A 55699-nucleotide genomic window follows, 5' to 3' on the forward strand; every position below is an offset into this window, starting at 1 on the left:
AACGTTGGCCAGCGCCAGATCGACTTTCTCGAAGGTATCGAGAAATTGCAGTTCTTCGGTGCCGTTCATTTTCACCGCCGTAAAACCACGGCCCACCGCCTCTTTCGCGGCCCGCGCGGTGTCCGCCGGACGGTCGCCGCCGATCCACGAGTACACGCGGATCTTGTCCCGCACCTGACCGCCAAGCAGATCGCTGACCGACACACCGAGGGCCTTGCCCTTGATGTCCCAAAGCGCCTGGTCGATGCCGGCCAGTGCGCTCATATGGATTGCGCCGCCCCGGTAGAAGCCGCCGCGATACAGCACGGTCCAGATGTCTTCAATGTTGCGTGGGTCTTTGCCGATCAGGTAGTCGGACAATTCCTCAACCGCTGCGGCGACCGTGTGGGCGCGGCCCTCGACCACGGGCTCGCCCCAGCCGGTCACGCCCTCGTCGGTTTCGACCTTGAGGAAGCACCAGCGCGGCGGGACGATGAAGGTGGTGAGTTTGGTGATTTTCATCTTTTGTCTCTCTTGTTGGATGCAGCGCACGCAGCGCCGGAAAAGTCTTAGTGAAGGGCTTTCCAGGCCGCCACGTAGGCCTTGGCATTGGCCGCCACTTGCTCAGTCGTCATGCCCGGCTTGAACAGCCCGGAGCCGAGGCCGAAGCCTTTGACGCCAGCGTCGATGAACGCCTGCATGTTGTCCGGTGTGATGCCACCGACCGGCGCCAGAATCGTCCCGACCGGCAACACTGCCAGCCAGGCTTTCACCACCGCAGGTCCCGTCTGCTCGGCCGGGAACAGCTTGAGAATGTCCGCGCCCTCCTCCAGTGCTGCGAAGGCTTCAGTCGGTGTGGCAACACCCGGCGACAGGTACAGCCCCGCCGCTTTTGCAGCCCGCAACACCTTGGCATCGCTGTGGGGCATGACAATGACCTGGCCGCCAGCCTCCTTCACCCGTTCGACCTGTTCCGGGGTCAGCACCGTGCCGGCACCGATCAGGCAATCGGCGGGCAGGGTCTTGCGCAGGGTGCGAATGCTTTCGTACGGCGCGGGGGAATTGAGCGGTACTTCGATGACGCGAAATCCGGCGGCATACAGGACTTCTCCGACAGCGGCGGCTTCCTGCGGATGCAGGCCGCGCAGGATCGCGATCAGACCGTTTTGCGCCAGTGCTTGCTTGAGCATGTCAGGCCTCCAGTCAGGGTTAACGGGGTGAGGAATCGATCAGTCCGGCGGCGAGCGCCAGTTGCCACAGACCACGCTCGGTGGCTTGCTCGGCCAGAGTCACCCGGGCGAAACCGCAGGCGTCGAGGGCCCGGCTGTAACGGGCGCACAATTGCGCGTTGCCGATGAGGATGATCGAAGGAAGATGTGCGCTGTTGCGCCGGCGTCGTTGCACTGCGGCCAGCGCCGACAGTTCATGGCCGATCAACAGGCCGGACAGATAATCCGGTTGCGCGGTGGCGCTGAGTTCACCGGTCAGGCCCAGACTGCGGGCGCTGAACAGGGTCGACAGCACGCCTATCTCGCCCTCTGCCGACAACGCCACTTGCACGCCGCGATCAAATGCCTCGGCGTCGAACGTCGCGCTGTGCTGTTGGGTACGACCGAGAATGCTGTGTTCGCTGAGCACGGCGAACACTTCGCCGGTCATGAAGGTATCGAAACGGGTGATGCAGCCGTCGGCCACTTCCACCCATTTTGAATGACTGCCCGGCAGGCCGATCAGCAGATCATGGGTCGCCTCGAGCGGCAGATTCTGCAGGACGCCGAGGACCTGGGTTTCTTCGCCGCGCATCACGTTCGGCAGTGCCGAGCGCTGAATCACACCCGGCACGATATGCACATTTACACCGCGAAGACTGCGAACGGTTTGCAGGGATTTTCCGAGATCGGCCACATTGGCCGGCGTATCGCGGTAGGACGCTTCGCGCCAGCCCTGAGCGCTGCCGACCATGCCGCAGGCAATCACCGGCAAGCCGGGCTGCGCATCGAGCCAGTCGCCGCATGCCTCGTCGAACGCCAGTTCAAAACCCTCGGCGCATTCACGACCGTTGATGACCCGCGGCGTCTTCGGCAACTGCATGATCCCGAACGACAGCGACCGCTGCGCCAGCACCTGCCCGCCCGCCCCAAGTTTGTAAGCACGTAGTGAGGTCGTCCCCCAATCGAGCGCGATCAATTGCGCCAGCATCGCTTCACCTGTTTTGTTATTGGCAGTGAGTGAGCTGGACTATAAACCCGGGCACAACAAAATCTCAATATATAAATATCATTCCCACATTATGGGATGAGGCAAAAAAATATCGCAGGCAGAAACAGCGCCTACAGAGAAATTCAATTTCCCTGCAGGAATCGTCTCGGGCTGCGATATTCCTGGCGCGGCTCAGTTGCCCTCGGCAAACTCGCGCAATACCTTGCCATCCATGCGGTAACGCACCCACTCTTCCTGCGGCTGGGCGCCAAGGGATTTGTAGAATTCGATGGCCGGGGTGTTCCAGTCCAGCACGCTCCATTCGAAGCGGCCGCAGTCGTTGGCGCAGGCTATTTTCGCGAGATGGCGCAGCAGGGTTTTGCCGGCGCCGCCGCCCCGTTGTTCCGGGGTAATGTAGAGGTCTTCGAGGTACAGGCAGTTGCTGCCCAGCCAGGTCGAATAGCTGAAGAAGAACACCGCGAAACCGATTGGCAGACCATCGCGCAGGCAGATCAGGCCATGGGCGGTGGCGCCTTCGCTGAACAGACTGCGCTCGATGTCGGCGACGCTGGCGATAACTTCGTGACGGGCCTTTTCGAAGTCTGCCAATTCGGTGATGAACGCGAGGATTTGCGGAGCATCGCTGGGGGTCGCCGGGCGGATTTCGATCGTCATGGACGGGCCTTGTCGGAAAAAGGAAAACGCCATACTAAGGTGCCGCGCGGCGCTCGTCACATGGCAATCCAAACACTACCCTACTCAATCACAGAAACACGGCGATCCGCGCTCCCGCAAGGATTGTTGTTTGCTTTATAGGACATGCATGAACACGATCGCTTTCGAACCACTGGCCCCACTCGCCGCCGAACTGCTACCCCATGCGCTGGAACCGTCGGAGGACGGCGCTCATGACCTGTCGCACCTGCAACGGGTCTGGCACAACGTGCGCACTTTGCAGGCCGAGGAAGGTGGCGACCTTGAGGTGCTGCTGGCGGCGGTGTTGCTGCATGATTGCGTCGCGGTGGAAAAGAACTCGCCGCTACGTTCACAGGCTTCACGCCTGGCAGCGAAAAAAGCATCAACAGTATTGGCAAACCTGAACTGGCCCGAAGCCAAAATCAGCGCCATCATCCACGCCATCGAAGCCCACAGTTTTTCCGCCAACATCACCCCGCTCACCCTCGAAGCCCGACTGATGCAGGACGCCGACCGTCTCGACTCCCTTGGCCTGCTCGGCGTTGCCCGCACCTTCTACACCGCCGGGCGTATGGGCAGCGCGCTGTACGACCCGAACGATCCCGAGGCTCGGGAAAGGGACTACGACGACAAGCGATTCTGCCTCGATCATTTCCAGACCAAACTGCTGCACCTCGCCGACGGTTTCCAGACCGCTGCCGGTCAGCGTCTGGCGCAAATCCGTCATCAGCGCCTGAAGGGTTTCATGGAGCAATTCAAGGAAGAGATCGGCCTCGAAAGCACTCAGCCCTTCTGAACCGTTCGTCGATCATCAGGCACCAATCTTTCACGAGGGCAGACCAACATGAGGTAAGGATTTCAATCACTGGAGACACCCTATGATCCCGTCAAGGTTGACTGCGCTCGTATTCGCAACCCTCCTCAGCCCGGCGGCATTCGCCGCCTCGACCACCGCCGCCGGCACCGGGCCGACCGATCCGGTCACCCAGCCCAGAGCACCCGCCATCAACAGTGCCCCCGGTATGAATACCGACGGTTCGGGTGTACCGCTGATCAACCAGCCACCCGCAACGGGAACCGATCCTCGCACCCAGGGCAGCGATCCCGGCCGCCAGGGCGGGATGAACACCCCCGACGCTCCGGCCGCCCCCGACAACGCCGGTCCCGGCGTCGGCTCGAAAACCACCACGGGTGGTTCGGGCTCTGAAGGCGCAGGACAGTGATCCGTGCTTCATCCACGCAACGTGTCTATCCGCTTCCCTGAAGAGGTAACCATGAACGTCGATAAAAACCTGGAAAAAGAAGTCCTCACCCGCCTGTTGCATGCCCACCCAAGCGGCCTCGGCAAAGAGGTGCTGGACAATTATCGCGGCGAGAAAGTCGTGGCCAGTGCCCTTGCCGCCCTGCAGGAGCGTGGACTGATTCACCACGGCCACATCACTTGCAATGAAGCGGGAGAGCATTCGCTGAATCTGCCGATCAAGCTCAGCGCTGCAGGTGTGGAAGCGGCGCGTAAGCTCGATAACTGACGCTTCCGGTCACTGGCGCAAGCAGTGTTCGGATGCATTGCCTGCGCCGGTCATTCCGAGATTCATCCAGCCACCAGGAGACCTGCCATGCCTCGTGGAAGCAAAGCCAAATACACCGCCGAGCAAAAGCGCAAGGCCGCGCACATCGAAGACAGCTATGAACAGAAAGGCGTTCCGAAGGACGAAGCTGAAGCGCGAGCCTGGGCGACGGTAAACAAACAGTCCGGCGGCGGCGAGAAAGCCGGTGGCTCCGGACGCCGAAAACCTGCCAGCGCCAAGGCCGACGATCGCAAGGAATCGGCGCGACGCGCGACAGTAAGCCGTGAGGGACATTCGCGCGATAGCAAGGCTTCACGCGAAGTGCAAACGGTCGAGAGCCTGCGCAAGGAGGCCCGGGAGCGGAAAATCCCCGGGCGTTCGTCGATGCGTAAAGATGAGTTAATTGCGGCGTTGCGCAGAGCCGGTTAGGTCCAGACTGGATGTAACGGCTGAAGGCCTTATCGCTGGCAAGCCAGCTCCCATAGAAATCAAAGGGCTCGCAAAAACTGCGCCCCCTACTGAAACTTGTGGGAGCTGGCTTGCCAGCGATTGCGAGCGTTCAGTCAGTGCATTTTTTGCTGATCAGCACATCAACCTCGGCAGTGCCAGGAGCGGTCGCCGGGCCCCATCGGGTGACGGCCAACGCAGCCGCAGCGTTGGCGCGCCTTGCGGCCTGGTGAGCGGTCAGTCCCTGCGCCAACCCGGCCATGAACACGCCGGCATGCGCATCACCCGCGCCATTGCTGTCCACGGCTTGTACCTTGAAACCCGGTACGTGCTGGCGTTCGCCCCGCTGATGAATCCAGCAACCTTGCGGGCCGTCGCGCACGACCATCAGCACTTCCTGCGGCAGGTGCACGGTCAATCGGTCCAGCGCGGTTTCGATGTCGGCTGCGCCAGTGAAGCGCAACGCCTCGACGCGGTTGCTGGTCCACACATCAATGCGCGGCAACAACGCCTGCATCATCGATGAGTCCGGAGTTTCCACCATTGGCCCCGGATCGAACACCACGTTGATCGCCTTCGGCAACGCCAGCGTCCAGTCCAGCAACGCCTGGGCCTTGCCGCTGTGCAGCAGGCTGTAACCGCTGACGTAGACGTAGTCCCCCGGCTCGGCGGCGACGCTGTTCAGCTCCGCCGCCGTCACTTCACCTTCTGCGCCGATGTAGGAAATGAAACTGCGTTCCGCCGACGCATCGGTCAGCGCCACGCAGATCCCGGTGTCGCGTTCTGCAGGCTGTTGGATGCCGATGCGGATGCCTTCGGCGTTCATCGCCTGGCGCGCCAGATCGCCGAACCGACCGTTGCCGTGGCGACCGAGGTAGACCACCGGCAAGCCGTTACGCGCGGCGGCGGCCATCACATTGAAGCCGCCGCCGGCTTCGAAACTGGCGGACTGCGCCAGCACGTCACCACCGATTGGCGGCAGCGCATCCACGGCCATGACCAGGTCGATGATGACCTGGCCGGTGTGCAACATCTTAGGCATGAGCATTCTCGGATTGCGCAGCGCGGCGATCTCTCGCCCCGCCGAGTACGAAGTAAATGCCGCCGGCGACCACGAACGTCACAATCCAGCCGAGGCCGTTGTGGCCCAGCCACGAGTCGGACAGGAAGCCCTTGAACCAGACGTTCTCGGCGGTGGTGCCGATGGTGGTGAAACTGAAACCCAGCACGATCGCAATCGCCCACGCGCCGAATGCGCGCCACTCGATGCCGCCGTTGTACCAATAGGCGCTGCTCGGGCTGACGTCGAGCAGGTCTTTGGGGCTGTAGTAGTGACGGTGAATCAGGTCGACGACGAAGATCCCGACCCACGCAGTGATCGGCACGGCCAGCAACGAAATGAAGGTGATGAACGGGCCGTAGAAACTGTCGGCGATCAGCATGAAGTAGATCGAACCGGCGAAAATCGCAACGATATCGACCACCACCGCGTACACGCGTTTGACCTTCAGGCCGAGGGTCAGCGTGGTCAAACCGGCGGAGTACACCGACAGGTTATTCGACAGCAACAGACCGCCGAACGCGGTGATCAGGTACGGCACGGCCATCCAGGTCGGCAGCATGTCGCGGATCGCCACGATCGGGTCAGTCGCCGAAGCGAGGTCGTTGTTGCCCACCGACAGCAGGCCGCCGAGGGTGATCAGCAACACCAGCGGAATCCCTGCGCCGAACGCTGCCGAAGCCACCAGGCGCACGGCTTTGACGCTGCGATGCTGATAACGCGACATGTCGGCGCCGGCATTTGCCCAGCCGATCCCGGTGCCGGCCGCCATGGTGCCGATACCGATGATCATGGCGCTCATCGGCGCCGGGGTGGCGTTGAACACCGCGCTCCAGTCGATGGTCGCGCAGAGGAAGCCACCGACCAGAATGTTCAGCGCGCCGAACACGTAAGTCGCCCACTTCTGGATCACCAGCAAAGTGGCGTGGCCAAGGCCGGACACCGACAAGGTCAGCAGCACGAAAATCGCGATGAAGATCAAAGTCAGCACCGGTGCGCTTTTGGCTTCCACCGGCGAGCCGAACAGGATCGAGCACAACGACAACAGCACAAACGCCGCCGTGGTTGTGTTGACGGTTTCCCAGCCCAGGCGCGACATCAGCGACACCAGCGTCGGGCCGATATTGCCGCGCACCCCGAAGATCGCCCGCGACAGGGTCAGGCTCGGCGCACGACCGCGACGGCCGGCAATCGAGATGATCCCCACTACCGCGAACGAACCGGCAGCGCCGAGGATCGCGACAATGATCGCCTGCCAGATCGCCAGGCCGCGAAACGCAACCAGCGTGGCGCCCAGCGGCAGGCCGAGGATGGAAATATTGGCAGCAAACCAGACCCAGAACAGTTGCAGCGGATGGCCGTTGCACTCGCCTTCCGGCACCGGTTCGATGCCCCGGGTTTCCAGTTGCCCGGCGCTTTGCCCGGCGTTCGATGAACTCATGAAAAATGCTCCTGTTTGCCTTTATTGTGGTTGTGGCAATGACGCAGAACGACTGGACATCCCGCCCTTCCTGGGCCTGTCTGCGCGATCCATTGCGGGTGATTATTCAAGACTTGTGGTGCGCCTTTCGCGAGAAAGCTCGCTCCCACAGGTTCGAAGTGAACCTTGAGATTGCACTGTCCCTGTGGGAGCGAGCTTGCTCCGGGCGGCGATCCGACGAAGGCGTCAGTTCAATCAGCGCAAGGCCAACAGCCCTGTCACCAACGGCTCAAGCTCCAGATCGTTGACGGCCTTCACCGTTTCAATCATCGGTGCCGGCCAGCTCTGCAGGCCCAGGCAGGCCCCGAGCATGGCGCCGAGAATCGCGGCGATGGTGTCGGTGTCCCCCCCCAGGCTCGCGGCCATGCACAGCGCATCGAACGGCGTCATTTCACCGACCGCGACTTGCTGCGCGAGGGCGAACGAGACCACCACCGATTCCTGCGAGGCCACCGAGGTGCCGATCACGTCGTACAGCAGATCCGCGAGCAACACTGGATCGCTCTCGACACTGATGCTGCGCGCCCAACCGATCCGCGACGCGATGCGCCCGCCGGCCACCCAGTGCCCGTGCGCTTCCGCTTGCTGGGCAATCTGTTGACCGAGGTTCAGCGCCTCGCCCAGATCCAGGCCGTTGATGCCGGCCGAGACCACCGCCGCCACCGCCGCCGCGCTGGAAATCCCCAGCGTGGTGTTGTGAGTGACCTGACACGCTTGCACCACCGCCGCGATAAAGCGCTCGGGATTGGCGACATCCGCCGCGATTCCCACCGGGGTGATGCGCATCGCTGCGCCGTTGGTGGTCCCATAGCGCCCGGCCTCTTCCGGCGAATGGCCGGCGAGGATCATTTCGATCGCACGTTTGGTCGACGGGCCGAGCAAGTCCTGCGAGCCCTTGGCCTGCATCTCGGCTTCCCATTCGATCAGCCGTTGCGCCAGCACCGCCGGCTCGATCCGGCCGCGACCTTCGACCAGCAATTCGCCGACCAGAATCGCCTGTTCGGTGTCATCGGTGATCGAGCCCTTGGGCATGTTCGCGGCAATCGGTTGCAACGGGCCGGCGTCTTGCAGATCGGTGATCTGGCCGAAGCGCTGCCTGATGGTTTCGCGGTTCAGGGATTGCGTCGGCATCCCCAGCGCATCGCCGAGGGCCAGGCCGTAAAACGCGCCCAAGGCACGGTCAAGGGCGGTCATTTCGATTCTCCGAATTGCAGGTGCAGACGAAAATGCACCGGGTCGAGCAGGCTTTCGACCTGTTCCATGAAACGGTTCTGCCGGTCGTAGGTGGTGCGCAATGCCTTGAGGAACACCGTGCCTTCCGGACGACCGAGCAGTTCGGCGTCCACCGCGTTGAGCGGTTCGGCGCCGATCCATTGATCGCCGCGCTCGCCGATATAGCCGTAAGCGGCCAGGGTGATGGTCAGGGAATTGTCGATCAGGCCGACCCGCGGCAAGCTTTCCAGGCCTCCGGAGGCGGGCATCAGAGAGCGTTCAAGGGACACCGCCGTGCCATCGTTGGAACGGCGGCGACGTTCGAGAAGAATGAATTGATCGGAGCCGAAACGCGCAAGCAGATCCGCGCGAGTCACGGCTTCCAGACGCAGCACGTCGGTATTGATCATCGCCCCGCTGTCGGCCAGGGCCTGGGCCCAGCCGCTGCGCTGATCGAGCACCATCCCGTCAAATGTGACGATCGAGCCGACCCCGCTTTGCGTGGCGATGTAATTGCGCCGCTTCAATTCGGCCAGCGCTTCGCGCAACGTGCCTCGGCTGACGTTGAATTCCTGAGCCAACTGATGCTCGCCAGGCAACAGAAAACCGTCCTCCATGAGGCCGCTTTCGATGCGTCGGACGAGCTCGTCGACCACCCGTTGTTTCTTGTCAAATCGTACCTGTCTAATCATGTACAAATTGATAACCGAAACAAGACAGGACGAGCAAGGAGTATTTATCCGGGAGTGACGGAAGGTTCGGTAGAAAAGGTTAACTGTGGGACCTGACTTGCTCGCGATAAGGCCTGCACATGTGCCGGATCTACCGCTATCGCGAGCAAGTTCGCTCCCACAGGGTATTGCGGATTACCGTTGCTTGAGGCGGTCGATAACCACAGCCAACAGCAGAATCGAACCCCGAATCACATACTGATAAAACGTGTCGATATTCTTCAGGTTCATCGCATTCTCGATAATCGCCAGAATCAACACCCCGGCAATCACATGACGGATCATCCCGATCCCGCCGCTCAACGAAACCCCGCCCAGCACGCAAGCCGAAATCACCGTCAGCTCGAAACCCTGCCCGATCATCGGTTGCCCGGACGTCATCCGCGACGCCAGAATCACCCCCGCCAGCGCACCGATCACACCATGCACCGCGAAGATGATGATCTTCGTGCGATCAACATTCACCCCCGCCAGCAGAGCCGCTTCCTGGTTGCCACCGATGGCCATGGTGTTGCGCCCGTAGGTCGTGTAGTTCAGCAACCAGCCGAAAAACAGGAAGCAGACAATGGTGATCAGGATCGGCACCGGCACGCCGAACAACTGGCCGTTACCGAACACGAAGAACGATTCCTGGGACACCCCCACCGCTTTGCCATTGGCAAAAATGTAAGCCAGGCCCCGGACGATCTGCATGGTCGCCAGCGTCGTGATCAGCGCATTGACCCGCAACTTGGCGATCACAATGCCGTTGATCAAGCCGACGATCAGGCCCATCACCAGCGCGGCGCTGACGCCGAGGAACACGCTGTTGGTATCGCGCATCACCACCGCCGCAACCACCCCGGCGCAGGCAATCACCGAACCTACCGACAGGTCGAAATGCCCCGACGCCAGGCAGTACAACATGGTGCATGCCGCGATGCCGGTGGTGGAAATCGCCAGGCCCAGGCCACGCATGTTCAGCGGCGAGAGGAAGTTGTCGATCAGCAAAGTGCAGGCGAGAAAAATCCCCACCGCTGCCAGCAACATGACCCAGTCATCGAGGAAGCGCCGCATATCCAGAGGTTTGCGCGCGGTCGGCAGGGTTTCGTTTTGGGTTGTCATCATAGTCACCTCTCAGTTCGCCACGCCGTCAGCGCGGTGGCGCGGCAAAGCCAGTTGCAGCAGGTTGGATTCGTTGGCCTGGTCGCGGCTGACTTCGCCACGCAGGGCGCCCTCGCACAGCACCAGAATGCGGTCGGAAATGCCCATCACTTCCATCAGATCGCTGGACACCACGATTACCGAAATACCATCGGCGGCCAGGTTATGGATGATCTGGTAGATCTCGGCCTTGGCGCCGATGTCGATGCCCCGGGTCGGCTCGTCGAGCAGCAGGACTTTCATCGGCATCGACAGCCAGCGGCCGAGAATCGCCTTCTGCTGATTGCCGCCGGACAGGAACTTGATCTGTTGCCCGGCGTGGGGCGTTTTCACTTTCAGGGCCTTGATCTGTTTGTCGGCGTTGCCCTTTTCCCAGATCCCGCGCAGCAGGCAACCGAGCCCGGAGTTCGCGCCGCGCGCACTGATGTTGATGTTCTCGGCGACACTGGCCAGCGGGATGATGCCTTCCTTCTTGCGGTCCTCCGGGCACAGCAGAATCCCGGCGGCGATCGCATCGCGAGGCGACCGCAGCTTCAGTTCATGGCCGCGCAATTCCAGGCGTCCGGCGGTGTTTCGCTCCAGACCGCTGAGCAGCCGGAACAACTCGGTGCGCCCTGCCCCGACCAGCCCGAACAGGCCCAGAATCTCGCCTTTGTGCGCATCGAAACTGATCGGCTCGCGCAGGCCCGGGCCGAGCAAACCATCGACTCTCAGCGCCACGGCACCGCGCGGGCGGCCGCGATAATCGTAGATGTCCTGAATGTCGCGCCCGACCATGCAGGTCACCAGTTGATCGTGGGTCAGCTGGCTCATGTCGTCGAAAGTGCGCACGTAGCGACCGTCCTTGAACACCGTCACCGCGTCGCAGATACGGAACACTTCCTCCATGCGATGGGAGACGTAGAGCACCACTTTGCCCTCGTCGCGCAGTCGGCCGATGATCGCCATCAAGCGGTCGATTTCCCGCGCCGAGAGACTGCTGGTCGGTTCGTCGAAAGCAATCACATGGGCGCCACGGGACAGTGCCTTGGCGATTTCGACCAGTTGCCGCTGGCCGAGGGACAGGCGTCCGACCTTGGTCTGCGGGTCGATTTCATCGGCCAGCCCCTTGAGACAAGCCAAGGCCTGCTGACGCAGCGCGCCGCGATTGATCAAGCCGAAACTGGCCGGCAGATGACCGAGGAACAGGTTCTCGGCCACGGTCATTTCCGGCACCAGATGCAGCTCCTGGTGAATCACCGCCACGCCGCTGCCGATGCTGTCGGCAGTGCACTTGAAGGCCATCGTCCGCTCGCCGATCTGCAACTCGCCGCTGCTCGGGATGTAGGCGCCGCCGAGGATTTTCAGCAGGGTCGATTTGCCGGCGCCGTTCTCGCCCATCAGGGCGTGAACCTGCCCCGGGTGCGCGATGAAACTGATGCCGTCCAGCGCCTTCACGCCCGGAAAGGTCTTGCCGATCCCGTTGAAACGCAGGCTGCCACTGGCGCTTTGTTCTTGTGTCTGTACTTGCGCGTGCATTTAAGCCACCTCATCACACCGTTCAAGCGGCCCGGCTGCCCGGGCCGCCGCTGCCGTCAGTTCCACAGGCCGATCTTCTCCAGCTCCTGCTTGAAGTTGTCGCGGGTGATCAGAGTGACGTCGTCCATCGCGGTGTACTTCGGCGGTTCCTTGCCGGTGGTGACCCACTCAAACATCATCTCGGCAGTCTTGTAGCCTTCGATGTGCGGGCTCGGCAGCATCGAACCGTAGAAGCCGCTGTTGGGCTTTTTCAGCTCGCCGATGGCGTCGGTGCCGTTGATGCCGATACCGATCACGTTGCCGGCGGCAAACCCGGCGGCTTCGGTGGCGCGCACGCCGCCCAGCACGGTGTTGTCGTTCATACCGCCGATGATCAGGTTCTTCGCCGCGCTCGGCAGCTTGACCAGCGCCGAGTTGGTGGCGTCCATGCTGCCCGGTACGTCGAGGGTTTTCAGGGCGGCGGTCAGGATGTGCTCTTTCGGCAAGCCGGCGTCTTCGAGCGCTTTCATCGAACCGTCGGTGCGTTTCTTGCCGGTGTCGAGTTCGTTGTAGGTGTTGACCACCGCGTAGGTGTCCTTCCAGTCCCAGTTACGCTTTTTCGCCTCGGCGGCCATGGCAGCGCCCTGCTTCTGGCCGACTTCGAACGCGGCCATGCCAAGGTACGGCACGTCTTCCATGAACTTGCCATTGGCGTCGACAAAACGGTCGTCGACGGCAATGACTTTCAGATCATTGAGCTTGGCCTTCGCCATGATCGCAGGGCCGAGGGACACGTCCGGAGGGCAGATGACGAAACCCTTGGCGCCGTTGGCCGCAAGGCTGTCGATGGCCGAGAGGGTTTTCTCGCCGTCCGGCACGGCGATCTTGATCAGCTCGAAGCCTTTGTCCTTGGCAGCTTTCTCGGCGAAGGCCCATTCAGTCTGGAACCACGGCTCTTCGGCCTGCTTGACCAGGAAACCGATTTTCACAGGGTCAGCGGCCAGCAGCGAACTGCTCAGGCTGAACGCAGTAACCGCCAGCGCGGTACTGCAAAGGGTACGAATCCCGAAACGACGTTTCATAAGCAGACTCCTTGTTATTTTTCTTGAGCGTTATTTGAAAAGCGTTACAGCGGTCGAAGCGTTTGCCGCAAATCATGACGACAATAGTCATATCGTATGATGATTGGATTTCAGGCAGACCTTCCCGCCTGAAATCCGCTTTTTCAGTCGTGGTACATCACCGAGCGACCACCATCGATGGTGATGCACGAGGCGTTGATGAACGGCGCTTCGTCGCTGGCCAGGAACACGGCGGTCATCGCCACTTCAATCGGCTGACCGATGCGTTTCGGTGGATGCAGATCAAAGGCGCGCTGGCGTTCGGCGTGCGGATCGGCGAAACCGTTCCAGTAATCGACGTTGAGCTGGGTCTCGATGTAGCCAGGGGCAATGGCGTTGACGCGAATGCCCTTCGGCGCGTACTCGATGCCCAACGCGCGGGTCAGTCCGAGCAAGCCGTGCTTGGCCACCGGGTACGGGAAGCAGCCGGGAATGATGTTCGTGGAATGGGTCGAGGCAATATTGATGATGCTGCCGATGCCTTGCTCGATCATCTGCGGCAGCACGGCCTTGCAGCCATACCAGGCGCCGTCGAGGTCGATGGCGAAACAGCGTTTCCAGTCTTCTTCGGTCATCTCCAGCGGATCGCGGAACACGTTGACCCCGGCGCAGTTGACCAGCACGTCGATACGACCGTGCAGTTCGATGGCCAGTCTGGCCATGGCGTGCAGATCCTCCTGACGCGATACGTCGGCCTTGATCGCATGCACATCGGCGCCCTGCTCGCGCCAGTGTGCGGCGACTTTCTCGACCTTTTCAGCCTGGATATCGCTGATCACCAGTTTGGCCTGCTGGGAGGCGAAGGTTGCGACGATCGCTTCGCCGATGCCTTGGGCGGCGCCGGTCAGCAACACAACCTTGTTTTTCAGGCGCTCACCTTTCGGCGGCTCGGGCACCGGTGGCAGGGACAGAGGTTCAGCCATGAATCAGGACTCCTGTTCGAAAGCATAAAAAAACCGGGCATCTGACGATGTCCGGTCTGGAAGGCTTCTGGAACAAAACAGGCGAGCGCACGCCGCGGAACCGGAACGGCCCGAAGCGCTGACTCCGCTGTGGAGTGCGATGGAAATTCGCTGCATCACTTCACCTGTTTTGTTCTTTTTAAGTGTGAGTGCGTGTTACTGCTGGAGCCGACTATAAACCCGACCGCCAAATAATCTCAATATATAATTTTGCGTCCCATATTTTGGGATTTAACTGGAAAATCGCGTACACAGCTTTCCGGAGACATCCACCCGCAGCGACAGCACGGCGCCGTCCAGCGGATGGTTCAGCGGACTTTTGGCGCTGGTGATGTAAAGGGTTTTCAGGTCTGCGCCGCCGAATACGCAACTGGTCGGGCGACTGATCGGCAGGTCGATCTTGCGGTCGATCTGCCCATCCGGCGTCAAACGCAGCAGGCAGCTGCCGTCCCAGCGGGCGTTCCACACGTAGCCTTCGGCGTCCATCGCCGAACCGTCCGGGCCACCGTGCTGATCGGCGCTGTACCAAGGCTGAGCAGTGTCGAGGTTGCCGTCGGTGTGAATGAAATAGCGGTACAACGTGCTGTCGAGGCTGTCGCCGAATAGCAGCGTGGTGCCGTCGTCACTCCAGAGCAGCGTGTTGGGAATGCCCAGGTTGCGCAGCAATGGCGTGACCCTTTTATCCGGATCAATCCGGAACAGCCCGCCGGAACGTCGAGTGATCGGCAGATCCTCGCCCCGTTCGCCGATGTTGTTTTGCATGGTGCCGAGCCACAAGCGGCCCTGGCCATCGCAACGTGCTTCGTTGGCGCGGTTGCCCGGTTGTGGATCGGCGACGCAGAACAGCGTCAGTCGCGGCTCAAGTCCGGGGGAGTCCAGATCGAGCCGGTAGACGCCGCTGCTCAGGGTCACCAGTGCGTCGCCGCTGGCGCAGGGAATGAACGCCGAAACGTGCTCCGGCATCTGCCAGATCTGCACGTTCTGCCCGATCAGCCGCAGCGCCTGCTTGCCGGCAATGTCGACCCAATACAGCGCCTGGGTCGGTGCGTCCCAGAACGGTCCCTCGCCCAGTTGCGCCCGATGCTCTGTCACCGCAGTCCACGTCATGCAACCTCCTGTCTTGTTGTTTTTGTCAGCTGGCTTTTTTGTCGGCCATTACCTGCGGGTAAAACCGCTTGATGGCCAGGTCGGCATTGTCGATCAGGGTCATGCAGGCCCATACACCGCGCGCGGCATCCCGGGCGGCGATGGCGTCGGCCATGTCTTTATGGATGGGCAGAGTGCGGCGCAATTCATCAGGGTCGGCCGCAGAGACTTCGAAGGACACCGCGAGCAACGCGCCGAGGGCCGGCACCATCTGCTCGATGAATTGATTGTGGCTGGCAGCGAGAATGCATTCGTGGAAGAACTGGTCGGCGCGGTTGTAATCGATGCCGCTGTCCACCGCCCGCTCCAGCGCGTTGTAGGCCTGCCGCACGGCTTGCACCTGTTCGACGGTCGCCCGCTCACAGGCCCAGCGCACCGCCATCGGTTCGATGGTGCGGCGCAGGTCGAGCAAGTCATCGACAAAGTTTTCCGGCAGGCCGCTGCGTGACAGCCAGCCGACGACTTGCGGATCGAACAGGTTCCAGCGCTTGATCGGCAGCACCCGCGTGCCGACTTTCGGCCCGACTTCCAGCATCCCTTTTGCGACGAGGGTCTTGATGGCTTCGCGGATCACGGTGCGGCTGACCCCGAGCTGCTCGCCCAGATCGGCCTCGACCTTGATCGCCTGCCCCGGTTTGACCTGGCCGGCGGCAATCCAGGCGCCCAGCCAGTCAACCGTTGATGCGTGAAAACTGCTCGACATGGACACCTCGAAGCCGTTCGCTGTGGGTGCCTAAGCTAATCATCATACGATTGAGAGTCAACGACAAAAAACCGCAGCCTGCTTCCACAGACTGCGGTTTTTCAAGGTTCGAGGCCGATACGAAAGAACTCGCCGCCACTCCAGACGCCGAGCCAGCGCTGGCCATCGATTTCACGGCTGACTGCCAGCTCGACCAATTGGTAGAACACGTTGCGGTGGATCAGCGCCTCGAGATTGGTGCGCACATGCACGTAGGGCGCGGGTTCTTGCGTTGTGGGATCAATCTCGACGCGGATCGGATGTTCCGCGCCGGCTTCGGTGGTTTCATCGACATTGGTCGTGAAGCGAAGCCGTTGCGCCTCGCCCTCGCCTTCCACCTCGACGGCAATCGCCACAAACGGCGCGTCGTCGACCTTGATCCCGACTTTCTCTACTGGAGTGATCAGGAAATAGTCATCGCCATCGCGGCGGATGATCGTGGAGAACAACTTGACCATCGGCTTGCGCCCGATCGGGGTACCCAGGTAGTACCAGGTGCCGTCGCGGGCGATGCGCATGTCGATGTCGCCGCAGAAATCCGGGTTCCACAAGTGCACCGGCGGCAAGCCTTTGGTTTTGGGGATTTGCCCCAGCAGGTCATTGGCTTTTTGCGGGCCACTCATGGCGTACTCCTTGAATTACTGGTCCCCGACGCCCAGCAGGCTGCGCGCGTACTGCGCAAGCGGTGGGCCGATCAGGTCTTCGGGTTTGTTGTCGTGGAACGTCAGTAAACCGCCACGACTCTTGATCCGTGCAGTATCAATCAAATACTGGGTGCTGGTCTCGATCAACATGATCTGAATCACGCCGCCGTCGATGCCGAGACGATCCACGGCTTCCTGATCCAGCCACTCATCGGAGTTGCCGATGCGGTCGTCGGCCTTGGCGAAACGCGTGTACAGCAGGTAGTGGGCACCGGCGTCGCGGGCCTCGCCCATCGCCTGGTCAAGGCCTTCCGGCGCACGGGCGCGGCGGACCATTGGGAAGTATTCGACGAAGCCTTTGAAGGCCTCTTCGGCCACCACGTTGGGACGCGGGTAAGAACCGCCCGGCGGTGCGAACGAGCCTTGCGCGATGTAGATGAACGAATCCGGCTGAATGCGGAAATTGTTTACGCGACGGCTGTCGCTGTGGTCCAGCAAGCCCGCGTCGCTCATCTGGTAGCGAGTCCCTTCGGCCATGTCACTGACAGTCATACAGCCGCCCAGCGCCAAAACGGCCAGCAGCAAAACCAGGCTACGCATCTTAATCCTCCAGAAGCCGGTGACGGAAAACCGGCGAATGGCCGTAGGATGCAGCTTTTGCGCCAGTCCTTGGAAATGTGCAGGTATCCGCTTTGAAACAGGGCTTTTTGTGGCGAAGGACTCAGCCGCCGATGATCTTCATGACGGTGGCGCCGCCGGAGAATGCGACTTCCTGCTTGTCACCCAGCGCCTTGACCAGCAGTCGCTGCAGCGCCGGTAGCGCCTCGTGACGTGGTTTGTCGAGCAGGTCACCGACGTAGTGGCGGTTGCTCGACGACAGACAACCATGCAGCCATCCGGTGGACGAGAGGCGCAGGCGCGAGCAGGTTCGGCAGAACGGCACGCTTTCGTTGGCAATCACGCCGAAGTTACCCCGACCGGGAATCGCATAACGAACCGCCGTGGCGTCCACCGGCGCGTCGGTTTGCGCGTACTCGTAATGCTCGCCGATCAGGCTCAGCAACTGTTGCAGGCTCACGAACTGTTGCAGAAAGGCGTTGGAGTCAGTGGCCAGGTGGCCCATGCGCATCAGCTCGATGAAGCGCAGCTCGAAACCACGCTCGAGGCAGTAATCGAGCAGCGGCATCACCTGGTCGAGATTCTGTCCGCGCAACGGCACCATGTTGACCTTGATCTTCATCCCCGCCGCGGCCGCCTGATCCATGCCGTCCAGCACGGTGGCCAGATCACCGCCACGGGCAATGCTGCGGAACGCGCCGGCGTCCAGGGTATCGAGGGAAACGTTGATGCGTCGCAGGCCGGCATCGACAAGCAACGGGAGTTTTTTTGCCAGGAGCTGGCCGTTGGTGGTCAGGCTGATGTCTTCCAGGCCCATCTTGCCGACGGCGCTCATGAAAGATTCGAGTTTGGGGCTGACCAGCGGCTCGCCGCCGGTGATGCGCAGCCGCTCGATGCCGGCGGCTTCGATCAGATAAGCCACGCCGCGCGCCATGGCCTCGGCCGACAGTTCATCCTGCGCAGCCACCAGCCGCTTGCCGTTTGGCACGCAGTAGGTACAAGCGTAATTGCAGGCTGAAGTCAGACTGATCCGCAAATTGCGAAAACGCCTGCCTTGACGGTCAACGATCATGAAGCACTCCGGCGATGGAAAATCGAGCGACTAAAACTTGACTCACAATTCAAGTTTTAGCAAGCCCTATGCCTGAGTATATTCCTGCGGTACTGCGCCATGTAATGAAAAACACGGCGCATAAGGCGACTGAATGATTCAGCTGCTTGGCGTTTCCGGGTCGCGCTTGCGCTTGTTGCCCATGCGCACGCCGATATCCATCAGGAACTGGAAGAAACCTTCCTGATCTTCCAGCACATTGCTCCAGAACGGCGAGTGATACAGCGCCACCGCGCCGTGCACCAGCGCCCAGGATGCGCAGTAGTGGAAGTACGGCGGCACGTCTTCGAGCTTGCCTTCGCTGATGCGGCCCTTGATGAGCAGCGTCAGGCGTTCGAAGTTCGAGGCACGGATCTTGTGCAGTTCCTCGACCATCTCCGGCACCTGATTGCCCTTGACCACTTTTTCTTCCAGGCGATCGAACAGACGATAGCGCTGCGGATCGCGCATGCGGAATTCAAAGTAGGCACGGGACAGCGCTTCCTTGTCCTTGTCGACATCGGCCGAATGCAACAGCTCGTTCAAGTCGCGCTCGTAATCGAGCATCAGGCGCAGATAGATCTCGGCCTTGGACTTGAAGTGCTTGTAGATCGTGCCTTTGCCGATACCCACGGCATCAGCAATCATCTCGACGGTGACACTGTCTTCACCTTGTTCGAGGAACAGCTTGAGCGCGGTATCGAGAATTTCTTGCTCGCGGCGACGAAACTCACGGACCTTACGAGGTTCTTTGTGCATAAGAAAAGGTCTGTAGGGGTCAAAATTCGAAGCCGCGTATTATGCCTAACCTGCGCAAAAATGCACGGATCATCCGACCATATCTGTGTTTCTTGTTCATTTCACGAACGTTTCGGGGGGAATGAGAACATAACCGAAGCGAACGTATTCCAAATTTGTTTAAAAACCCCGACCGGCCAACTGGACTGAACGCCAGACTGATCAATACTTGAACTGTCGGGCGACATCTCCCCCAAGTGTCGCGCCGGTAAAGGTACCAAGGGACCGCGTGCCTTTGTTTTACTCCTAATGGTCTTAACCCGGATTCACCCCCCAGAACCCGGGTTTTTTTTGCCTGCGATTCAGGCTTTTACATTCGCCAGCGGAAACAATCGCTTGAAGTTCTCGGTGGTTTGCTCGGCAAAACGCTCATAGTTCTCGCCGCGCAGCATCGCCAGAAACTCTGCCACTTCCCGCACGTATTGCGGCAGGTTCGGTTTGCCGCGATACGGGATCGGCGCCAGGTAAGGCGAATCGGTTTCCACCAAGAGGCGATCGGCCGGAACCTTGCTCGCCACATCGCGCAACGCATCGGCGTTGCGGAAGGTGACGATGCCCGACAGGGAAATGTAGTAACCCATGTCCAGCGCGGCCTTGGCCATGTCCCAATCTTCGGTGAAGCAATGCAGCACGCCGGCCTGGGGCAACGCGGCTTCGCGCAGCAGCTCGAGCGTGTCGGCGCGGGCGCCACGGGTGTGGATGATCACCGGTTTGCCGGTTTGCTGGGCGGCTTGCAGGTGCAGACGGAACGACTCCTGCTGCAATTCAGCGGCTTCCGGCTCGTAGTGGTAATCCAGACCGGTTTCGCCGATCGCTACCACTTTCGGGTGATTGAGCTCGTGCAGCAGCCAGTCCAGCGCCGGCGCCGCGCCCGGCTGCACATCCAAAGGATGCACGCCGACCGAACAATCGACATCCTCGTAACGCTCGGCCAGGGCTTTGACGTCGGCCGCGTTGTCGGCACTGACGCCGATGCACAGGAAATGCCCGACTCCGCGCAGACGGGCCGCATCCAGCGCGGCATCCAGGGAACCGTCGTGAGCGGCGAGGTCGAGGCGATCAAGGTGACAATGGGAATCTACGAGCATAAAAAGGACTGCAACTTACATCGTATGAGTGGGACGGTCGGACTTCAGGGCTCCGGCCAGATGAGTTTCAATGCGACTGCGCGCGGTGTTGTCGCCATCGTTGAATTGCACGCCGACGCCAGCTGCGCGGTTGCCCTGGGCGCCTTTGGGGGTGATCCAGGCCACTTTGCCGGCCACCGGAATCTTCTCCGCCTCGTCCATCAGGTTCAGCAGCATGAACACCTCGTCGCCCAACTTGTAGCTCTTGTTGGTCGGGATGAACAGGCCACCGTTCTTGATGAACGGCATGTATGCGGCGTAAAGGACCGACTTGTCCTTGATGGTCAGGGACAAGATGCCGTTGCGCGGCCCCGGGCTGACAGGTTCGTTCATGTTGACCTCCACTGCTGATGTTCAGAGTCTAGGTACACATTCTTATCTTTGGCCAGGCAAGCTCGCCCATTGCACCAGCAACGCTTCCAGCAACAACGCCGCATTGAGGTTGGCCTTGCTCAGGACTTTCTGGCGCTGGGCGAGGATCCAGTCCTGAATATCGAGCACTTTAGCCTGGGCACTTTTCTGCGCCAGATACTGCACGACTTTGCGCATGTCGGTCAGGCCGAGGCCCGCTTCATCCTGGGTCAATTGATAGCGCAGGATCAGGCTCGACCAGTCACAGAACCAGTCGAACAGCCGCAGCATCGGAATGTTTTTCCACTCCTCGGCCAGTTGCGTCGGCGATTGCTGCTGTTTGAGCAACTTCTTCACGCCTTCGACAACCTGCGCGCGCTGGTCACGCACGCCCTGCCCGTGCAACGTGACAGCGGCCAACGGCGAACCGGCGGCCAGGGTCAACAGTTCGACACGTTCGTCTTCGGAACATTCCGGCAATGCCTGAGCCAGCCATTGCAGGCTCATGGACTCGCTCGGCAGCGGACAGGCCTGCTGCACGCAGCGGCTCTTGATGGTTGGCAACAATCGGCTCGGCTGGTGGCTGACCAGCAACAGCACGGTATCGCCGGACGGTTCTTCAAGGCTTTTGAGCAAGGCGTTGGCGGCGTTGATGTTCATCGACTCGACCGGCTCGATCAGCACCACCTTGCGCCCGCCCAGCTGCGCGGTCTGCACCACGAAACTGACCAGATCGCGCACCTGGTCGACCTTGATCGCCTTGTCCGCCTCTTCCGGTTCAAGGATGTAATTGTCCGGGTGGCTGCCGGCATTGAGCAGCAGGCAGGATTTGCACTCGCCGCAGGCTTCAGGTGTCGGCCGCAGGCACAGCAGGCTGGCCATCAGCCGCTCGGCCAGCGCGCGTTTGCCGATCCCGGCCGGCCCGTGCAGCAGATAGGCGTGGGCGTGCTGAGCGCGACCGGCCAGTTGCTGCCAGAGGCTGTCCTGCCACGGATAGGCCTCAGCCACGGCTCAGCTCCAGCAGGTTCGGAATCAAGGTATCCAGCGATTGTTGAACCTTGGCCAACGGCTGACCGGCGTCAATCCGCACATACCGCGCAGGATCTGCCTCGGCGCGCTTGAGGAACGCATTGCGCACCGCCTCGAAAAACTCACGGCCTTCCAGCTCGAAACGGTCCAGACGACCACGGGCACTGGCGCGGGCCAGGCCGATTTCCACCGGCAGATCGAAAATCAGCGTCAGGTCGGGACGCAGGTCGCCCTGCACGAAAGTCTCCAGCGCCGCGATGCGCTCCAGCGACAAGCCGCGACCGCCGCCCTGATAGGCGTAAGTCGAATCGGTGAACCGATCACACAGCACCACCGCGCCACGGGCCAGCGCCGGGCGAATGACTTCAGCCAGATGCTGGGCACGGGCGGCGAACACCAGCAGCAGCTCGGTGTCCGGGTTCATCACTTCGTCGACCGGAGCCAGCAACACCTCGCGAATGCGCTCGGCCAGCGGCGTACCGCCGGGTTCGCGGGTCAGCACCACTTCGATACCGGCGGCGCGCAGGCGCTCGGCGAGGTATTCGCGGTTGGTGCTTTTGCCGGCGCCTTCCGGGCCTTCCAGGGTAATAAACAAGCCAGTCACAGGCAGTCCTTAATCAAAGTCATTGCGTGTTTTGGGGAGCGGAGGCTTCCGGTTCAGGCGCCGGTGCAGGTTCTTGAGCAGGCGGCTGCGGCAACGATTCCGGTGCGGTATCGGGGGAGGCGGCAGGAATCGCCTCCTCGCCTGCCGGAGAGGCCTCGGGCGCGGCCGCTGGCGCCGGGCTGGAGCGGTAATCCGCGCGCCGCTTGAGCTGGTACTCGCGCACCGCGTTGTTGTGCGCGTCCAGATCATCGGAGAACACGTGACTGCCATCGCCACGAGCAACGAAATAGAGGCTGGTGCCATCCACCGGGTTGAGTGCGGCGTGAATCGCTTCGCGTCCGACCATGGCGATCGGCGTCGGCGGCAGGCCGGGAATCATGTACGTGTTGTACGGCGTGGCTTCTTTGAGATGGGCACGGGTCAGCTTGCCGGTGTAGCGATCACCCAGGCCATAGATCACCGTCGGATCGGTCTGCAGCTGCATGCCCAACGCCATGCGACGCACGAAAACGCCGGCAATCTGCCCACGTTCCTGAGGCACGCCGGTTTCCTTCTCCACCAGTGACGCCATGATCAGCGCCTGATAGGGCTCGGTGTAAGGCACATCGGCGGATCGCTTTTCCCACTCCTTCGCCAGCACCTCGTCGAGGCGATCGAAGGCCTTTTTCAGCAGTTCGGCATCGGTCACACCGCGCACGAAGCGGTAGGTATCGGGGAAAAAGCGCCCTTCAGGGAACAGACCCTTGTGACCGATTTTGGCCATCACATCACTGTCGCTCAGGCCATTGAGGGTCTGTTCGATCTTTTCGTCTTTGGCCAGCGCGGCGCGCACTTGATGAAAGTTCCAGCCTTCGACCAGCGTCAGGCTGTACTGAACTACATCGCCGCGCTTCCACAGGTCGATCAGACCGTTGACGGTCATGCCCGGCTGCATGCGGTATTCACCGCTGTGAATCGGCGTGCCGGCGAGATTGAAACGCCAATAGACCCGCAGCCAGAACGCGTCCTTGATGACGCCATCGGCTTCGAGTCCAAGAAAAGTACGGGTCGGGGTGGATCCCTTGGGCACATCCAGCAGTTCTTCCTGCGTGATGTTCAGGGGCTGTTCCAGTGCCGAATGAATCTTCCAGGCGCTGGCGCCCAACAGCAGCCCTGCCAGAACCAGTCCGGTTTCCAGCAGCAGCAAAAGTTTACGTCTCACGAATCAGGCATCCAGTAGCGCGCGGGCAATGGTTTGCAGTTTACGGGTGAGCGGGCCAACCGGCCAGCTCAGAGCAGCACAGGCGCGTACCGGCCAGACGCCATACACGCTGTTGCAGACGAAGACCTCATCGGCCCATTGCAGCTGTTCGAGGGGGATGTCGGTGATCTGCACAGGAATGCCCAGGGACTCGGCCTGAAACAATATTTCTGCACGCATCACACCGGCCACGCCGCAGCGTTTCAGGTCCGCCGTGATCAACACACCGTCACGCACCATGAACAGATTGCTGAACACGCCTTCAATCACCCGACCGGCCTGATCGAGCATCAAACCTTCGGCATGTTCACTGTCCTGCCATTCGGCGCGGGCAATGACCTGTTCCAGTCGATTGAGGTGTTTGAGCCCGGCGAGCAACGGCTGCCTGGAAAGGCGCGTGCTGCACGGAAACAGGCGCACGCCCTGCTCGGCGTGGGTCGCTGGATAAACGGCGGGAGGATTGCCTTGCAAAATGCGTCGGCCCTGCGCCGTAGGGTCCGGCGCATAACCGCGCAATCCGTCACCACGAGTAAGGATGAGCTTGAGCACGCCCTCGCCCATCGCGGCGGCATAGGATTGCAGCTCATGGCGAACCCGCTCGATGTCGGCAGCAATGGCCAGACGCGCACAGCCTTCGGCCAGACGCGTCAGATGCCGATCCAGCAGCAACGGCTGACCACTTCGCACGGCGATGGTCTCGAACAGACCGTCGCCGTAAGCCAGGCCGCGATCTTTCAGCGACAGAGCGTCAGCCGGCAGACCGTCGACCCAGCAGTCCATCAGCCGGCGAACCGACGGAACGCCAACGTGCCGTTGGTGCCGCCAAACCCGAACGAGTTGGACAGCACGACATCGATATCCATGTTGCGCGCGGTGTGCGGCACGAAATCGAGGTCGCAGCCTTCGTCCGGCTCATCGAGGTTGATGGTTGGCGGCGCCACCTGGCTGTTGATCGCCAGCACGCTGAAGATCGCCTCGACCGCGCCCGCCGCACCCAGCAGGTGACCGGTCATGGACTTGGTGGAGCTGACCGCCAGCTTGTAGGCGTGATCACCGAACACCGACTTGATCGCGTTGGCTTCAGCGAGGTCGCCGGCCGGCGTCGAAGTGCCGTGGGCGTTGATGTATTGCACTTGATCAACGTTGATCTTCGCATCGCGCAACGCGTTGGTGATGCAGCGTGCAGCACCGGCGCCATCGGCGGGTGGCGAGGTCATGTGGAACGCGTCACCACTGGTGCCAAAACCGATCAGCTCGGCGTAGATGGTCGCGCCACGAGCCTTGGCGTGTTCGAGTTCTTCGAGCACCAGGGCACCGGCGCCGTCGGACAGCACGAAGCCGTCACGGCCCTTGTCCCACGGACGGCTGGCACGGGTCGGCTCGTCATTGCGAGTCGACAGTGCACGGGAAGCACCGAAGCCGCCCATGCCCAGACCGCACGCGGCCATCTCGGCACCGCCGGCAATCATCACGTCGGCTTCGTCGTACATGATGTTGCGCGCAGCCATGCCGATGCAGTGCGTACCGGTGGTACACGCTGTGGCGATGGCGTAGTTGGGCCCCTGTGCACCCAGGTGGATGGACAGGAAACCGGAAATCATATTGATGATCGAGCCAGGCACAAAGAACGGAGAAATCCGGCGCGGGCCAGTCTCGTGCAGGGTGCGGCTGGTTTCTTCGATGTTGGTCAGACCGCCGATACCCGAACCCATGGCCACGCCAATGCGTTCACGGTTGGCATCGGTGACTTCCAGACCGGCATTGCGTACGGCTTGAAAGCCGGCCGCCAGACCGTACTGAATGAACAGGTCGAGCTTGCGCGCTTCCTTGACCGACAGGTATTCCTCGACATTGAAGCCCTTTACCGAGCCGCCAAAGCGGGTGGAATAGGCAGAAAGGTCGGTGTGTTCGATCAGACCAATGCCACTGCGGCCAGCCAGAATGCCCTGCCAACTGCTCGGCACATCCGTGCCCAGTGGCGACAACATACCCATACCGGTGACTACGACGCGTCTACGCGACACAGCACTCTCCTTTTTCAAATGACGACTTTGCATCAGGCCTAAAGAAAAAACCGCACGCCATGATGGCAGTGCGGTTTTTCCATGACAGCAAGCAACGATTACAAACTATTACGCCTGGTGGCTAGTAACGTAGTCGACTGCAGCTTGTACAGTAGTGATCTTCTCAGCTTCTTCGTCAGGGATTTCGGTCTCGAATTCCTCTTCCAGAGCCATCACCAGCTCAACGGTGTCAAGGGAGTCGGCACCCAGGTCGTCAACGAAGGAAGATTCGTTCTTCACTTCTTCTTCTTTAACACCCAGTTGCTCGGCAACGATTTTCTTGACGCGCTCTTCGATGGTGCTCATACCTTGTTTTCACTCCTAATGGACAAATTCAGGCAGCTGGCCAGTGGGTAAGTGTATAGAAAGACTTTTCAGCTTTTCAACTGAAAGCTTCACTCCTCAAACCCTGGAGCCCTCTGCCTATAAATAGATTGCAGCTTTATAACGGATTTTAGACAGCTCGTATGACATTTTTTTGAAGCAATCCGTCACATTTGAATTACATGTACATCCCGCCGTTAACCGGGATTGTAGCCCCGGTCACGTATGCCGCACCGTCGGATGCAAGAAAAGCGACCACGGACGCGATCTCTTGAGCCTGTCCCAGACGGCCCAGCGGAATCTGCGTCTGCAAGGCTTCACGCTGTGCTTCAGGCAGTTCGCGGGTCATATCGGTGTCGATGAACCCTGGGGTTACCGAGTTGACCGTAATCGATCGCGAACCGACTTCACGCGCCATGGCACGGCTGAAACCTTCCAGACCGGCCTTGGCGGCTGCATAGTTTACTTGGCCAGCGTTGCCCATGGCACCCACCACCGAGCCAATACTGATAATTCGGCCCCAACGCGCCTTGGTCATGCCGCGCAGAACGCCTTTGGACAGGCGATACAGACTGTTCAGGTTGGTATCGATCACGTCGTACCACTCGTCGTCTTTCATACGCATCATCAGGTTATCGCGGGTGATGCCGGCATTGTTGACCAGAATCGCCACCGGCGCCCCGAACTGCTCCTGAATGTTCGCCAGCACTGCGCTGACCGATTCGTCACTGGTGACGTTCAGTTCGAAACCTGCGCCCTGAATGCCGTTTTCCTTCAGGGTCGCAGCAATGCGCTCGGCGCCCGAAGCGGAAGTCGCGGTGCCAACAACGATGGCACCCTGACGGCCCAGTTCCAGTGCGATAGCCTGGCCTATGCCACGGCTTGCGCCGGTGACCAGTGCAACTTTACCTTGCAGACTCATGCAAGCTTCTCCTGATTCAGACAGCCGCTGCACGAGCGGCAGCGAAAGCGTCTGGGGTATTGAGGTTGGAAGTCGAAACGCCCTCGGCGCAACGTTTGTTCAGACCGGCCAGCACCTTGCCAGGGCCGCACTCGACCAGATTGGTCGCGCCTTTGGCGGCCAAGGTCTGTACGGACTCGACCCAGCGAACCGGCTTGTAGAGCTGTTCGAGCAGATCACGCTTCAGGGTTTCCAGATCCGCCGGCACCTGAGCGCTGACGTTCTGTACCACAGGGATCTGCGGTGCCTGCCAGTCGATGGCAGCAATGGATTCCGCGAAGCGCTCGGCAGCCGGACGCATCAGTTCACAGTGCGACGGCACGCTGACCGGCAGCGGCATGGCACGCTTGGCGCCACGGGCCTTGCAACCTTCGATGGCGCGGTCTACTGCCGCCTTGGCACCGGCGATCACCACCTGGCCCGGGGAGTTGAAGTTCACCGCGCTGACCACTTCGCCTTGCGCCGCTTCAGCGCAGGCAGCGAGAACGTCGGCATCTTCCAGACCAAGGATGGCAGCCATGCCGCCCTGCCCCGCTGGAACAGCTTCCTGCATCAACTGGCCACGGCGCTCGACGAGCTTCACCGCGTCCGCCAGGCTCAGGCTGCCGGCGGCAACCAGCGCGCTGTATTCACCTAGGCTGTGACCGGCAACAAAGGCCGGACGCGCACCACCTTCCGCCAGCCACAGACGCCACAGGGCGATCGAGGCGGTCAGAATGGCCGGTTGGGTTTTGTCGGTTTGATTAAGCAGCTCTTCCGGGCCCTGCTGGGTCAGCGCCCACAGGTCGTAGCCCAGAGCATCGGATGCTTCTTTGAAAGTTTCGAGGATCAGTGGATATTGCGCGCCCAGCTCGGCCAGCATGCCGAGGGACTGCGAACCCTGTCCTGGAAAGACGAATGCGAGGGAAGCAGACATGTAACAAGCCCCTAATGATCTTGTCGTCGGAAAAATGGCATCCCGCTAGTGGGACGCAAGAAACTGACAGTTGGATGGCCCTTTGAACCGGGCGGTCACATTTAAGCATTGTCCGACGAAAACGCCTAAGACAACAAATCCTCCAGACGGCCGTGCAGGCGCTCGGGAAGATTCTCCTGAATCTCGATAAGCGCCCGCTGAATGGCACTCTGAAATCCCTGAACCCCGGCCGAACCGTGACTTTTAACGACAATACCCTGCAAACCGAGGAAGCTTGCGCCGTTATGTCGCGCCGGCGCCAGATCAGCCTGCAGACGTTTCATCAATGGCAGCGCCAGTGCACCGACGACGCGCGATGCCAGGTTTTTCTTGAACAACGCCTCGATGCGCGCAGCAATCATGGTCGCCAGGCCTTCGCTGGACTTGAGCAGGATATTGCCGACAAAACCGTCGCAAACCACCACATCCGCCTCGCCGCGATACAAACCGTCGCCCTCGATGAAACCGATGTAATTGACGCCCCGGGCAGCCTGCAGCAACGTCGCGGCCAGCTTGACTTGCTGATTGCCCTTGATGTCTTCGGTGCCGATATTCAGCAATGCGACTCGAGGGCGGGCAATGCCCAGCGTTTGCGCCGCCACGGACCCCATCACGGCGAACTGCAAAAGATGCTCGGCGCTGCAATCGACGTTGGCGCCCAGATCGAGCAGCTGACAGTAGCCCTTCTGAGTAGGGATCGCCGCGACCATGGCTGGACGGTCGATTCCGGGCAGGGTCTTGAGCACAAATCGCGACAGAGCCATCAACGCACCGGTATTGCCGGCGCTGACACAAGCCTGGACCTTGCCATCACGCAGCAACTCGAGGGCGACACGCATCGACGAGTCCGGCTTGCCACGCAGGGCCTGGGCAGGTTTTTCGTCCATGGTGATGACTTCGGACGCCGGAACAATCGTCAGGCGCGCGCGATCGGCAGCCGATTGGCCGGTGATCAATTCTTCAAGAAGGGAGGGTTGACCGACGAGGGTCAGGTGCAGCGAGGGCGTAGCAGAAAGGCAAGCAAGGCTGGCCTGAACAATGCTGCGGGGACCGAAGTCCCCGCCCATTGCGTCAATCGCGATGACTTGAGCGGACAAGTGATTACTCGTCAGCGCCCTTGTCGATCACTTTACGGCCACGGTATACGCCTTCTGGCGATACGTGGTGACGCAGGTGAACTTCACCAGTGGTTTTTTCTACAGACAGAGTGCTAGCCTCGAGAGCGTCGTGCGAACGGCGCATGTCACGGGCAGAGCGGGATTTTTTGTTCTGCTGAACAGCCATAATTGATTAACTCCTAAACGTTTGGGTCACGCTTTAACTGCGCCAATACACTGAACGGGTTGGACCGCGTTACCTCGTCCTCGCTCGGTTCGGGCTCATCTGCTCCCGCCGGCTGCTGGCATTCTTCCGGATGATGAGCAGGCACAATGGGCAAGGCGAGCAGAAGCTCCTCCTCGATCAGTGACTGCAGATCCAATGGATCTTCGCCCAGTTCCAGCACGTCATAACCTTTCGGTAACGACTGGGTATTCGCACCCTCCTTCACTACAGCGTAACTGCATTCGCTGTGGATCGGCAGGGTGACCAGCTCAAGACAACGCTGGCAAACCATCTTGACTTCGGTGTCGATAAAGCTGTGGATCACCACAGATTTACGTTCATCTCGTTCAAAAACGAATTTTGCCTGCACCGTACCGACATCGTCGGAAAGCGGGTCGCAGAGTCTCTTCAAATCGGCCAGCAGCAGTTCACCTTGAAGGGTGGTGCCACGGTCAGCCAATTTGCGCGGGTCAACGTGAGGTGGAATCGGGTCATTCAACATAGGCGCAGCATTATAGGGATGCACCCACCCATGTCAAAGGAAATTGTGCCCTGTCCGTCACTTGCGCGGCTCCGCTAGAATCTGTCGCCTGCCTCAGGAGATGCGAATGCTGCCTTTATTACTCGCTTCAAGCTCGACCTATCGTCGGGAATTGCTCAGCCGTCTGCACCTGCCGTTCGTCTGCAGCTCGCCGGATATCGATGAAAGCCGTCGCCCGGACGAGTCAGCCCTCGAACTGGTCAAGCGCCTCGCCGAACAAAAAGCCCGAGCCCTGGCCGCCAGCCACCCCACTCACCTGATCATCGGCTCCGACCAGGTTGCCGTACTCGGCGAGCGCATCATCGGCAAGCCCCACACCTTCGAAAACGCCCGCGAACAACTGATGGCCGCCAGCGGCGCCAGCGTGACCTTTCTCACCGGCCTTGCCCTGCTCAACAGCCAGACCGGCCACTGCCAGGTCGACTGCGTGCCTTTTACCGTGCATATGCGCGTACTGGATCAGGCCCGCGTCGAGCGCTATCTGCACGCCGAGCAACCCTACGACTGCGCCGGCAGCTTCAAAGCCGAAGGACTGGGCGTGAGCCTGTTTCAATCCACCGAAGGACCGGACGCAACCAGCCTGATCGGCCTGCCACTGATTCGCCTGATCGACATGCTGCTGGCCGAAGGCGTACAGATTCCCTGACCCACAAAAAAACCGGCTCTCAGGCCGGTTTTTCTTGCAGCATTCGATCAGCGTAACGACGGGCCGCTGAAACCCATCCACATTGCCAGTTTCTCGGCAACGCTGGCACCCAGCTTCTTCGAGAAGCGGTCGAACGGCGATTCCTGAACGGTGAAGTCCACCAGTTCCTTTTCGCCAATCACGTCGCGCGCCACCGAACTGGCATTACCCAGCCCATCGATCAACCCCAGCGGCAGCGCCTGTTCGCCAGACCAGACCAGCCCGGAGAACAACTCCGGATGATCCTTGTCTTTCAAGCGATCGCCACGCCCTTGCTTGACGCTGTTGATGAACTGCTTGTGCGTGGTATCCAGCACGCTCTGCCAGAACGCCGTTTCTTCCGGCTTCTGCGGCTGGAACGGGTCGAGGAACGCCTTGTGTTCGCCGGAGGTATAGGTGCGACGCTCGACGCCAAGCTTCTCCATGGTGCCGACAAACCCATAACCGGCCGCCGTCACGCCAATGGAACCCACCAGACTGGCCTTGTCGGCATAGATCTGATCCGCCGCGCTGGCGATGTAATAGGCACCGGAAGCGCCCAGGTCGGAAATCACCGCGTACAGCTTGGTATCCGGATGCAGACCGCGCAGGCGCTTGATCTCGTCATACACATAACCCGACTGCACCGGACTTCCGCCCGGACTGTTGATGCGCAGGATCACGCCCTTGACCTTCTTGTCCTCGAACGCCGCGCGCAGACTACCGACAATATTGTCGGCGCTGGCAGGCTCTTTATCGGCAATCATGCCGGTGACGTCGATCAGTGCGGTGTAGTTCGGACCGCGAGTGGCGCTTTTTTCCATGTCCATCAACGGCGTGAACAGAATCAACGCAACAAACAGATAAACAAAGGTCAGCAACTTGAAGAAGATGCCCCAGCGCCGCGACCGACGCTGCTCCTGCACGCCAGCCAGCAGTGTCTTCTCCAGCAGCTTCCAGCTTTTCGCATCACCGTCGTCGGCAGTTGCCTTGGCCGGTGCTTTCCATTCGTCGGTCATGCCATCCACCCCAGCAAAAACGTATTAGGCCTGCTTCTCCAGCCAAGCGTGCAATTCGGAAAAATGGTCGATCGACAGTCGCGGCGCAAACTGCTGCAGCGATTCGATCGATTGCGCGCCATAACTGACCGCCACCGAATCCATCCCCGCATTGCGCGCCATCAACAGATCGAAGGACGAATCGCCGACCATCAGCGCCTGCCCGGCACGCACACCGCAATGCGCAAGGATCTGCTCCAGCATCAGAGGGTGCGGCTTGCTCGCAGTTTCATCGGCAGCGCGGGTGATATCGAAATAATCTTCCCAACCATTGGCCTTGAGTACCCGATCCAGCCCGCGACGGTTCTTGCCAGTCGCGACAGCCAGGTGATAGCCCTGCTCGCGAAACGACGCCATCGACTCGACTACACCTTCGAACAACGGCGAAGGCACGGCTTCTGCAGCGATGTAGTGATCGGCGTAATACTCGCGGAACAAGGTCATTTCCGCATCGCTGATTTCCGGATACAAGGTACGAATCGCCTCGGGCAAACCCAGACCGATGATGCCTTTGACGGCAAGGTCATCACGCAACTCGAAACCTGAACGCCCGGACGCCGAGTGCATTGCCTCGACAATCCGATGAATGGAATCGGCCAGCGTGCCGTCCCAATCGAAAATCAGCAGTTTGTAATCAGATGGGCGCACTCAATCGCTCCACAGTCTTGGCCCACATTTCATCGACCGGGGCCTGCAACTTGAGTTCACCACCATCGGGCAGCGGCACGGTCAGCATGTAAGCGTGCAGGAACAGGCGCTTGCCGCCCAGATCACGGATTTCCTTACTGAAACTGTCATCGCCGTATTTGGTGTCACCGGCAATGCAGTGCCCGGCGTGCAACGTGTGGACGCGGATCTGGTGCGTGCGGCCAGTAATCGGCTTGGCTTCGATCAAAGTGGCAAAATCGCCAAAGCGACGCAGGACCTTGAACACGGTCACAGACTCCTTGCCCTCCTCCTCATCGACCTCGACCATGCGCTCCCCGGAGCGCAGATTGCTCTTGCCGAGCGCGGCCCGGACTTGCTTGATCGAGGTCGCCCAGTTGCCGCGAACCAGTGCCATGTAGCGCTTGTCGACACCGTCACCGCGCAACGCGGCATGCAAGTGGCGCAACATGCTGCGCTTTTTGGCGATCATCAGCAGGCCGGAGGTGTCGCGATCGAGACGGTGAACCAGCTCGAGCTCCTTGGCATCGGGGCGCAACTGACGAAAGGCTTCGATAACGCCGTAATTCAGGCCGCTGCCACCGTGAACCGCAATGCCGGCGGGCTTGTTGATCACGATCAGAGCCTTGTCTTCGTAGACAATCGAGGCTTCCAGGCGCTGCAGCAGGCCTTGAGCCAAAGGCACCGGTTCGTCACGCTCAGGCACGCGAACCGGCGGCACGCGCACGATATCGCCGGCCTGCAGCTTGTATTCGGGCTTGATCCGACCTTTGTTCACCCGCACTTCGCCTTTGCGCAAAATGCGATAAATCAAGGTCTTGGGCACGCCTTTGAGCCTGGCGAGGAGAAAATTGTCGATTCGTTGGCCGGCATATTCCGGCGAGACCTCAAGCAGTTGAACGCCTGGAGTCGTAGGGGCAGTAGTCGTCATGGCGCGGATAATAACAATTTTTTATGGAATTGAAGCACTTAATCATTGCTGCTATAGTCGCGAACGCCGCCAAAAGCGGCCTGGACAGCGGAACCACGGTCAAAAACCGGCCCTGACCAACGCAATTCACCAGGACGCGAGGCCGTCCTACGGGGCTTTTGCTACGTAACGGTGGAGTTTGCAGCTGTAACAAGCGCAGGTGACATGAGGCCTGAATCACGCCGCAAAGCAGAGTTTTCACTCGCCACGCGAGCCATATTCACGGCCAGTTCACAAAGTGCAGTCAGCCGCGGATGACCCCGAGCGAAGGCTCCGGAAACACCGCCTGAATTAGCCATGATGCGTGACCTCCCCTTTCGGAGCTCACGGTAAATGCCAACCCGCTGCGGATTCTGCGCGCGGCAGCACCCGAATTATCAGGGATACGTGTAGGGTGGAGATGCACAACCGCTGGACTGTGTAGCAACAGGCTTTATCAAGACGCTTCATCTCGTCCACAGCCACCGGTTGATTCCTCCTCCTGACTGAGTGCTTAAGTAGCCACAGCAAGCAGGACGCGTACGTCGCGATAACGGCCCAATTGGCCGGACATCGCTGGACACGGGAATGGCCAACCACTCCCGACGCACCTGACACCGACCGTGAGAAGTCGTGTGTGCCGAACGCCGTTTCCGGCAGCCCGGAAACCGACGGTACTACATGAAAAGAATGCTGATTAACGCAACTCAACCCGAAGAGTTGCGTGTTGCACTGGTAGATGGCCAGCGCCTCTACGACCTGGACATCGAATCCGGTGCACGCGAGCAGAAAAAGGCCAACATCTATAAGGGCCGCATCACTCGCATCGAACCAAGCCTTGAGGCTGCCTTTGTCGATTTCGGCTCCGAGCGCCACGGCTTCCTGCCCCTCAAAGAAATCTCCCGCGAATACTTCAAGAAAGCCCCTGAAGGCCGCGTCAACATCAAGGACGTCCTGAGCGAAGGCCAGGAAGTCATCGTCCAGGTCGAAAAAGAAGAACGTGGCAACAAGGGCGCAGCCCTGACCACCTTCATCAGCCTGGCCGGTCGTTACCTCGTTCTGATGCCGAACAACCCGCGTGCCGGCGGCATCTCCCGCCGCATCGAAGGCGAAGAGCGCAACGAACTGCGTGAAGCCCTGAACGGTCTGGTCGCTCCAGCCGACATGGGCCTGATCGTGCGCACTGCTGGCCTTGGCCGCAGCAGCGAAGAAATGCAGTGGGACCTCGATTACCTGCTGCAACTCTGGACCGCCATCAAGGAAGCCTCGCTGGATCGTTCCGCGCCGTTCCTGATCTACCAAGAAAGCAACGTCATCATCCGCGCCATCCGCGACTACCTGCGCCAGGACATCGGCGAAGTGCTGATCGACAGCGTTGAAGCCCAGGACGAAGCCCTGACCTTCATCCGCCAGGTGATGCCGCAGTACGCCAGCAAGATCAAGCTGTACGAAGACAGCGTTCCGCTGTTCAACCGCTTCCAGATCGAAAGCCAGATCGAGACCGCTTTCCAGCGCGTCGTCGAACTGCCGTCCGGCGGCTCCATCGTCATCGATCCGACCGAAGCCCTGGTGTCCATCGACATCAACTCGGCACGCGCCACCAAAGGCAGCGACATCGAAGAAACCGCCCTGCAGACCAACCTTGAAGCGGCCGAAGAAATCGCCCGTCAGTTGCGCCTGCGCGACATCGGCGGCCTGATCGTCATCGACTTCATCGACATGACCCCTGCCAAGAACCAGCGCGCCGTGGAAGAGAAAGTCCGCGAATGCCTGGAAGCCGACCGCGCCCGTGTGCAGATCGGCCGCATCTCGCGCTTCGGCCTGCTGGAAATGTCCCGTCAGCGCCTGCGTCCTTCGCTGGGCGAAAGCAGCGGCATCGTCTGCCCGCGCTGCAGCGGCACCGGCATCATCCGTGACGTCGAATCGCTCTCTCTGGCGATCCTGCGCCTGATCGAAGAAGAAGCCCTGAAAGACCGCACCGCCGAAGTTCGCGCTCAAGTGCCGATCCCGGTAGCCGCGTTCCTGCTCAACGAAAAACGCAACTCGATCACCAAGATCGAATTGCGCACCCGCGCCCGCATCGTCATCCTGCCGAACGATCACCTCGAAACCCCGCATTTCGAAGTTCAGCGCCTGCGTGACGACAGCCCGGAAGCCGCGACCAACCAGTCCAGCTACGAAATCGCTGCCGCTGCCGCCGATGTCGAAGACGTCCAGCCAGCCGCCGCGACCCGCACCCTGGTTCGCCAGGAAGCCGCGGTCAAGACCGCTCCGGCCCGCGCCAACGCTCCGGTTCCGACCGAAGTCGCCGCGCCGGCCCCGGCACCTGCTCCGGTTGCCGCGCCAGAACCAAGCCTGTTCAAAGGCCTGGTGAAGTCGCTGGTCAGCCTGTTCGCCACCAAGGAAGAGCCTGTTGCGCCGGTTGTGGTTGAAAAACCTGCCACCGAGCGTCCGGCCCGCAACGAAGAGCGTCGCAACGGTCGTCAGCAGAGCCGCAACCGTAACGGTCGCCGCGATGAAGAACGCAAGCCGCGCGAGGAACGTGCACCGCGTGAAGAACGCGCCCCACGTGAGCCGCGTGAAGAGCGTCAACCACGCGAAGTCCGCGAGCCACGCGAATCCCGTGACGAAGCACCGACAGCCCGCGCAGAACGCGCACCGCGCGCGCCTCGTGAAGAACGTGCACCACGTGCCCCGCGTGAAGATCGCAAGCCACGTGGCGAGCGTGAAGAACGCGTACGCGAACTGCGCGAGCCTCTGGATGCCGCTCCCGCCGTTGCTGCCGCCGCCACCGCTGAAGAGCGTCCGGCCCGTCAGCCGCGTGAAGAACGTGCGCCACGTCCTGCGCGTGAAGAGCGTCAGCCGCGCGCCGAACAGGCCGCTGCCGCTGCCGCCGAAGAAGAAACCAACATTAACGAAGAGCAACTGCCGGAAGACGGTTCGGAGAACGCTGAAGGCGATCGTCCACGCCGCCGCTCCCGTGGTCAGCGTCGTCGCAGCAACCGTCGCGAACGTCAGCGTGATGCCAATGGCAACGTGATCGAAGGTTCGGAAGAATCCGAGTCCGGCGAAAACGCTCAAGCGCCAAGCACTGCCGATCTGGCCGCTGGTCTGGCTGTTACCGCTGCTGTTGCCAGCACCGTGATCAGCGCTCCGGCTGAAGCTCAGGCCCATGAACAAGCTGAACGCGCCACCGCTGCCACTCTGGAAACTGCTCCAGCAGAAGCGCCGGTCGTTGAAGCAACCACTCCGGTAGAAGTAGTTGCCGCTCCGGAAGTCGAAGTGGCTCCGGCTCGCGAAGCTCAGCCCCTGGTTGAAGCGGCCGCTGAACCAGCGGTGACCTTCGAAGCACCAGCCGCAGTCGAAGAGTCGGTTGTCGAGACCGTCGCTGAAACCGTGACTGAAACCGTGCGTGAAGTTCGCGAAGAGCAGACCACTTTCAACTGGGTTGCCGAGCCGGCTGTCGCTGAAACACCAGCGCCAGTGGTCCAAGCGCCTGTTGTTGAAGAAGCCAAGGCTGTCGAGCCAGCAGTGGTTGCCGAACCGGCACCGGTCGTTGAAGCCCCAGCGGTTGAAGCGCCAGTGGTCGCCGAAGCACCTGCCCCGGTAGTTGAAGCGGCTCCACTTGTCGCCCCGGTCAGCGCCCTGACCCCAAGCGGCCGCGCACCTAACGACCCGCGTGAAGTGCGTCGTCGCAAGCGTGAAGAAGAGCGTCTGCAGAAGGAAGCGGAACTGGCTGCCGCTGCCGCCGCTGCTCCAACTGCCGAAGTGATCGAGGCAGCGCCTGCCCCGGTCGCTGAAGAAGTTGCCGTTGAAGCCGTGATTGCCGAAGCTCCACGCTCCGTTCAGGAAGCGGTCGAGCAACACGAAGAGGCCCAGGAAAAAGAACACGAGCCTAAACCCCTCGTCTGATTCCAAACGCCACTAACAAAGCCCCGCCTGGTAATCCAGGCGGGGCTTTTTTATATCTCAAGGTTTTATCAGGACGGCGGGAAAACCAGCGCATCCGGCACGTCGATATCCCACAACACGCCCGGATCATCCACCGCGACTTCAACCACCCGCCCTTGGGCAAACAGCGGTCGCGCGCCCCGGTCACCGGACAAGCCCATCAGCCCCGCTGCGAACGAACGCCCAAACCCGACCGGATGCCCATAGTCACCATTGAACGTCGGCACGCTGACCGCATCCTCGGCAATCGCCGCCACAACCCGTTCAAAACTCGACGGCAGGATGAACGGCATATCCCCCAGGACAATCAGCCAGCCATCGGCATCCGGGCAAGCTGCCACGCCCGCCGCAATGCTGTCACCCATCCCGGTGGACTCGATCGAGACAATGTCACACCCATAAGCCTGCGCCATGCGCATTGCCTGTGGTCGCGCCTCGGTCGTCACCAGCACTCGCTGATCGAGACTCGCCGGCAGGTTCACCAACACCTGCTCGATCACCGAACGCACCGCGCCATCGCGCCCGGTGCAATCGGCCAGCAGCTTGTCCTTGTCTGCGCCCGCCACTTCGCGAAAACGGCTACCCTCGCCCGCCGCCAGCACAATCACTCCTATGGTTCGGCTCATACACTCTCAACGGTTTTCTTCTGCTTGAGCTCGACACCATTCTTGATCGCGACGATCTCCGCCAACAGCGACAAGGCGATTTCCGCCGGTGAATGGCTGCCAATATGCAAACCGATCGGCCCGTGCAAACGGGCGATGGCCGCTTCTGACAAGCCTAGTTCAGCGAGATTTTCCCGACGCTTGCGGCTGTTGACCCGAGAGCCCAGCGCACCGACATAGAACGCTTTGGAGTCGAGCGCCGTGAGCAGCGCCATGTCGTCCAGCCGTGGATCGTGAGTCAGCGCGACGATCGCCGTGCGCTCATCGGACTGGATATTCAGCACCGCTTCGTCGGGCATGCCGGGGACAAACCGTCCATGCTGCTCTTCCCAGCCATAGACGAATTCGGTACGCGGATCACAGATCAGCACTTCGAAATCCAGCAGTCGCGCCATCTCGGCCACATACCGTGACAACTGCCCGGCACCGATCAACAGCAAGCGCCAGCGCGGACCGTAAATGGCACGCAGGGTCTGGCCGTCGAAGCTCAAGGTGTCGGTCTTGCCGGCGGGTCGCAACACCACTTCGCCAGTGCCGATGTTCAACTCGCGCGCGACGATTTCATGGGCCTCGCAGCGATCCAGCAACTCGGCAACCCACGCCGGATCGCCGACCCGCTCCTCGGTCAGGCGCAGAGTGCCGCCGCAGGGCAGGCCGAAACGCGCGGCTTCCTCCTGCGTCACGCCGTAGGTGATCAACTGCACCGGCGGCCCGTTGGCGGGAATCCGCCCATCGTGCAACCGGGCGATCAGATCGTCCTCGACGCAACCGCCGGACACCGAACCGATCACCACGCCGTCCTCGCGCAACGCCAGCATCGCGCCAGGCGCCCGAGGTGCGGTGCCCCAGGTCTGCACCACCGAAAACAACACTACCCGTTGCCCGGCGCGGCGCCATTCGAGCACGCTGCGCAGGACATTTAGATCGGCGCTGTCCATTACGCTTGCGCCTTTTGCCAGCCCTGCAACTGGTAACGCACCGGCAGGCTGCGGATGCGCTGGCCGGTCGCGGCAAAGATTGCGTTGCACAGCGCCGGCGCAATCGGCGGCACGCCCGGCTCACCAACACCGCCCAATGGCACCTCGCCCGGCGGCGTCACCAGGTGCACCGCGACTTCCTTCGGCGCCAGCGACATGCGCGCCACTTCATACATATGGAAGTTGTCCTGCTGCACCTTGCCGTCCTTGAAGCTGATTTCGCCCCATACGGCATTGCCCAGGCCCATCACGCACGCGCCTTCGAATTGCGAACGGATCCGCTCGGGGTTGATCTGCGGGCCGCAATCGACGGCGATATCGGCCTTGTGCACGATCAGCGTGCCGTCGTCCTTGACCTCGACTTCGATCACCGCCGCCACATAGGTAACGAAGCTGTAATGCACCGCCAATCCGAGACCACGGCCCTTGGGCAACTGACGCCCCCAACCCGCCGCCTTGGCCGCCGTTTCCAGCACGGTGCGCATGCGCCCGGTGTCGATCGGATAACGCTCGGGGGACTCGCCGTAGTTCCACTCTTCACTGAGCGTACGCGGGTCGATCTGCCGGTCCGGGCCGAGCAATTCGATCTGGTACTTGAGCGGATCTTCCTTGGCCTTGTGCGCCAGTTCGTCGACGAAACTCTGAATCGCAAAACCATGGGGAATGTTCGACACCGAACGGTACCAGCCAACCCGTGTATGCACCGTGGCCTCGGGGTTTTCCAGGCGCACGTTGGGAATCGCGTAGGCCATGTTGGTAAAGCCCATGCCCAACTCGAACGCGGCTTCGTGATTCATGCCCGGTGCAAACAGCGCAGTGATGCTCGGCGCTACCGTGCGGTGCAGCCAGGCGGACGGCAAGCCATCCTTGCCCACGCCGGCCTTGAGGTATTCGGCGGACACCGTGTGGAAATACGAATTGTGGATGTCATCTTCGCGGGTCCATTGCACGCGCACTGCCTTGCCAGGAAATTCCTTGGCGAGCACGGCCGCTTCAACGACGAAGTCCGGTTTGGACTTGCGCCCGAAACCACCGCCCAACAGCGTGACATTGAAGGTCACGTTATCGAATGGCAGCCCCAGACGTTCGGCGATCCGCTCGCGGGTGACCTGCGGCGCCTGGCTCGGTGCCCATGCCTCGCAGGTGCCATCCTTGTAACGGGCAATGGCAACCATCGGCTCCATGGGTGCCTGGGCCAGATGCGGCAAATAATAAGAGGCTTCCAGCGTGCTGGCAGCACTGCCGATGGCTTTGTCGGTGTCACCGGTGTTGCGCACGACTTTGCCCGGCTTCTGCGAAGCGGCTTCGATCTCCTTGCGATAGGCGACCGAGTCGTAACTGGCGTTCGGGCCATCGTCCCACTCGATCTTCAGTGCCTCGCGGCCCTTCAATGCGGCCCAGGTGTTGCTGGCCACCACGGCCACGCCACCCAATGGCTGGAATTCCGAAGGCAATGGCCGGGGTTCGATCTGGATGACTTTGAGTACGCCCGGCACTTTCAGCGCGGCGCTGTCGTCCACCGACTTGACCTTGCCGCCGTATACCGCCGGACGCGCAATGACCGCGAACAGCATGCCGTCGAAATGCACATCGGCCCCGTACACCGCGCGGCCATTGACGATGTCGGCACCGTCGATGGCTTTGGTGCCTTCCTTGCCGATGTAGCGGAATTCCGCCGGTTGCTTGAGCCGCAGGCTGTCACGGGCCGGCACCGTCAGTGCACTGGCCGCAGCAGCCAGCTCACCGTACCCCAGCTCGCGCCCGGACGGTGTGTGAATGACTTTATGCAGTTGCGCGCGGCATTCGCCGACCGGCACCTTCCACTGCGCGGCGGCGGCCTGCTCCAGCATAGTCCGGGCGGCAGCGCCGCAACGGCGCATCGGCTCGTACCAGTGACGCATGCTGCGCGAGCCGTCGGTGTCCTGGTTGCCGAAGCGCACTTCATCCCCCGGCGCCTGCTGAACCTTGACGTGCGCCCAGTCGGCTTCCAGTTCATCGGCCACCACCATGGTCAGGCTGGTGCGCACGCCCTGGCCCATTTCCGAGCGGTTGCAGACCACAGTCACCGTGCCATCGGCGGCAATGCTGACGTAAACCTTCGGATCGTCGATCCAGCCATTGGGCATGCCGTCGGCGCCGAACTGCTTCGGTTTGTCTTCGGCCAGCGCATCCTGCCAGCCCCAGCTCGCCGCCAGTACCAGTGCACCGGTGGCGCCGACGCCCTTCAGGAAGCCCCGGCGACTCAGATTGCTCAGGGCGAAATCGTTCGGTAAACGGCTCATGCCTTGGCCTCCTTCAGATGAGTGGAGGCCTGACGGATCGCAGTCTTGATCCGGTTGTAGGTGCCGCAGCGGCAGATGTTGCCGACCATCGCTTCTTCGATCTGTTCGTCGCTCGGGTTCGGGTTGGTCTTGAGTAACGCAGTGGCGGACATGATCTGTCCGCCCTGGCAGTAACCGCATTGGGCTACAGCCGTGTCGAGCCAGGCTTGCTGGACGATCTGGCCAACCGGGTCGGCATGCAGGTTGTCGATGGTGGTCACGTTCTGCCCGACCACCGAACCGATCGGCGTGATGCAACTGCGCGCCGGCGCGCCGTCGATATGAATGGTGCATGCACCGCACAGGCCCATGCCGCAGCCGAACTTGGTGCCGTTGTAACCGGCGACGTCACGGATCGCCCACAACAGCGGCATGTCCTCGGTGACATCGAGTGGATGATCTTGACCATTGAGTTTCAGGGTAATCATGGGCACGCCCGCATATTCATGGAGGTTATGGGGTCGAGCCATCTGCCACCGCAGGGACAGTGGTGGTTCGCGCAGATCGGCTCAGGCTAATCAGGCTCTCTTGTGCCGACGGGAACGTCTGCACCGGGCCTTTGGTGAAACAAATAGTGGAGTAAATGACCGGTATCGTTAGCTGGCTACGTTAACCCGCGATTAACAAAAAAGCCCTGTACTTTTTAAAAAGTGCAGGGCTTTTTGTTCAGCCTTGAAAGCGTAGCCTCAATAGCGATTGGGCTCCATTTCCAACTCGACATTGAAACGCTCTGAAATGTCTTTCTGGATGCGCTGGGCCAGATCGAGCAATTGCAGCCCGGTCGCCGCGCCGTAGTTGACCAGCACCAGCGCCTGCAATTTATGCACGCCCGCATCGGCCTCACGAAAACCTTTCCAACCGGCACGCTCGATCAACCAGCCGGCCGCCAGTTTCATCTGCCCGTCCGGTTGCGCGTAGGCCACCAGATCCGGATGCTGTGCCTTGATCTGTGCGACTACGGCCGCCGACACCAGCGGGTTCTTGAAGAAACTGCCAGCATTACCGAGCACTGCTGGATCCGGCAGCTTTTCGCTGCGGATGCTGCAAATCGCTCGACTGACGTCCGTCGGTGTCGGCTGCTCGATACCCTGCTCGATCAGGCGCTGACGTACCGGGCCGTATTCCAGGTGCAGATGCGCGGCCCGAGCCAATGCGAAGCGCACCCGCAGGATCAACCAGCGACCCGGCTGCTGTTTGAACACGCTGTCACGGTAGGCGAAGTTGCACTCTTCCAGACTGAAGTCACGCAGCTCGCCGGTCTGACGATCCAGCGCCGTCAGGCCGGCGAACACGTCCTTGATCTCGACACCGTAGGCACCGATGTTCTGCATCGGTGCGGCGCCGACGGTGCCAGGGATCAGGCTGAGGTTTTCCAGCCCGGAAAAGCCCAGCGCCAGCGTGTGCTGGACAAACGGATGCCACGGCTCACCGGCTTCGGCTTCAATCACCACGCGATTGCCGTCGTCACTGATGACGCGGATGCCACGGCTGGCCATGCGCAGTACCAAAGCCGGGATATCCGCCGTGAGCAACAGATTGCTGCCGCCGCCGATCACCAGCAAGGGCACGTCGTGGGAGGTCGCGTAAGCCAGGGCTTCGCGCACATCAGCATCACTGTGGGCTTCGGCAAACAGCTGCGCGCTAACGTCAACGCCAAAGGTATTGAAGGGTTTCAGGGAAACCTGCGGTTGCACCTGCAAACTCATAACCGCCCCTTCACTTCGATCAACAGCTGATCGCAGGCACGCTCGATCAGATCCAGCACCTGCTTGAAGCCCTGATCGCCGTCGTAATAAGGATCCGGCACTTCGTCGACCACACCTGCATAGCGGCGCAGGAACAGGTCCAGCTCGGCCTTGCCGGTGGACGGCTGCAGAGCCTTGAGGTTACGCAGGTTGCTGTTGTCCATGGCGAGGATCAGGTCGTAGCTGGCGAAATCGGCGCGGCTGACCTGCTGAGCGCGCTGCGCCGACAGGTCATAACCACGCAGCTTGGCCGCGGCCTGACTGCGCTTGTCCGGCGGATTGCCGACGTGCCAGTCGCCAGTGCCGGCGGAGGCCACTTCGACCTGATCCGCCAGCCCCGCTTCGCGCAACTTGTGGCGCAACACACCTTCGGCAGTGGGCGAACGGCAGATGTTGCCCAGGCACACGAACAAAACGCGCATCAGGCCTCCAGCAGGCGACGGACGCGCTCAAGGTCTTCGGCGGTGTCGACTCCGGTTGGCGGCGCGATCAAGGCGTCAGCCACATGAATCCGCACGCCGTGCCACAGGGCACGCAGCTGTTCAAGGGATTCGGTGTTCTCCAGCCAGCAAGGGCCCCAGCTCACGAAGTCCTGAAGGAAGCCTGCGCGGTACGCATAAATGCCGATGTGGCGACGATACGGCACGCCTTCCGGCAGCACGTCGCGACTCTTGGCGAAGGCATCGCGAGCCCATGGCAGAGTCGCGCGACTGAAGGTCAGCGCCAGACCGTTGAGGTCACTGACAACCTTGACCACGTTCGGGTTGAACAGCGTTTCGACATCTTCGATCGGCTCGGCCAGAGTGGCCATGCCTGCTTCGGTGTGGGCCGCGAGGTTGGCGGCGACCTGATCGATCACGCTCGGTGGGATCAGCGGTTCGTCACCCTGCACGTTGACCACGATGGCATCCGGCTCCAGGCCCAGCTTCGCGGCCACTTCGGCCAGACGATCGGTGCCGGAGTTGTGATCTTCACGGGTCAGCACCACTTCGGCGCCGAAGGCCTTGCAGGCTTCGACGATGCGCGCATCGTCGGTCGCCACGACCACACGGCTGGCGCTGCTTTTGCTGGCCTGCTCCCAGACGTGCTGGATCATCGGCTTGCCGGCGATGTCCAGCAGCGGCTTGCCCGGAAGACGGGTCGAGGCGAAACGCGACGGGATGACAACGGTGAAGGCTGTGGTCATTTATCCAGACGCTCGTCGGTGGTCAGGGTGCGGGCTTCGCTTTCCAGCATCACCGGAATGCCATCGCGGATCGGGTACGCCAGGCCAGCGCCCTTGCTGATCAGTTCGGTCTTGTCGGCGCTGAGCTTGAGCGGGCCTTTGCAGACCGGGCAGGCGAGGATGTCGAGCAATTTGGTGTCCATGAACATTCCCTGGATAAAAACGGATTAAGGCAAAAGACGATCCGGCAACAGGCGCATCAACTGCGTATCGAACCAGGCCACGAAGGCCGGAGACGGCACGGCATCGACCGCCAGGTACCACCAGTCGGCAGCAGCGAAGGCACGGCACTTCACCGCATCCTTTTCAGTCATCACCACTGGCAATGACGGCGTGAAACTCAAGGCCTGCACGCTGTATTCGGCGTGGTCGGCAAACGCGTGGGGCACAGGCCGCCAGTCTAGCGCTTCGAGGGTATTGAAGAAACGTTGCGGGTTGCCGATCCCGGCCACCGCGTGCACGGCCTGACCGGGCGAAAAATGATCGAGCGGCCGGCGTTCGCCGCTGCGCAGATTGACCAGCGCCGAAGGCTTTAGGCGGAAAGCGAAACCGCCATCGCGATCGTCGAGGGCGCCGTTGAACAACACGCCGTCGACGCTTTGCAGACGCTCGATCGGTTCGCGCAGTGGGCCGGCGGGCAGGCAACGCTGATTGCCAAGCCCTCGGGCGGCGTCGATCAGCACCAGCTCAAGATCGCGGGCCAGACGGTAATGCTGCATGCCGTCATCGGACAGGATCAGGTCCAGCGGCTCGCTGTCCAGCAGGGCTCTGACGGCGGCGCTGCGATCGGGATCGATCATCAGCGGCACGCCGGTGCGCTGCACAATCAGCAAGGGTTCGTCGCCGGCGATGTCGGCAGTCTGATCGGCTTCGACCCGCCATGGCAGTTGCGCCGGTTTGGCGCCGTAACCACGGCTGACCACACCGACCCGCAGTCCGTGGCGTCGACAGTGCTCGATCAGCCACAGGATCATCGGGGTCTTGCCGGTGCCGCCAACGGTGATATTGCCGACCACGATCACCGGCACCGGCGACTGATAAATCTCGCCTTCGCCGTCGAGAAAACGCTGACGCTTGCCGGCCACGACGCGACGGTACAGCCACTCCAGCGGCCGCAACAGCGTCAGGGCCGGGTGCCCCTGATACCACGCGGCGAGCAGACGATCGGACATGGCCATCAGGATTTTGGCGCCGCCTCGACCGTGGTCATGCGCAGATGGCTGAAACCGAGCTTGCCGGCCGCATCCATGGCGGTGATCACGGATTGGTGCTGAGTCTTGCCGTCAGCACTGATCGACAACGGCATGCTGGTGTCGCCATTGGCTTCCTTCTGCATGGCTTCCATCAGAGTGGCCAGGTCGTTCTTCGGCAGAATCTTGTTGTTCACCGAGAACACACCTTCGGCGCTGATGGCGACGTCCAGTTGCTTGACCTGCTGATCCTCGGCCGGTGAACCGCTGACCGCTTCCGGCAGATCGACGCGCAGCTGGGTTTCGCGGGTGAAGGTGGTGGTCACGACGAAAAACAGCAACAGGATGAACACCACGTCGATCAGCGACGCGAGGTTGATGTCGATCGTTTCCCGGGGTTTGCGACGGAATTTCACGCTTTGCCCCCGGCCAGATCGACGTCACGGTCGCCCTGCACCACTTCCACCAGTTTGATCGCTTCCTGTTCCATGCCCACCACCAGCTCATCGATGCGGCGTTGCAGGAAACGGTGGAAGAACACCGCCGGAATACCGACCATCAGGCCCGCGGCGGTGGTGATCAGCGCCTTGGAAATACCGCCGGCCAGCACCGCAGCGTTGGTGGTCATGCCGGAACCGGTGAAGGCGCTGAAAATGTCGATCATGCCCAGCACCGTACCCAGCAGCCCCAGCAACGGCGACATCGCAGCGATGGTGCCCAGCGCGCTGACGTAGCGTTCCAGCTCGTGGATGACCCGGGCGGCGGCCTCTTCGATGCACTCCTTCATGATCTCGCGACCATGCTTGGAGTTGGCCAGACCCGCGGCGAGGATTTCCCCCAATGGCGAGTTGGCGCGCAATTCCTTGAGTTTTTCCGTGTTGAGCTGCTTGTCCTTGATCCAGACCCAGACCTGACCCAGCAAATGCTCAGGGGTGACGCGACTGGCGCGCAGGGTCCACAGGCGCTCGGCGACAATCGCCATGGCGGCGATGGAACTCAGAATGATCGGCAACATCATCCAGCCGCCGGATTTGACCAATTCCCACACAGTGACAGCCCCCTCGAAAAAGTGCGCCACTTTACCATACCGGTTCGCGATAAAGACCCGTCGCCCCGACGACCGTGCTCAACGGTACTCTGCCTCCGACAACGGCGGGTCGCGCCAGAACCGGCGTTGTTGACGCATCGACCGGGCCGGCTGAAACCGTCCCAGTTGCAGATGAATGGCACCCTGCTCGGCGCTGTCGTGGATATGCACTCCCTGTTTGCGGTAGCGGGCAATGACGGTCGGGTGCGGATGGCCGAATGAATTGCCCTGTCCTCGGGAAATCAGCACGGCCCGGGGCTGCAAAGCCTTGAGCAAGGCCATCGAAGAGGAACTGCGGCTGCCGTGATGCGGGGCTTGCAGCCATTGGGTATGAACTGCCAGCACGCTGTCGAGCAGGTCCCGCTCGGCAGCGCTGTCGATGTCGCCGGTCAACAGCAAGCGTTCGCCATTGGCTTCGATCTGCAGGACGCAGGACCGCTGGTTGCTGTCATGGGCGTCGGCCCACTGCCATAGCTGAAAGGCAACGCCGTCCCACTGCCATTGCCGGCCGCTTTCGCAGGCCTCGGCGGTCAGCGCTTCGGGCAGCCCCGGCGGATCGCCGCTGATGATCCGCCTGACAGTCATCCCTTTCGCCACGGCGAGCGCGCCACCTGCGTGGTCGGCATCGGCATGGCTGAGCAGCATCAGATCGAGGTGTTCCACCCCTAGTTTGCGCAATGCCGGCAGCACCACTCGCTCGCCGAGGTCGAAGTCACCGAAACGCGGGCCGCTGTCGTACAGCAAGGTGTGATGGCGGGTGCGGATCAGGATCGCCAGGCCCTGACCGACGTCGAGTTGCCAGACATCGGCCACGCCTTCGGCCAGAAGCTCTCGCGGCGGAAATGCCAGCACCAGCAGCAACGGCCAACCCAATGGACGCAAAGGAACGCCCCGGGGCAGCAATAACAACACGGCACCAAGACCTCCCAGCACCCAGACCCACCCTTGCATCGTCGGCGGCACCCACGCCGGCCAACGCCCGGCAATCAGGGCCAGCGTGCTGAACAAGCCATCGATCAGCCCGCCGGCCAGCCACAGCAACCCTTCCCCGACATGAGGGATTGGCAGCAACAAAGTGCCCAGCAGCGCCGGCGGCAGCACCGCAAAACTGACCCACGGCACCGCCAGCAGATTGGCCAGTGGCCCACTGAGGCTGATCGGCAGGCTCAACGCCACCAACACCGGGCACAAGCCGATCGCGATCAGCCACTGCGCGCGGGTCCAGGTCTGCCACCAGCGCCACGGCCCCAGTCGGCCGCCGAAGGTAAAGATCAAAACACCCACTGCCGCGAATGACAGCCACAACCCGGGACGCAGGCTGGCCAGCGGATCCATCAACAACACGCCGTCGAACGCCAGCAGCAAAGGCCACCACGCACCGAGATGGCGAAAACGCAAACGCCACAGCAACACCAGTGCAACCATTACGCACGCCCGCCGCACCGGCACGTCGAACCCGGCCAGCAGGCCGTAACCCAGCGCCGCCGTGAACGCCAGACCACACGCCCAAGGCAGCCAGGGCCAACGCAACGGCCAAATCCCGACCCTTGCCAGGCCGGCGACCAGCGCATACATCAACGCCGCCAACAGCCCAATGTGCTGCCCGGAAATCACCAGCAGGTGCACGGTGCCGGTATCCTGCAAGGACTGCCAGTCTTCGCGACTGAGTCCCGAGCCATCGCCCAGCACCAACGCGGCCAAGGCTCCGTTGCGTCCCTGAGCATCCACCGCAAGCAAGCGCTGACGAATGCTGTCGCGCCAGGCCCGCTGCGCCGGCGCCAGACGCTGGCCATCCTTCACCGTCCCGGTGGCGCCGATGCGCTGCGCCAACAGCCAGGCTTCGTAATCGAACGCATCCGGATTGAGCAGCCCACCGGGGCGCTTGAGCTTGACCGCCACTCGCCAGCGTTCGCCACTTTTGACCTCAGGCCCGGCATACCAGGCCAGACGCATCAGTGATGGCAGTTTCTCGTGACGTGAGTGCGCATCGGCCAGTTCAAAACGTACGACGCCCTCCACATTCTGCGGCAAGCCGACGACCCGCCCTTCCACCCAGCGCGTTTCGCCATCCAGCCGGTGAGGCAGTCGATCATTCAGCGCCATCTGCGCATTGAAACCCGCCCATGTAAATCCAAGCAGCAAAAACGCCAGTGGATAGCTGCGAAACGGCAGCAGCATCAGCGCCACCCACGGCAACACCACCAATACCCCGACCGGCGGCAAGGCCGGTAAAAAAACCGCAGCCAGCAGACCGGCTGCCAGCGCCATCATCCCTGTGCGCATAAGCCCGTCCTTGAGAGTCCCACCCTCAGGCATAGCGGTTGCGGGACACGGGCGTCGTTATCAATTGTCACAAAGTCTGAATGGGCGGTTCGTAGAATCCAGACATACTTGCCGCCTTAACCGACCGAGAAGCCTTATGCCCCGGCGCTTATTCAAACGTTACATGCCCGATCCGACGAGCATCAGGGAACACAAATCCTTACGCTTTCTCGGCACGTTGCTGCATGACCCGAACCTCTGGCACCTCAACCGACACTCGGTGGCCCGCGCCATGGCCGTGGGCCTGTTTGCCGCGTTCCTGCCGATTCCCGCACAAATGCTGGTGGCCGCCGTCCTCGCGATCATGGTGCGCGGCAACATGCCGATTGCTGTCAGCCTGGTCTGGCTGACCAATCCGATCACCATGCCGGCGGTGTTTTTCTGCACGTATCAGGCCGGGGCCTGGCTGATGGATGTGCCCGCCCGCACCCTCCCCGATGAATTGACCTGGGAATGGATCAGCGGTGAACTCTCGACCTTGTGGCAACCGTTCCTGCTGGGGTCGGTGGTGGTCGGGCTGGTACTGGGTGCCCTCGCCTATTGCCTGGTGATGATGTACTGGCGCTGGTGGGTGGCGCGGCAATGGGCGCGGCGCAAAAAAAGTCGTCAGGCGTGAATGCAAAACGGCCTCCACTGTGGGAGGCCGTTTTTCATTGCAACATCGAAGAAATCAGGTACGCATTCCGCGCCCGCTTACCAGCAGCCGCGCGCAACCGAAATACAGCACCACCGTCGCCACCAGCATGAAAGTGATCGCGATACCGATGCGGATATCCGACACACCGAGGATGCCGTAACGGAAGGCGTTGACCATGTGCAGCACCGGGTTGGCCAGCGACACGGTCTGCCAGAACGGCGGCAGCAAGGTGATCGAATAGAACACGCCACCGAGGTAGGTCAGCGGGGTCAGCACGAAGGTCGGGATGATCGAGATGTCATCGAAGTTGCGCGCAAACACCGCGTTGATAAAGCCCAGCAGCGAGAAGATCGTCGCCGTCAGCACCACCACCAGAACGGTCACGCCCAGGTGATGCACCTGCAGGCTGGTGAAGAACAACGACAGAATCGTCACGATCACGCCCACCATAAGGCCTCGCAGGACGCCACCAATGGTGTAACCGATCAGAATCGTGTGCGGCGACACTGGCGACACCATCAATTCTTCGATGGAGCGCTGGAACTTGCTGCCAAAGAAGCTCGACACCACGTTGCCGTAAGAGTTGGTGATCACCGACATCATGATCAGACCCGGCACGATGTATTCCATGTAGGTGAAGCCACCCATGTCGCCGATCTGCCGGCCGATCAGGTTACCGAAGATCACGAAGTACAGAACCATGGTGATCGCCGGCGGCAGCAGGGTCTGCGGCCAGATCCGGGTAAAACGTCTGACTTCGCGGTAAACGATGGTGTTGAGGGCAATGAGGTTGGGGCGCAGCTCGGAACTCATACCGCCACCTTCGACAGATTTTTCTCCACCAGGGACACGAACAGCTCCTCGAGGCGATTGGTTTTATTGCGCAGGCTCAGCACTTCGATGTTCTGCAGGGCCAGTTGGCCGAACAGCGCAGTGATGCCCATGGACTTGTCGACCTGGACTTCCAGCGTATGCGCATCCACCAGACGGGCCGGGTAGCCGGCCAGTTGCGGCGCGACCGCCAGATCGTTCTTCAGGTCGAGCAGGAAGGTTTCCACATGCAGTTGCCCGAGCAACTGACGCATGCTGGTGTTCTCGACAATGGTGCCGTGGTCGATGATGCCGATGTTGCGGCACAGCTGCTCAGCCTCTTCCAGGTAATGGGTGGTGAGGATGATGGTGATGCCTTTCTGGTTCAGTTCGGTGAGGAACGTCCACATCGAGCGGCGCAGCTCGATATCCACCCCGGCGGTCGGTTCGTCGAGGATCAGCAGACGCGGTTCATGCACCAGCGCCCGGGCGATCATCAGACGGCGCTTCATGCCGCCGGACAGCGAACGCGACGGCACATCGCGCTTGTCCCACAGACCGAGCTGAGTCAGATACTGCTCGGCGCGTTCCTTGGCGATCTTCGCCGGAATGCCGTAATAGCCGGCCTGCGTCACGACGATGTCGAAGGTCTTTTCGAACTGGTTGAAGTTGAATTCCTGGGGTACCACGCCGATGGAGCGCTTGAGCGCCGCCGGGTTCTTGTCCAGGTCGTTGCCAAAGATATTCACGGTGCCGCTGGTCTTGTTGACCAGGGTCGAGAGAATGCCGATGGTCGTGGATTTGCCGGCGCCGTTGGGGCCGAGCAAGGCGAAGAAGTCACCTTCAGCGACGTCCAGATCGATACCACTCAAGGCCTGGAACCCGTTGCCGTAGGTTTTGGTTAGCTGCCGGATGGACAGAGCGGAACTCATATCGGATTACGCACCAAGAAGAGAAAAAGGACTGAATGACGGCGGGCGGCGAGGGAGACAACCGCGGCGCACAAGCGCAATGGTGCTTGCCGCCGCCGCACAAGTACAGTCAAGTGTGTCGATAGTAGGTATTAAGTCAACGCGGTCATGACGGCTTTGCGATACGCCGGACGCTGCTTCAGTCGCGCGTACCAGGCCTCCAGATGCGGCATCGGCGCGCGCTCGATCGGCATCTCGAACCAGGCATAAATGAAACTGCCGAGCGGGATATCGCCCATGCCGATTTCGTTGCCGGACAGATACGGCTGATGCTTCAGCGCCTGATCGGCCATCGCCAGCAAGCCGTCGCACTCCTTGATCGCCGCATGGATCGCCGGCCAGTCCTGCTTGTCTGCCGGGGTACGCAGTACGCCCCAGAACACCGTGCGAAACGGCCCTGCAAAACTGGAAGTCGTCCAGTCCATCCACTTGTCAGCGGTGGCACGGGTCTGCGGATCCGCCGGGTACCACGCGGTATCGGCTGCATGTTTTGCCAGCAGGTAACGCACGATGGCATTGGATTCCCACAGCACAAAACCGTCGTCCTGTATCACCGGCACCCGCCCGTTCGGGTTCATTGCCCGGTACTCCGGTGTGTCGACCACACCAAACGCGCCACCGGCATCGATGGCCTCGTAGGCCAGCCCGAGTTCTTCGGCAGCCCACAACGGTTTTCTGACATTCGACGAATTCTTGCGACCCCAGATCTTCAGCATGACCGCCTCTTTTCCAGTGAATGGGCAGGCAGCATACGCCGGATCAGAGGCTGCCGACATCACCGCGCATGTCACTGGACAATGGTTTCTGCTGATCGTTGAACAGGTGGGGATAACATTTCTGCAGATGTTCGAAGAAAAAGGATTCCGGTACATCGGCGAACTGGCCGTGATCGACCAGGTACTCCATCAACAGCGCGCCATCACTGTTGTAAGGGTGAAAAACGCTGTCGTTCATGCCGTCGAATTCCAGCGGGGCCACGTTGAACATTTCGCAGAGCTTCTGGTTGAACGCGGGTGTGGCTTTCACCCAGCGACCATTGAGAAACAGCTCGGTATAACCATGCATGGCGAACACCTCGCTTCTCAGCAGCTCAAGCAGACGCGGCGTCGACAGATGATTTTTCACATCCGCCAGACCAATCCGTGCGGGGATCCCGCAATGGCGCGCGCAACCGGCGAGCAGCGTGGCCTTGGGCACGCAATAGCTCTCACCCGCCGCCAGCGCGTAACTGCCACGCAAGGTTTGCGGGTCGCGGCTGAAGGTGTACATGTTGTAACGCACCGCCTCGCGCACGGCGTAATAAAGACTGATCGCCTGCGCGAGCGGATCGCGGCTGGTACCACGGTGCTGCTCGGCGAACTCCACCACCGAGGGGTGGTCACTATCGATGAAGCGGCCGGGGCTCAGATACTCGTGCATGACGACACTCTCCTGATTGAGCCTCGAGTCTAGCGAGAGGTTCAGCACAGAGATAACGACGTTTCGGCCAAACATGCACGCAAAGACGCGGAAGCTGCGAACGATTTCCCACGCGTGTTGCCCACCGAACCTACAAAAGACATCCGGGGTTTCCCACGATTTCAATCACCTTGCTCTGACCGCCCCGTTTTGCAGATGCCGTCTAAGCTCTGGAGGGTCGGTTCGCCCTGGTTCACGGAGGATTAAATATGCTGTTGTTGTGGATACTGGTTCTGATCGTCGGCGTGGCGTATCTGGCCCACCGGCGCATCGCCCCGCTGCCTGCACTGGGCATCGTTGCCGCTTACCTGTTGGCGATGGGGATTTTCAGCCACGCGCCGGGCTGGCTGTTGCTGATTTTCTGGATCGTGCTGGCCCTGGTTGCTGCCCCGCTGCTGTTACCTGACCTGCGCCGCAAACACTTCACCGCGCCGCTGTTCAGCTGGTTCCAGAAAACCCTGCCCCCGATGTCGCAGACCGAACGCGACGCGATCGATGCCGGCACGGTGTGGTGGGACGGCGAACTGTTCAGCGGGCGCCCGGACTGGGACAAGCTGCTGTCCTATCCAAAAGCGCAACTGAGCGACGAAGAACAAGCGTTCATCGACGGCCCGACCGAAGAGCTTTGCGCCATGGTCACCGACTGGCAGATCGGCCAGTCGATGGACCTGCCGCCAGAAGCCTGGACGCACATCAAGGAACACGGATTCTTCGCCCTGATCATTCCCAAGGAGTTCGGCGGCAAGGGTTTCTCCGCCTACGCTCACTCCCAGGTGGCGATGAAACTGGCGACCCGCAGCGGCGACCTTGCCTCCACCGTGATGGTGCCCAACTCCCTCGGCCCGGCCGAACTGCTGCTGCACTACGGCACCGACGAACAGCGCAATCATTACTTGCCACGACTGGCCCGAGGCGACGACATCCCGTGCTTTGCGCTGACCGGCCCGCTCGCCGGCTCCGACGCCGGCGCCATGCCCGACACCGGGATCGTCTGCAAGGGCGAATGGGAGGGCCAGGAAACCCTCGGCCTGCGCCTGAACTGGGAAAAACGCTACATCACCCTCGGCCCGGTCGCGACCTTGCTCGGCCTGGCCTTCAAGGCCTATGACCCGGATCACCTGCTCGGCGACAAGGAAGACCTGGGCATCAGTCTCGCGCTGATCCCGACCGACACCCCCGGCGTGGAAATCGGCCGTCGCCACCTGCCGCTGGGCGCTGCGTTCATGAACGGACCGAACTCCGGCAAGGACGTGTTCATCCCGCTGGAGTTCCTCATCGGCGGCCAGGAAATGCTCGGCAAAGGCTGGATGATGCTGATGAACTGCCTGTCGGTCGGGCGTTCGATCTCGCTGCCGGCAGTCGGCACCGGCGCGGCCAAGTTCACCAGCCTGGTGACCGGGCAATACGCGCAGATTCGCGAGCAGTTCAACGTGCCGCTGTCAGCGTTCGAAGGCATTCAGGAGGCCATGGCGCGGATCGGCGGCAACGCGTGGATGATGGATGCTGCGCGGATGCTGACTGCCAATGCGGTGGATCTGGGCGAGAAGCCGTCGGTGCTGTCGGCGATTCTCAAGTACCACCTCACCGAACGCGGTCGCGAGTGCATCAGCCACGCCATGGACGTGCATGGCGGCAAAGCGATCATCATGGGCCCGAACAATTATCTGGGCCGCAGCTGGAACGGCGCACCGATCTTCATCACCGTGGAAGGCGCGAACATTCTTTCGCGCAACCTGATGATCTTCGGCCAGGGCGCGATCCGCTGCCATCCGTTCGTGCTCAAGGAAATGGCCCTCGCCGGACGCGAGGACAAGGATCAGGCGCTCAAGGAATTCGATGGCCTGTTGCTCAAGCACATCGGGTTTGCCGTAAGCAACGCCGCCAGCACACTGGTGCTGAACCTTGGTTTCGGCCATTTCGAACATGCGCCGGGAGACAGACTCAGCCAGGGTTACTTCCGCGCCCTCAACCGACAGGCCGCCGCGTTTGCCATGCTTGCCGACCTGAGCATGATGCTGTTGGGTGGCGAGCTGAAACGCCGCGAACGTCTGTCGGCACGACTGGGTGATGTGCTGAGCAACCTCTATCTGGCCTCGGCAGCGCTCAAGCGTTATCACGATCTCGACTCCCCGGCGTACATGGAACCGTTGTTCAGATGGGCCATGGAAGAAAGCCTCGGCCAGTCGGAAAAGGCGCTGGACGAATTGCTGACCAACTTCCCGAACCGGGTCTTCGGCTGCCTGCTGCGGGTGATCGTGTTCCCGTTCGGTCGCCGTCACAAAGGGCCGTCGGACAGACTCGGTGCAGAAGTCGCTGCGGTCATCGGCCGGGCCAAGGGCGATCCGGCGCTGGAAGAACTGCTTGCCGGCTGCTATCGCCCGCAATCGGCAGACGATGCGGTCGGTGCGCTGCAACACGCCTTCGATCAGTTGAACGCTGCGCAACCACTGCACAAAAAATTGCACACTTCACTCAAGAGCGGTCAGGTCAAACCGGTAGCCGGCGAACACGTCATCGATGCAGCACTGGAGGCCGGGGTGTTGCAGGCCGTGGAAGCCCAGTCCCTGCGTGATGCCGAAGCGGCGCGGCGCAAGGTGATCGATGTCGATGATTTCGACAAAGAGGAGCTGAAACCCGCGGAAGGCAAAATCCGCTGATCCCTTCAATCAGTGAAAAACGGGCGCAGGGGCTTTATACTCCCGCGCCCGTTTTGCTCTTGAGGACTTATCTCGTGTCCAACGTCGTTGCCGATCATCTGGTTTTGCTCGACCACCTGCGCAGCATCCTGGTCGCCGTAGGTGAGGCCGATCAGGTTCCCGAAGAAAGCCATGCCCTGTTCCTGGAGCGTTTCGACGAACTGCTGGCTTCACTGCCGATCGAGCCGATCGAAAGCCAATACCTGGGCCAGGACATCCTGACTCAGGTGATTACCCGTTACCCGCAAATTGCCCACCTGATCCCGCGGGATCTGCTGTGGTTCTTCGCCGGCGACTGCCTGCACTACCTGTCCGACGAAGAAATCGACATGTATCAGGCGCTGGAAGAACGCCGCTACGAAGCCGAACAGAACGACGAACCGTTCGACTGGAACCAGGAAAAACAGCTGCTGGCGATGTCCGCCCAGGACAGCAAGCACTGATTTTTGCCTGATAAAAAAAGGCCCGCATGGTGATCCATGCGGGCCTTTTTCATGGGGTCAAAGCAACCCTTCACTCTCGGGCAATTCGTACTCGGCCAAAGGTTTTGTTCCGCCAGACTTTCCCGGTTTGCTCAGGGTCGGCTCTTTCCCCAGGCACTCCACCAGATAGTCGATGAACACCCGCAGCTTCGGCGGCAAATAGCGCGTCGGCGA

General features: G+C 61.2%; 60 protein-coding genes (2 of these 60 cut by a window edge). 9 read left to right on the plus strand and 51 right to left on the minus strand.

What is annotated here, in order from left to right:
• From dgoD to MKZ87_RS18320, 4 genes are all read right to left on the minus strand, one after another.
• Positions 1 to 501, minus strand: the 5' end (the start) of a protein-coding gene (dgoD, locus tag MKZ87_RS18305) for a galactonate dehydratase (protein WP_085704704.1). The gene continues 648 nt to the left of window position 1, outside the view; only the first 501 of its 1149 coding nucleotides appear in the window; the start codon lies at positions 499 to 501; the stop codon falls past the left edge of the window.
• A gap of 47 nt (positions 502 to 548) precedes the next feature.
• A complete protein-coding gene (locus MKZ87_RS18310; RefSeq protein WP_266201509.1) occupies positions 549 to 1169 on the minus strand; it encodes a 2-dehydro-3-deoxy-6-phosphogalactonate aldolase in 621 nt (206 codons plus the stop codon).
• Between the two features lie 19 nt (positions 1170 to 1188).
• Positions 1189 to 2178, minus strand: coding sequence for a 2-dehydro-3-deoxygalactonokinase (locus tag MKZ87_RS18315; RefSeq protein ID WP_085696971.1), 990 nt, complete (start codon positions 2176 to 2178; stop codon positions 1189 to 1191).
• A 192-nt stretch (positions 2179 to 2370) separates the two neighbouring features.
• Positions 2371 to 2853, minus strand: a complete 483-nt coding sequence (locus MKZ87_RS18320) for a GNAT family N-acetyltransferase (RefSeq protein ID WP_039770630.1) — start codon at positions 2851 to 2853, stop codon at positions 2371 to 2373.
• A gap of 148 nt (positions 2854 to 3001) precedes the next feature.
• On the opposite strand from MKZ87_RS18320, the gene MKZ87_RS18325 reads away from it, so the two are divergent.
• From MKZ87_RS18325 to MKZ87_RS18340, 4 genes are all read left to right on the plus strand, one after another.
• Positions 3002 to 3670 carry an HD domain-containing protein gene (locus tag MKZ87_RS18325; protein ID WP_266201511.1) on the plus strand — a complete coding sequence of 223 codons (669 nt, stop codon included), beginning with the start codon at positions 3002 to 3004 and terminating at the stop codon, positions 3668 to 3670.
• Between the two features lie 82 nt (positions 3671 to 3752).
• Positions 3753 to 4097, plus strand: a complete 345-nt coding sequence (locus MKZ87_RS18330) for a hypothetical protein (protein ID WP_085696973.1) — start codon at positions 3753 to 3755, stop codon at positions 4095 to 4097.
• Positions 4098 to 4148: 51 nt separating this feature from the next.
• Entirely contained in the window at positions 4149 to 4403 is a 255-nt protein-coding gene (locus MKZ87_RS18335; protein WP_085696974.1) for a hypothetical protein, read from the plus strand.
• 87 nt (positions 4404 to 4490) lie between these two features.
• The gene (locus MKZ87_RS18340; protein ID WP_227233212.1) at positions 4491 to 4871 is read left to right on the plus strand and encodes a Rho termination factor N-terminal domain-containing protein; all 381 of its coding nucleotides are present in this window, start codon (positions 4491 to 4493) and stop codon (positions 4869 to 4871) included.
• A 130-nt stretch (positions 4872 to 5001) separates the two neighbouring features.
• Here MKZ87_RS18340 and MKZ87_RS18345 read toward each other — a convergent pair whose 3' ends face one another.
• The 27 genes from MKZ87_RS18345 to MKZ87_RS18475 form a co-directional block, all read right to left on the minus strand.
• On the minus strand, positions 5002 to 5931 hold the full coding sequence (locus MKZ87_RS18345) for a PfkB family carbohydrate kinase (protein WP_266201513.1): 930 nt from the start codon (positions 5929 to 5931) through the stop codon (positions 5002 to 5004).
• Positions 5924 to 7390, minus strand: coding sequence for a purine-cytosine permease family protein (locus MKZ87_RS18350; protein WP_085696977.1), 1467 nt, complete (start codon positions 7388 to 7390; stop codon positions 5924 to 5926). The genes MKZ87_RS18345 and MKZ87_RS18350 overlap by 8 nt, the downstream gene beginning before the upstream one ends.
• 234 nt (positions 7391 to 7624) lie before the next feature.
• Positions 7625 to 8623 (minus strand): ADP-ribosylglycohydrolase family protein, encoded by a 999-nt coding sequence (locus MKZ87_RS18355; RefSeq protein ID WP_266201515.1) that lies wholly within the window; start codon positions 8621 to 8623, stop codon positions 7625 to 7627.
• Positions 8620 to 9333 carry a GntR family transcriptional regulator gene (locus MKZ87_RS18360; protein ID WP_085704720.1) on the minus strand — a complete coding sequence of 238 codons (714 nt, stop codon included), beginning with the start codon at positions 9331 to 9333 and terminating at the stop codon, positions 8620 to 8622. Before MKZ87_RS18360 ends, MKZ87_RS18355 begins: the two co-directional genes overlap by 4 nt.
• Before the next feature lie 174 nt (positions 9334 to 9507).
• Complete coding sequence (gene araH, locus MKZ87_RS18365; protein WP_085697229.1) at positions 9508 to 10476, minus strand: L-arabinose ABC transporter permease AraH; 969 nt, start codon at positions 10474 to 10476, stop codon at positions 9508 to 9510.
• A gap of 12 nt (positions 10477 to 10488) precedes the next feature.
• Positions 10489 to 12033: an L-arabinose ABC transporter ATP-binding protein AraG gene (gene araG, locus MKZ87_RS18370; RefSeq protein WP_266201518.1), complete on the minus strand. Its 1545-nt coding sequence runs from the start codon at positions 12031 to 12033 to the stop codon at positions 10489 to 10491.
• 56 nt (positions 12034 to 12089) lie between these two features.
• Positions 12090 to 13094 (minus strand): substrate-binding domain-containing protein, encoded by a 1005-nt coding sequence (locus MKZ87_RS18375; RefSeq protein WP_266201520.1) that lies wholly within the window; start codon positions 13092 to 13094, stop codon positions 12090 to 12092.
• A gap of 143 nt (positions 13095 to 13237) precedes the next feature.
• Positions 13238 to 14056: an SDR family oxidoreductase gene (locus tag MKZ87_RS18380; RefSeq protein ID WP_266201522.1), complete on the minus strand. Its 819-nt coding sequence runs from the start codon at positions 14054 to 14056 to the stop codon at positions 13238 to 13240.
• Between the two features lie 270 nt (positions 14057 to 14326).
• Positions 14327 to 15202, minus strand: coding sequence for an SMP-30/gluconolactonase/LRE family protein (locus tag MKZ87_RS18385; RefSeq protein ID WP_266201523.1), 876 nt, complete (start codon positions 15200 to 15202; stop codon positions 14327 to 14329).
• Between the two features lie 25 nt (positions 15203 to 15227).
• A complete protein-coding gene (locus tag MKZ87_RS18390; protein ID WP_064383471.1) occupies positions 15228 to 15944 on the minus strand; it encodes a FadR/GntR family transcriptional regulator in 717 nt (238 codons plus the stop codon).
• A gap of 101 nt (positions 15945 to 16045) precedes the next feature.
• Complete coding sequence (locus MKZ87_RS18395) at positions 16046 to 16606, minus strand: DUF1285 domain-containing protein (RefSeq protein WP_085704730.1); 561 nt, start codon at positions 16604 to 16606, stop codon at positions 16046 to 16048.
• A gap of 15 nt (positions 16607 to 16621) precedes the next feature.
• The gene (locus MKZ87_RS18400; RefSeq protein ID WP_007950810.1) at positions 16622 to 17227 is read right to left on the minus strand and encodes a DUF4823 domain-containing protein; all 606 of its coding nucleotides are present in this window, start codon (positions 17225 to 17227) and stop codon (positions 16622 to 16624) included.
• Positions 17228 to 17348: 121 nt separating this feature from the next.
• On the minus strand, positions 17349 to 18317 hold the full coding sequence (locus tag MKZ87_RS18405; protein ID WP_007950807.1) for a GTP 3',8-cyclase MoaA: 969 nt from the start codon (positions 18315 to 18317) through the stop codon (positions 17349 to 17351).
• 138 nt (positions 18318 to 18455) lie between these two features.
• Positions 18456 to 19094 carry a TetR/AcrR family transcriptional regulator gene (locus MKZ87_RS18410; protein ID WP_007950805.1) on the minus strand — a complete coding sequence of 213 codons (639 nt, stop codon included), beginning with the start codon at positions 19092 to 19094 and terminating at the stop codon, positions 18456 to 18458.
• A 341-nt stretch (positions 19095 to 19435) separates the two neighbouring features.
• Positions 19436 to 20221: a TatD family hydrolase gene (locus MKZ87_RS18415; RefSeq protein ID WP_085704732.1), complete on the minus strand. Its 786-nt coding sequence runs from the start codon at positions 20219 to 20221 to the stop codon at positions 19436 to 19438.
• 15 nt (positions 20222 to 20236) lie between these two features.
• Positions 20237 to 20593, minus strand: a complete 357-nt coding sequence (locus MKZ87_RS18420; protein WP_007950801.1) for a PilZ domain-containing protein — start codon at positions 20591 to 20593, stop codon at positions 20237 to 20239.
• Positions 20594 to 20635: 42 nt separating this feature from the next.
• Positions 20636 to 21619: a DNA polymerase III subunit delta' gene (locus MKZ87_RS18425; protein WP_085704736.1), complete on the minus strand. Its 984-nt coding sequence runs from the start codon at positions 21617 to 21619 to the stop codon at positions 20636 to 20638.
• Positions 21612 to 22244 carry a dTMP kinase gene (gene tmk, locus MKZ87_RS18430; protein WP_085696988.1) on the minus strand — a complete coding sequence of 211 codons (633 nt, stop codon included), beginning with the start codon at positions 22242 to 22244 and terminating at the stop codon, positions 21612 to 21614. Before tmk ends, MKZ87_RS18425 begins: the two co-directional genes overlap by 8 nt.
• Positions 22245 to 22263: 19 nt before the next feature.
• Entirely contained in the window at positions 22264 to 23445 is a 1182-nt protein-coding gene (gene mltG / locus MKZ87_RS18435) for an endolytic transglycosylase MltG (RefSeq protein ID WP_266201529.1), read from the minus strand.
• A gap of 3 nt (positions 23446 to 23448) precedes the next feature.
• Positions 23449 to 24264: an aminodeoxychorismate lyase gene (gene pabC, locus MKZ87_RS18440; protein WP_085696990.1), complete on the minus strand. Its 816-nt coding sequence runs from the start codon at positions 24262 to 24264 to the stop codon at positions 23449 to 23451.
• Positions 24264 to 25508 carry a beta-ketoacyl-ACP synthase II gene (gene fabF, locus MKZ87_RS18445; RefSeq protein ID WP_007908259.1) on the minus strand — a complete coding sequence of 415 codons (1245 nt, stop codon included), beginning with the start codon at positions 25506 to 25508 and terminating at the stop codon, positions 24264 to 24266. Before fabF ends, pabC begins: the two co-directional genes overlap by 1 nt.
• 108 nt (positions 25509 to 25616) lie before the next feature.
• Complete coding sequence (acpP, locus tag MKZ87_RS18450) at positions 25617 to 25853, minus strand: acyl carrier protein (RefSeq protein ID WP_085696991.1); 237 nt, start codon at positions 25851 to 25853, stop codon at positions 25617 to 25619.
• A gap of 196 nt (positions 25854 to 26049) precedes the next feature.
• Entirely contained in the window at positions 26050 to 26793 is a 744-nt protein-coding gene (gene fabG / locus MKZ87_RS18455) for a 3-oxoacyl-ACP reductase FabG (protein ID WP_085696992.1), read from the minus strand.
• Between the two features lie 16 nt (positions 26794 to 26809).
• Positions 26810 to 27748 (minus strand): ACP S-malonyltransferase, encoded by a 939-nt coding sequence (gene fabD, locus MKZ87_RS18460; protein ID WP_085704740.1) that lies wholly within the window; start codon positions 27746 to 27748, stop codon positions 26810 to 26812.
• A 125-nt stretch (positions 27749 to 27873) separates the two neighbouring features.
• The gene (gene plsX / locus MKZ87_RS18465) at positions 27874 to 28884 is read right to left on the minus strand and encodes a phosphate acyltransferase PlsX (RefSeq protein WP_085704742.1); all 1011 of its coding nucleotides are present in this window, start codon (positions 28882 to 28884) and stop codon (positions 27874 to 27876) included.
• Between the two features lie 4 nt (positions 28885 to 28888).
• Positions 28889 to 29071, minus strand: coding sequence for a 50S ribosomal protein L32 (gene rpmF / locus MKZ87_RS18470; RefSeq protein ID WP_003179396.1), 183 nt, complete (start codon positions 29069 to 29071; stop codon positions 28889 to 28891).
• A gap of 13 nt (positions 29072 to 29084) precedes the next feature.
• Positions 29085 to 29612 (minus strand): YceD family protein, encoded by a 528-nt coding sequence (locus MKZ87_RS18475; RefSeq protein WP_003204262.1) that lies wholly within the window; start codon positions 29610 to 29612, stop codon positions 29085 to 29087.
• 106 nt (positions 29613 to 29718) lie between these two features.
• Between MKZ87_RS18475 and MKZ87_RS18480 the strand changes: the two genes are divergently transcribed.
• Positions 29719 to 30297, plus strand: coding sequence for a Maf family protein (locus MKZ87_RS18480; protein ID WP_085704744.1), 579 nt, complete (start codon positions 29719 to 29721; stop codon positions 30295 to 30297).
• 47 nt (positions 30298 to 30344) lie between these two features.
• Here the strand turns inward: MKZ87_RS18480 and sppA are convergent, their stop codons facing one another.
• The 3 genes from sppA to rluC are packed head-to-tail and all read right to left on the minus strand — an operon-like array spanning position 30345 to position 32970.
• The gene (gene sppA, locus MKZ87_RS18485; RefSeq protein ID WP_085697230.1) at positions 30345 to 31334 is read right to left on the minus strand and encodes a signal peptide peptidase SppA; all 990 of its coding nucleotides are present in this window, start codon (positions 31332 to 31334) and stop codon (positions 30345 to 30347) included.
• Between the two features lie 24 nt (positions 31335 to 31358).
• Complete coding sequence (locus tag MKZ87_RS18490) at positions 31359 to 32021, minus strand: HAD-IA family hydrolase (protein ID WP_085696996.1); 663 nt, start codon at positions 32019 to 32021, stop codon at positions 31359 to 31361.
• Positions 32008 to 32970, minus strand: a complete 963-nt coding sequence (gene rluC / locus MKZ87_RS18495) for a 23S rRNA pseudouridine(955/2504/2580) synthase RluC (RefSeq protein ID WP_085696997.1) — start codon at positions 32968 to 32970, stop codon at positions 32008 to 32010. The genes MKZ87_RS18490 and rluC overlap by 14 nt, the downstream gene beginning before the upstream one ends.
• Before the next feature lie 699 nt (positions 32971 to 33669).
• Here rluC and rne point away from each other — a divergent pair.
• On the plus strand, positions 33670 to 36900 hold the full coding sequence (rne, locus tag MKZ87_RS18500) for a ribonuclease E (protein WP_266201537.1): 3231 nt from the start codon (positions 33670 to 33672) through the stop codon (positions 36898 to 36900).
• A gap of 68 nt (positions 36901 to 36968) precedes the next feature.
• Here rne and MKZ87_RS18505 read toward each other — a convergent pair whose 3' ends face one another.
• The 12 genes from MKZ87_RS18505 to MKZ87_RS18560 all read right to left on the minus strand — a co-directional run bounded on the left by MKZ87_RS18505 (position 36969) and on the right by MKZ87_RS18560 (position 48432).
• On the minus strand, positions 36969 to 37565 hold the full coding sequence (locus MKZ87_RS18505) for a nucleotidyltransferase family protein (protein WP_085704748.1): 597 nt from the start codon (positions 37563 to 37565) through the stop codon (positions 36969 to 36971).
• Positions 37562 to 38542: an XdhC family protein gene (locus MKZ87_RS18510; RefSeq protein WP_266201539.1), complete on the minus strand. Its 981-nt coding sequence runs from the start codon at positions 38540 to 38542 to the stop codon at positions 37562 to 37564. The genes MKZ87_RS18505 and MKZ87_RS18510 overlap by 4 nt, the downstream gene beginning before the upstream one ends.
• Entirely contained in the window at positions 38542 to 40863 is a 2322-nt protein-coding gene (locus MKZ87_RS18515) for a xanthine dehydrogenase family protein molybdopterin-binding subunit (protein ID WP_266201540.1), read from the minus strand. The genes MKZ87_RS18510 and MKZ87_RS18515 overlap by 1 nt, the downstream gene beginning before the upstream one ends.
• Positions 40860 to 41330 (minus strand): (2Fe-2S)-binding protein, encoded by a 471-nt coding sequence (locus tag MKZ87_RS18520; protein ID WP_039770687.1) that lies wholly within the window; start codon positions 41328 to 41330, stop codon positions 40860 to 40862. Before MKZ87_RS18520 ends, MKZ87_RS18515 begins: the two co-directional genes overlap by 4 nt.
• A gap of 258 nt (positions 41331 to 41588) precedes the next feature.
• Positions 41589 to 42608, minus strand: coding sequence for a UDP-N-acetylmuramate dehydrogenase (murB, locus tag MKZ87_RS18525; RefSeq protein ID WP_266201542.1), 1020 nt, complete (start codon positions 42606 to 42608; stop codon positions 41589 to 41591).
• Complete coding sequence (locus MKZ87_RS18530) at positions 42605 to 43069, minus strand: low molecular weight protein-tyrosine-phosphatase (protein WP_266201544.1); 465 nt, start codon at positions 43067 to 43069, stop codon at positions 42605 to 42607. Before MKZ87_RS18530 ends, murB begins: the two co-directional genes overlap by 4 nt.
• Positions 43069 to 43833: a 3-deoxy-manno-octulosonate cytidylyltransferase gene (gene kdsB, locus MKZ87_RS18535; protein WP_085704756.1), complete on the minus strand. Its 765-nt coding sequence runs from the start codon at positions 43831 to 43833 to the stop codon at positions 43069 to 43071. The genes MKZ87_RS18530 and kdsB overlap by 1 nt, the downstream gene beginning before the upstream one ends.
• Positions 43830 to 44015 (minus strand): Trm112 family protein, encoded by a 186-nt coding sequence (locus MKZ87_RS18540; protein WP_003179363.1) that lies wholly within the window; start codon positions 44013 to 44015, stop codon positions 43830 to 43832. The genes kdsB and MKZ87_RS18540 overlap by 4 nt, the downstream gene beginning before the upstream one ends.
• A 24-nt stretch (positions 44016 to 44039) precedes the next feature.
• Positions 44040 to 45050, minus strand: a complete 1011-nt coding sequence (gene lpxK / locus MKZ87_RS18545) for a tetraacyldisaccharide 4'-kinase (RefSeq protein WP_266201550.1) — start codon at positions 45048 to 45050, stop codon at positions 44040 to 44042.
• Positions 45050 to 45478, minus strand: a complete 429-nt coding sequence (locus MKZ87_RS18550; protein WP_085697005.1) for an ExbD/TolR family protein — start codon at positions 45476 to 45478, stop codon at positions 45050 to 45052. The genes lpxK and MKZ87_RS18550 overlap by 1 nt, the downstream gene beginning before the upstream one ends.
• Positions 45475 to 46110: a MotA/TolQ/ExbB proton channel family protein gene (locus MKZ87_RS18555; RefSeq protein WP_085704813.1), complete on the minus strand. Its 636-nt coding sequence runs from the start codon at positions 46108 to 46110 to the stop codon at positions 45475 to 45477. Before MKZ87_RS18555 ends, MKZ87_RS18550 begins: the two co-directional genes overlap by 4 nt.
• Before the next feature lie 78 nt (positions 46111 to 46188).
• Positions 46189 to 48432, minus strand: coding sequence for a DNA internalization-related competence protein ComEC/Rec2 (locus MKZ87_RS18560; RefSeq protein WP_266201552.1), 2244 nt, complete (start codon positions 48430 to 48432; stop codon positions 46189 to 46191).
• Between the two features lie 136 nt (positions 48433 to 48568).
• Here MKZ87_RS18560 and MKZ87_RS18565 point away from each other — a divergent pair, with 136 nt between their 5' ends.
• The gene (locus tag MKZ87_RS18565; RefSeq protein WP_085697008.1) at positions 48569 to 49087 is read left to right on the plus strand and encodes a DUF2062 domain-containing protein; all 519 of its coding nucleotides are present in this window, start codon (positions 48569 to 48571) and stop codon (positions 49085 to 49087) included.
• 54 nt (positions 49088 to 49141) lie between these two features.
• Here the strand turns inward: MKZ87_RS18565 and MKZ87_RS18570 are convergent, their stop codons facing one another.
• The 4 genes from MKZ87_RS18570 to MKZ87_RS18585 form a co-directional block, all read right to left on the minus strand.
• Positions 49142 to 49921 carry an ABC transporter permease gene (locus MKZ87_RS18570; RefSeq protein ID WP_085697009.1) on the minus strand — a complete coding sequence of 260 codons (780 nt, stop codon included), beginning with the start codon at positions 49919 to 49921 and terminating at the stop codon, positions 49142 to 49144.
• Complete coding sequence (locus MKZ87_RS18575) at positions 49918 to 50850, minus strand: ABC transporter ATP-binding protein (protein WP_085697010.1); 933 nt, start codon at positions 50848 to 50850, stop codon at positions 49918 to 49920. The genes MKZ87_RS18570 and MKZ87_RS18575 overlap by 4 nt, the downstream gene beginning before the upstream one ends.
• Positions 50851 to 50981: 131 nt before the next feature.
• A complete protein-coding gene (locus MKZ87_RS18580) occupies positions 50982 to 51605 on the minus strand; it encodes a glutathione S-transferase family protein (RefSeq protein WP_085704759.1) in 624 nt (207 codons plus the stop codon).
• A gap of 43 nt (positions 51606 to 51648) precedes the next feature.
• Positions 51649 to 52308, minus strand: coding sequence for a transglutaminase-like domain-containing protein (locus MKZ87_RS18585; protein WP_085704761.1), 660 nt, complete (start codon positions 52306 to 52308; stop codon positions 51649 to 51651).
• A 248-nt stretch (positions 52309 to 52556) separates the two neighbouring features.
• Here MKZ87_RS18585 and MKZ87_RS18590 point away from each other — a divergent pair, with 248 nt between their 5' ends.
• Entirely contained in the window at positions 52557 to 55004 is a 2448-nt protein-coding gene (locus MKZ87_RS18590; RefSeq protein ID WP_085704763.1) for an acyl-CoA dehydrogenase, read from the plus strand.
• Between the two features lie 74 nt (positions 55005 to 55078).
• The gene (locus MKZ87_RS18595; RefSeq protein ID WP_007950758.1) at positions 55079 to 55486 is read left to right on the plus strand and encodes a PA2817 family protein; all 408 of its coding nucleotides are present in this window, start codon (positions 55079 to 55081) and stop codon (positions 55484 to 55486) included.
• Between the two features lie 57 nt (positions 55487 to 55543).
• Here the strand turns inward: MKZ87_RS18595 and MKZ87_RS18600 are convergent, their stop codons facing one another.
• Positions 55544 to 55699, minus strand: the final stretch of a protein-coding gene (locus tag MKZ87_RS18600) for a LysR family transcriptional regulator (RefSeq protein ID WP_085704765.1). 840 nt of this gene lie beyond the right edge of the window; the window shows 156 of its 996 coding nt (coding positions 841-996); the start codon falls outside the window, past its right edge; the stop codon is at positions 55544 to 55546.

Source organism: Pseudomonas sp. MCal1 (assembly GCF_026341415.1).
Taxonomy (GTDB): Bacteria; Pseudomonadota; Gammaproteobacteria; order Pseudomonadales; family Pseudomonadaceae; genus Aquipseudomonas.

What these genes read in the sequence shown, in the direction of transcription:
- MKZ87_RS18310 (WP_266201509.1), bottom strand. Translation starts at nt 1,169, where the DNA reads ATGCTCAAGCAAGCACTGGCGCAAAACGGTCTGATCGCGATCCTGCGC.
- MKZ87_RS18315 (WP_085696971.1), bottom strand. Translation starts at nt 2,178, where the DNA reads ATGCTGGCGCAATTGATCGCGCTCGATTGGGGGACGACCTCACTACGT.
- MKZ87_RS18320 (WP_039770630.1), bottom strand. Translation starts at nt 2,853, where the DNA reads ATGACGATCGAAATCCGCCCGGCGACCCCCAGCGATGCTCCGCAAATC.
- MKZ87_RS18325 (WP_266201511.1), top strand. Translation starts at nt 3,002, where the DNA reads ATGAACACGATCGCTTTCGAACCACTGGCCCCACTCGCCGCCGAACTG.
- MKZ87_RS18330 (WP_085696973.1), top strand. Translation starts at nt 3,753, where the DNA reads ATGATCCCGTCAAGGTTGACTGCGCTCGTATTCGCAACCCTCCTCAGC.
- MKZ87_RS18335 (WP_085696974.1), top strand. Translation starts at nt 4,149, where the DNA reads ATGAACGTCGATAAAAACCTGGAAAAAGAAGTCCTCACCCGCCTGTTG.
- MKZ87_RS18340 (WP_227233212.1), top strand. Translation starts at nt 4,491, where the DNA reads ATGCCTCGTGGAAGCAAAGCCAAATACACCGCCGAGCAAAAGCGCAAG.
- MKZ87_RS18345 (WP_266201513.1), bottom strand. Translation starts at nt 5,931, where the DNA reads ATGCCTAAGATGTTGCACACCGGCCAGGTCATCATCGACCTGGTCATG.
- MKZ87_RS18350 (WP_085696977.1), bottom strand. Translation starts at nt 7,390, where the DNA reads ATGAGTTCATCGAACGCCGGGCAAAGCGCCGGGCAACTGGAAACCCGG.
- MKZ87_RS18355 (WP_266201515.1), bottom strand. Translation starts at nt 8,623, where the DNA reads ATGACCGCCCTTGACCGTGCCTTGGGCGCGTTTTACGGCCTGGCCCTC.
- MKZ87_RS18360 (WP_085704720.1), bottom strand. Translation starts at nt 9,333, where the DNA reads ATGATTAGACAGGTACGATTTGACAAGAAACAACGGGTGGTCGACGAG.
- araH (WP_085697229.1), bottom strand. Translation starts at nt 10,476, where the DNA reads ATGACAACCCAAAACGAAACCCTGCCGACCGCGCGCAAACCTCTGGAT.
- araG (WP_266201518.1), bottom strand. Translation starts at nt 12,033, where the DNA reads ATGCACGCGCAAGTACAGACACAAGAACAAAGCGCCAGTGGCAGCCTG.
- MKZ87_RS18375 (WP_266201520.1), bottom strand. Translation starts at nt 13,094, where the DNA reads ATGAAACGTCGTTTCGGGATTCGTACCCTTTGCAGTACCGCGCTGGCG.
- MKZ87_RS18380 (WP_266201522.1), bottom strand. Translation starts at nt 14,056, where the DNA reads ATGGCTGAACCTCTGTCCCTGCCACCGGTGCCCGAGCCGCCGAAAGGT.
- MKZ87_RS18385 (WP_266201523.1), bottom strand. Translation starts at nt 15,202, where the DNA reads ATGACGTGGACTGCGGTGACAGAGCATCGGGCGCAACTGGGCGAGGGA.
- MKZ87_RS18390 (WP_064383471.1), bottom strand. Translation starts at nt 15,944, where the DNA reads ATGTCGAGCAGTTTTCACGCATCAACGGTTGACTGGCTGGGCGCCTGG.
- MKZ87_RS18395 (WP_085704730.1), bottom strand. Translation starts at nt 16,606, where the DNA reads ATGAGTGGCCCGCAAAAAGCCAATGACCTGCTGGGGCAAATCCCCAAA.
- MKZ87_RS18400 (WP_007950810.1), bottom strand. Translation starts at nt 17,227, where the DNA reads ATGCGTAGCCTGGTTTTGCTGCTGGCCGTTTTGGCGCTGGGCGGCTGT.
- MKZ87_RS18405 (WP_007950807.1), bottom strand. Translation starts at nt 18,317, where the DNA reads ATGATCGTTGACCGTCAAGGCAGGCGTTTTCGCAATTTGCGGATCAGT.
- MKZ87_RS18410 (WP_007950805.1), bottom strand. Translation starts at nt 19,094, where the DNA reads ATGCACAAAGAACCTCGTAAGGTCCGTGAGTTTCGTCGCCGCGAGCAA.
- MKZ87_RS18415 (WP_085704732.1), bottom strand. Translation starts at nt 20,221, where the DNA reads ATGCTCGTAGATTCCCATTGTCACCTTGATCGCCTCGACCTCGCCGCT.
- MKZ87_RS18420 (WP_007950801.1), bottom strand. Translation starts at nt 20,593, where the DNA reads ATGAACGAACCTGTCAGCCCGGGGCCGCGCAACGGCATCTTGTCCCTG.
- pabC (WP_085696990.1), bottom strand. Translation starts at nt 24,264, where the DNA reads ATGGACTGCTGGGTCGACGGTCTGCCGGCTGACGCTCTGTCGCTGAAA.
- acpP (WP_085696991.1), bottom strand. Translation starts at nt 25,853, where the DNA reads ATGAGCACCATCGAAGAGCGCGTCAAGAAAATCGTTGCCGAGCAACTG.
- fabG (WP_085696992.1), bottom strand. Translation starts at nt 26,793, where the DNA reads ATGAGTCTGCAAGGTAAAGTTGCACTGGTCACCGGCGCAAGCCGTGGC.
- fabD (WP_085704740.1), bottom strand. Translation starts at nt 27,748, where the DNA reads ATGTCTGCTTCCCTCGCATTCGTCTTTCCAGGACAGGGTTCGCAGTCC.
- rpmF (WP_003179396.1), bottom strand. Translation starts at nt 29,071, where the DNA reads ATGGCTGTTCAGCAGAACAAAAAATCCCGCTCTGCCCGTGACATGCGC.
- MKZ87_RS18475 (WP_003204262.1), bottom strand. Translation starts at nt 29,612, where the DNA reads ATGTTGAATGACCCGATTCCACCTCACGTTGACCCGCGCAAATTGGCT.
- MKZ87_RS18480 (WP_085704744.1), top strand. Translation starts at nt 29,719, where the DNA reads ATGCTGCCTTTATTACTCGCTTCAAGCTCGACCTATCGTCGGGAATTG.
- sppA (WP_085697230.1), bottom strand. Translation starts at nt 31,334, where the DNA reads ATGACCGACGAATGGAAAGCACCGGCCAAGGCAACTGCCGACGACGGT.
- rluC (WP_085696997.1), bottom strand. Translation starts at nt 32,970, where the DNA reads ATGACGACTACTGCCCCTACGACTCCAGGCGTTCAACTGCTTGAGGTC.
- rne (WP_266201537.1), top strand. Translation starts at nt 33,670, where the DNA reads ATGAAAAGAATGCTGATTAACGCAACTCAACCCGAAGAGTTGCGTGTT.
- MKZ87_RS18505 (WP_085704748.1), bottom strand. Translation starts at nt 37,565, where the DNA reads ATGAGCCGAACCATAGGAGTGATTGTGCTGGCGGCGGGCGAGGGTAGC.
- MKZ87_RS18510 (WP_266201539.1), bottom strand. Translation starts at nt 38,542, where the DNA reads ATGGACAGCGCCGATCTAAATGTCCTGCGCAGCGTGCTCGAATGGCGC.
- MKZ87_RS18515 (WP_266201540.1), bottom strand. Translation starts at nt 40,863, where the DNA reads ATGAGCCGTTTACCGAACGATTTCGCCCTGAGCAATCTGAGTCGCCGG.
- MKZ87_RS18520 (WP_039770687.1), bottom strand. Translation starts at nt 41,330, where the DNA reads ATGATTACCCTGAAACTCAATGGTCAAGATCATCCACTCGATGTCACC.
- murB (WP_266201542.1), bottom strand. Translation starts at nt 42,608, where the DNA reads ATGAGTTTGCAGGTGCAACCGCAGGTTTCCCTGAAACCCTTCAATACC.
- MKZ87_RS18530 (WP_266201544.1), bottom strand. Translation starts at nt 43,069, where the DNA reads ATGCGCGTTTTGTTCGTGTGCCTGGGCAACATCTGCCGTTCGCCCACT.
- kdsB (WP_085704756.1), bottom strand. Translation starts at nt 43,833, where the DNA reads ATGACCACAGCCTTCACCGTTGTCATCCCGTCGCGTTTCGCCTCGACC.
- MKZ87_RS18540 (WP_003179363.1), bottom strand. Translation starts at nt 44,015, where the DNA reads ATGGACACCAAATTGCTCGACATCCTCGCCTGCCCGGTCTGCAAAGGC.
- lpxK (WP_266201550.1), bottom strand. Translation starts at nt 45,050, where the DNA reads ATGGCCATGTCCGATCGTCTGCTCGCCGCGTGGTATCAGGGGCACCCG.
- MKZ87_RS18560 (WP_266201552.1), bottom strand. Translation starts at nt 48,432, where the DNA reads ATGCGCACAGGGATGATGGCGCTGGCAGCCGGTCTGCTGGCTGCGGTT.
- MKZ87_RS18565 (WP_085697008.1), top strand. Translation starts at nt 48,569, where the DNA reads ATGCCCCGGCGCTTATTCAAACGTTACATGCCCGATCCGACGAGCATC.
- MKZ87_RS18570 (WP_085697009.1), bottom strand. Translation starts at nt 49,921, where the DNA reads ATGAGTTCCGAGCTGCGCCCCAACCTCATTGCCCTCAACACCATCGTT.
- MKZ87_RS18575 (WP_085697010.1), bottom strand. Translation starts at nt 50,850, where the DNA reads ATGAGTTCCGCTCTGTCCATCCGGCAGCTAACCAAAACCTACGGCAAC.
- MKZ87_RS18580 (WP_085704759.1), bottom strand. Translation starts at nt 51,605, where the DNA reads ATGCTGAAGATCTGGGGTCGCAAGAATTCGTCGAATGTCAGAAAACCG.
- MKZ87_RS18585 (WP_085704761.1), bottom strand. Translation starts at nt 52,308, where the DNA reads ATGCACGAGTATCTGAGCCCCGGCCGCTTCATCGATAGTGACCACCCC.
- MKZ87_RS18590 (WP_085704763.1), top strand. Translation starts at nt 52,557, where the DNA reads ATGCTGTTGTTGTGGATACTGGTTCTGATCGTCGGCGTGGCGTATCTG.